The organism is Brevundimonas sp. GW821-FHT10A07 (genome assembly GCF_059415785.1).
This window is the reverse complement of the sequence record NZ_JBWKNX010000024.1, coordinates 1-51,877: the sequence shown is the minus strand read 5'-3', so window position 1 is coordinate 51,877 and position 51,877 is coordinate 1. Positions and strand designations below refer to the sequence as shown.

Below are 51,877 nucleotides of genomic sequence, written 5' to 3'. Positions count from 1 at the left end.
TGACGTCCATCCCGAACCTCAAAAGGGGGTCCCTATTGCACGCCGATAGGGGGTCCCTTTTAGACGCCGATTGACAGTCAAGGCGGTGGCCCGGCGATGGGCGAGGCGCGATTGCGTCGATGCCGCGGTCGACGCTCGAACGCTTTGCACCGTCTTCGAAGCGTTTGCTGACCAGATGTTTGGAGGCGTGTCATGACGTTTGAACCCGAAGGCGAACCGATCGAGACGGGCGGGCCGGAGGACCGGCTTTTGCCGTGGGATCGGGTCCGGGACGTCACCGGCCTCAGCCGGTCGACCGCATGGCGCCTGCAGCAGGTCGGGGATTTTCCCGAACCCGTGCGCATCTCCCCCAACCGGGTGGGCTGGTGGGAAAGCGAGCTGACCGCATGGAAGGCGACCCGGACGGTCCGGGGCCTGCCGCATCCCAAGCCGTTGGCCCGACCCCGGGCACCGAAGCTGATCCAGACGGGTCGTGCGCCCCGCCGCCAGGCTGACAAGGACCCGGCACCGAACGTCGCCCATCCCGCCACACCACGGGCGAACACGGCTCCGCGCCGCCGCAAGCAAAAGACTTCCACAGAACAGATCGATTTCGGATTCTAGCCGCTTCATTGGGGTCGACTCCAATCAGGCCCAGCGAACCCACCAGCGGAACGGTGCGCGGTCCCCGGGGCCAGCGCGGCGCTAGTTCACGACCAGAACATAGCCTCGCTGCTGAAAGTGGACCGTCGTCATCAGCGCGGCGAGATCCACACTCACGCCGGAAGTGAGCTCGCTCGGATCGATCCCGTTGCCCGTCATCGCCTGGCCACAGATTCGCAAGTCGACCCCGGCGGCAATCAGCTGCGTGACCAGGGTCGAACTGGGATTGGCGTTACCGTCATGCCGTTTTGCCCAAGCTTCGTCCGACATGACCGCGGTGGTCGCCGCGCCATGAACGACTGCCACGATCCGGCGGTGTTCGGAATCGACACCGCTGGCGGCGAGAATGTTGATGAAGCGGGCAACGCGATCGAGCCCGCGCGAGGGCTGACCCTCGCTGCCCCCGATGGAAACGTCGAAAATGACTTCATAGACCCTTGTCGGGTCCGGCTGTTCGCCAGCGTCCGGCAAGGCGGTATGGGCACCATAACCAGGTACCGGGCGATCCGGCGTCTGCGCACGGACCGGGCCTAGACCGACGATCAGAAGGGAGACGGCGCTGACGGCGGCAACGAACAATCGGGTCATGGGGGCTCCGAACAGGTTGGGACAACGGGTAAGAAGGGGGCCGGCGCAGTTCAGCGGCGGAATGGGGGCGATGTAGCGCCTGATGGGCAGGGACAGGCGCGGCCTAGCCCCCCGCCAGTGAGCCGACGCTGCGGTAGAGCATGTAGATAGCCACGACGAAAATCAGGGCCGCGAAGACCGTGTTGAGCGCGCCTTTGCGGCCTGACAGCGTCTTGGCCAGCCGGGCCCCGAGCAGCCCCCCCACCACGCCGCCGGCGATGAACGCCCCGGCCAGCGCCCAGTCTACCCAGCCCGACAACGCGTAGTTCAGCGACGTCGTCAGGCCGAAGGCGGTGACGCCGACCAACGAGGATCCGACCGCGGAATAGATCGGCATGCCGGTCGAGTACATCAGGCTGGGGACGATCAGGAAGCCGCCGCCGATGCCGAAGAAGCCGGACAGGACGCCGGTCGCCGCGCCCGTTCCCACCAGCTTGGTAGCGTTCCGAGGATTGAGGGTCACGGTCGCGTCGCCGCCGCCCTTGCGGTCACGCAACATCAGACCCCCGACCACGAGCATGAGGATGGCGAACAGGGCCAGAAGCCGCTCGCCGTCGAAGGCCTTGCCGAAGGTCGAACCCAGCGCCGCGCCGACGACGCCGGCTAGGGCGAACAGGCCCGCGACCTTCCAGTTCACAGTGCCGTGGCGGGCATGGTTCAGCAGGTTGGCGAAGGCGTTTGCGGCCACGGCGAAGGCGCTCGTGCCGATAGCCAGATGCGGATCCTTGACCCCGACCAGATAGACGATCAGCGGCACCGCCAGGATCGAGCCACCGCCGCCGACCAGACCGAGGGAAAACCCGACCACCGATCCCGCGCCGGCACCGAGGAGGTACTGCACCAGGCTGAGCGTCGGGATCGGGTCCACCCTATTTACCCTGCAGGCGCGGTTGCAGGCCGCTGAGGTCGTAGCCGGCGGCGCGAGCGCAGCTGATCAGGTCATCTGCCGGACGCTCCCCCGCCAGCGCCAGAGCCCACATCGTGGTGGTGCGGGCACCGCTGCGGCAGAAGCCCAGCACGGGTTGCGGCAGATCCTCCAGCGTCTTGCGGAAGGCGGCGACATCCTCGTCGCTGATCGACCCGCCGACGACGGGCAGGTGGGCGAACGCCAGCCCGGCTGCCTCGGCCGCTGCCCTCATCTCGGCAGCCGAGGGCTGATCCGGGGCCTCATCGTCGGGTCGGTTCGATATGACCGCCTTGAAACCGGCCTCAGCGACGGCGGTCAGGTCGTCGGGACTGAGTTGCGGCGAGGCCGAAAGTCGGTCGTCGAGAGGGCGGCTATCCATGTGTTTGGGTCCCTTTTCTGGTTCAACAGTTGCGGTCGAGCGTCAGGCGAAAGAGCGCCATCCCGGCGATCATGGCGGCGACAAAGGCGAAGGCCTGCCAGGCCCCGGTGGTCAGGGCCGCCAGCGCGGGGCCGGGGCACAGGCCGACCAGACCCCAGCCAAGGCCGAACATCACCGCCCCGCCGACCAACGCCCGGTCGATCCGGCGACTGTCGGGCACATGGAAGGCGTCGGCCGCGACCGGCTCGTCGAGCCGGCGGCGGATCAGATAGGCGATCGACGAGGGGATCAGCGCCCCGCCCATGACGAAGGCCAGCGACGGATCCCAGGCCCCGGTCACGTCGAGGAAGGCCAGAACCCGCGCCGGATTGATCATGTCGGAGACCACCATGCCGGCGCCAAACAGCAGGCCGCAGCCGACGGCGACGATCAGGGCCCTCATCCCAAGCCTCCCATCAGGTGGCGGGTGACGAAGACGGTCAGCGCCGCGACGGTCATGAAGACGCCGGTGGCGACGATGGAGCGCGGCGACAGACGGGCCAGGCCGCAGACGCCGTGACCACTGGTGCAGCCCGAGCCCCAGCGGGTGCCGAAGCCGACGATCAGTCCGCCCGCGACCAGCAGCCAGAGCTCCGAGGTGATCTGCACCTCAGGCCGCCGGATCAGCGCCGAGGCCAGGGCCGCGCCGCCGAGCAGGCCGGCGATGAACCCCAGGCTCAAGTTGCGCGGCGCGCCCTTGGCCAGGCCGGTCGCCGCGGCGGTCAGGCCTGAGATGCCGCTGACCCGCCCGTTCAGCAGCAGGTAGAGCGCGGCCGACAGACCAACCAGCAGGCCCCCCGCGAGCGGCCAGACGAAGGAAATGGGTTCCGGGGTCATGACATCGCGTTCAGCGGCACCCGAAGATAACTCACCCCGTTGGCTTCAGGTTCAGGCAGGCGGCCGCCGCGGATGTTCACCTGCAGCGCATGGAGCATCAATTTCGGCAGCGGCAGGGTAGCGTCGCGCTTGTCCCGCAGCGCCACGAAATCGGCTTCCGACACGCCACCGCCGACGTGGATGTTATCGGTCTTCTGCTCCCGCACGGTGCTGAAACAGGCTGGTTCGCGCCCGTCCGGGCCGTAGTCATGTCCCACGAACACGCCCGTCTCGTCGGGCAGGGCGAGGATTTCCTGGATGCTGCGATAGAGAGCGTGAGAGTCGCCGCCGGGGAAGTCCGCGCGGGAGGTGCCGGCATAGGGCATCATCAGGGTGTCGTGGACGAAGGCGTTGGCCCCGATGACATAGGTGATGGAGGCCATGGTGTGCCCGGGCGAGAACATCACCCGGCCCTCGAGCCCGCCGACCTTGAAGGTGTCGCCCGCCTTGAACAACCGGTCCCACTGGCGACCGTCGGTCGGGAAGTCATCGTCGAGCCCGTAGATGTCCTTCCACAGCGCCTGCACGCCGGTGACCATGTCGCCGATCGCCGTCGGCACCCCCAACTTCTCCTTGAGATAGGGCGCGGCGGAGAAATGGTCGGCGTGGGGATGGGTGTCGAGGATCCACTCGACCTTGAGCCCGGCGTCCCGGACGTGATCCAGCAGGGCGTCTGCATTTCTGGTCGAGGTGGCGGCGGCCTTCTCGTCAAAGTCCCATACCGGATCGATGATCGCCGCGGCTCCCGTGTCCGGATCGCTGACGACATACTGCCAGCTGCCGGTTTTCTCGTCGTGAAGGGCCGCGACCTGGGCCCCGCCGTGGGTAAAGTGCTGCATCAAGACTCCTCCGCCGGGTCGTTGCCGTCAGGCGCGATAACTTTTGAGGACGGCGAAAGGATGCAGCAAAATCTGCACATCCCCGTCAGACGACGACGATGCTTTCGGGTCGCGGACGATCACCCACGAGATTCGTCGAAAGCCAGCGGCGCAGAGCGGTGATGGCGTCGACCGGCAGATCGCGCCGGGCCGTTCCAAATCGTTTGGGCACGCCCTGGGTGGTGACGAAGGCGCAGGGGTAGACGCGCTCGGGATCGACCGGTTCGTCACCGACGAACAGGCGATCGACGCGTTCGCCCTTCGGGTTCTCGATCTTCACGAAGGCCGTCAGGCCCCGACAGCGTTTGATATAGCCACCCATCTGCTCATAGGCGTCGGCGGCGAAGGTGCGCTCCAGATTGTCTTCCAGCATCTGGCGGATCTCGGCCCCGGTCAGGTCGACGCGGGAGACGGGCGGGTTCATCGGAATGATATTGTAGAGATCGTTGAGGGTTACCGGGCCCGGTGCCATCGGCGCGCCGTAGCGCCAGCCGTTTGAAAAGGCGATCTCGACGTCGGCAGCCGCGGCGATGGCGTCGAGCAGAACGTCGTCCATGGGCGCACTGGGCATGGCGTAGCGGTGCAGCGGGACGATCGTGCGACCGACCACTTCAGACAGCAGGGCCCGATGCGGTGCCATGACGGCGTCGACCAGTCCCGTCATCTCCGGATCTTCGGGCCAATGGTCGTCGACCGGGATCAGGGCGTGGCGATGGCTGACCACACGCCCCGCCTCGACCTCAAGATCAAGCCGCCCGACGAAGGCTCCGTGACAGCCCGACTGAAAGATGATCGCGCCATTGACCAGGGCGGGTTCATGCATGCGGTTGTGGGTGTGGCCGCTGACGATGACGTCGATGCCGTCGACGTCTCCGGCAAGCTGCACGTCCTGGGGGAAGCCCAGGTGCGACAAGACCACTACCAAATCGACGCCCTCGTCCCGCAATGCCGTGACGTGATGCCGGCAATCCTCGACGCCGATTTCAAAGCGCAGTCCCTCGCTGAAGCTGGGCGGCATGGTCTTGTCGACGATCGGGCAGGCCAGGCCGATGACGCCGACGTTCAGGCCGCCCCGTTCGAACACGCGCCGACCCTCGAAGGCCGGAGCCCCGTCTGCCTTGCGAAAGACGTTGGCGGCCAGCACCGGATAGTCCAATTGCGCCGCCAGGGTGGCGAACCCCGCTGGTCCATAGGCGAACTCCCAGTGCGCGGTCATGGCGTCGATCTTCAGGGCATTCATCAGGGGAACCAGAGCCTCCCCCTTTGACTGCAGGGCGACGTAGGACCCGTGGAAGGTGTCGCCATTGTCCAGGGTCAGGGCCGCGCCCTTGGCCTCGACGCGGGCCTCCGCGAAGATTGAAGCGATACGCGCCAGCCCGCCCAGCTGCTCGAACCGCCAGCCACCACCAGTCCGCACCAGTTCCGGGTGCGGCTCAAGATAGCCGTGCAGGTCGTTGAGCTGCAGCAGGGTCAGTCGGGCCATGAACGTCCTTCTTCGGTCAACGGAGCGGCTCGCCCCCGCGGATGCGGGCGATCACCGCCTGGAGTTCCGCCAGCGGCATGCCTCCGGGGATCAGGTTGCCGTTGATGATGAACGCCGGCGTGCCTTGAAGCGCCAACGCGGACGCCTCGCGTTTGTTTCTGTCCAGCACGCCATCGATGTCGGCCCGGTGGGTCTGGAGGTCCCGCTCAAGCCGGGCCATGTCGACGCCGGCGGATTCGGCCAGGGCCCGAACATCATCCTCGCTGGCAATGCGATCAGCCGAGCGCATGAAGGCGTTGTGAACGGCCTCATACTTACCCTGGTAGGCCGCTGCGAGTGCGGTCCGCGCCGCCGCCGTCGACGGCGCGCCGAAGATCGGCCAGTCCTTGTAGAGGATGCGGACCTTGGAATCCGCCTCGAGCAGGGCCGCCAGTTCGGGGTTCATCTGCCGGCAGTAGGGACAGTTGTAGTCCATGAAGCCGATGATGGTGACGTCAGCCTTCTCCGCGCCGATGAAAGGCGCTGCCGGATCCCGCAGCAGATCCGCGAAGCCGACGCTGGTGATGAGGGCACCGTCCTGGGCAGCCGAGGGCGCTGATTCAGGCGGGGGATTTCCGGCCCCTGCGGGGTTGCAGGCGGCCAGGGCCACGGCACCAACGACGGTGGCGACGATGTGATGGGTGTTGAGCATTTTCTTCTCCGGGGGTGTTGAAAGCAAAAGAGCCGTCATCGGGCGATGGCCCTCAGTTCGGCGTCGATCTGTTCGGGCGAAATCTCGCCCATGTGGGATTTTCGCAGGGTCCCGTCAGGCCCAACGAACAGGGTCACCGGGATTCCAACGGTCCCGTAGTGCCTGGGCACGGCCATGGTCTCGTCGAGCAGCACCGTGTTCAACGCCAGTTCCTGGGCATTGAGGAACCGGCTGACGGTTTCCGGGCCTTCGCCCTGGTTGACGAACAGGAACCGCACTTCCGGATGGGCCGCCTCGGCGGCCGCCAGGACGGGCATTTCGCGGCGACACGGGGGGCACCACGTTGCCCAGACGTTGATGACGGTCGGCCGGCCGTCACTTTGAGCGAGGTCCAATGGCGCGCCGTCGAGCCGGGACAGGGTCAACGCCGGCATCGGGCGGGCGTCGGTCTTGACCGTCAGTTGGTAGGCGACATTCCAGACAAAGATCGCAGCGATCACCGGCGCGAGGGCGTACATCATCAGGCGGCGCTGCCGGAGAACGTACGGGCTGGCGATCGCCACCACGACCAGAGCCCATGGCCAGTCAAATCCGCCCTGCCAGATCGCCAGAATGCGCGGCAGATCGCCTTCGAAATAAGCCCAGTGACCGATGACATGCGCCAGGCGGGCCACCGCCAGGCCGCCCAGCACCACCACCGTGCTCCAGGGATTGAACCGTCCGCTCACGCGACTCGCGAGAACTCCTGACACGATCATGAAGGTCGCCACGCCGAGAAGGATGGCGAACCGTTCAGCGGACAGGACGAGGGGTCCGAGGACAATCGCGCCCATCTCAGCCCCCTCGTGTGAGGGCGAGGGCGTCGAGCACGCCCCTAGCGCCGGTCTCACCGACGATCCGCGTACCGGCGGGCTCGCGCGCTTGGGAGTCGAGGAAGATCATTGTCGGCGGCCCGACCACGGCGAAGGTCTCCATCAGTGACCGCGCCTCGGCGTCCGTCCTTGTGACATCCACCTTGATCAGCGCCACCTCGCTCAGTCGCGCCTGGACTTCGGGGTCATTGAACACCTCGCGCTCGATGACCTTGCAGCTGACGCACCAGTCCGCCGTGAAATAGACCAGCGACGGTCGCCCTGCCTCGGTCGCCTCGGCGATCGCCTGCCTGAGCGCGGTCTCGTCTGTCACCACGGTTTCGGAATAGCCCGGGGACACGGCCGTCCCGCGCACCCCGCCGAATGGCGCGAGCGGTTGCAGGGGGTCCGTCGCCCCCGCGCCCGCGCCCACCAGGAGCATCACGCCCCAGACGGTCATCGCCAGAGCCGCGACGCGCGCCATCTGCGCGCCGGGCCCCTGCGCCGGTTCGCGCCGGAACAGGCCCAGGGCCACGGCCGCCATCAGCAGCAGCGCCGCACCGATCACCAGGGTCGCGCCCGGCGGCAGGATGCGTGATCCCAGCCACCACGCGGTCGCCAGAAACAGGAAGCCGAAGACGGCCTTGACGCGGTTCATCCACGGACCGGCCTTGGGCAGAAACCGCGCGCCCATGGTGCCAAATATGATGAGAGGTACCCCCTTGCCCAGACCCAGGGCGAACAGAGCACCGGCCCCCAGAGCGAGGTCGCCGGTTCGAGCGATGTAGAGCAGCGCTCCGGCCAGCGGCGCGGTTACGCAGGGGCCGACGATCAGGGCCGATACGAAACCCATGCCCGCCGCCGATGGGGCCGAACGCCGGCCGGTGCTGCGGTCCACCGACAGCCGCGAGGTCCAGGCCGAGGGCAGCTGAAGCTCGAACAGGCCGAACATCGACGCGGCCAGAACGACGAAGACTAGCGACAGCGCGCCGACCGCCCAGACCGACTGCAGGGCCATCTGCAAATTCTGCCCCGACCAGGCCGCGGCCATGCCCAGAAGGGCGAAGGCGAACGCCAGCCCAAGAACATAGGATCCGGACAGGACGAAGCCCCGCCGGGGGTCGCGACCTTCAACGCCGCGGCCGATCACGCCGGCCAGGATGGGATACATGGGGAAGACGCAGGGCGTGAACGCCAGCAGGATTCCGAAGCCGAAGAAGGCGAGGATCACCCAGGCCGCGCCGCCACGCAGCGACAGCGATTCCACCATTCCGCCGCCCGACTGGAGCAGCACCTCGCCAATCCCGGAGCCGGCCGGGGTCGGAACCGCGGCGACGCCGGGGCTATCGACAAACGACGTCTCGGCGGCGGCGATGGCAAGGGTGCTGGCACTCGCCGCGACTTCGTCCGACGGGGCGCGGGTCGTGAGGGCCTGGGAGGGCACCGCGCGGCCTTCCAACTGAGCCGGCAGGACCACCGCCTCGGTAACCGGCGGATAGCAGATCGAATCCTCGACGCAGCCCTGGTAGGTGATGTTGATCGTTCGGGGAGAACCGGCCCCGCCAAGCGTCGCCTGGGTCAGGGTCGCCTGGCCGGCTCCGCGCCAGATTTCGACGACGCCGAAACCAGGATCATCCTTTTGCTTGCCCGGAGCCAGGTCGAGGGCAAGCGCCGTCTTGCCGTCCGCCGCTGTGGCCACGGTATGCCCCCGGTACAGATAGTGTCCGGGCGCGATGCGCCAGGCGAAGGACACATCTCCGGCCTGGGTTCGGGTAACCGAGAGGTCAAAGGCGTCCTGCGGAGACAGGGGTGCCTGGGCCGTGGCGGGCACAGCACCCCCCAGCGCCGCGACCATCAGGGCGAGGGCCAGCAGCAAACCGGGAGCGAAGGCGAAGCGCTTTTTCATTCGGCGTCGATCGCCATCGCAGCTTAAGTCAGACTTAAGCCTGGAGGCCGACACGATCGCCATGCGCATTCTTGCCGTCGAAGACGACCCCATTCTCGCCAACGGCCTGCAGGTCGGTCTGACCGCCTATGGCTGGACGGTCGATGTCGCCGGGACGGTTCAGGATGCCCTGGCTGCCCTGGAGTGTCACAGCTTCGACGCCCTGGTACTTGATCTCGGCCTGCCGGACGGCGACGGTCTTGAAGTTCTGCGGTTTGTCCGAACACGCGAAATGGCGGTAGCCGTGCTGCTCCTGACCGCCCGCGACTCGACTCCCGATCGCGTCGACGCCTTGGATGCGGGTGCCGATGACTATCTGGGCAAGCCGTTCGATCTGGACGAGCTGGCGGCGCGGCTGCGAGCGGTCCGACGCCGGGTCCTCGGGCGGGCGACCGTGACCCTGAAACACGGAGACCTCGTGCTCGATCCCAAGGCGCGTCTCGCCTGGCTGGGCGACCGTGACCTGCTCCTCTCGCGGCGTGAGTTCACGATCCTCGAGGCCCTGATCGAGCGTCCGGGCCAGGTGTTGTCGCGCGCCCAGCTCGAAGAGCGGCTCTATGGCTGGCAGGAAGATATCGGCAGCAATGCCGTTGAGGTGCATATCCACCATCTGCGCGCCAAGCTGGGCGCGGGACTGATCCGGACCCTGCGCGGCCTGGGATACACACTGCAATGAGTTCGATACGCCTCAGACTGTTCGTCATCCTCGCCCTGGTCTCCACGGTCGTGTGGAGCGTTGCGGCGGGCTGGGTCTATGTCCGTACGCAGCACGAGGTTGAGCGCGTCCTCGACGCCCGTCTGATCGAGGCCTCACGCATGGTCTCCTCCCTGCTGTCCAGCGGTGAGGTAGCTCGCATCCCGTCGACCGGCCCACTGAATTCCACAACGCGCCGGGAGTCCTATGATCGGCAATTATCCTGTCAGATTTGGTCCCTGGACGGCGCGCTGATCGGTCGCTCGGACGGGGCCCCGGGCCGCCGCCTGACGACCCACGCGTCGGGATTCTCCGAGACGACGATCGAGGGGGAGCGCTGGCGCGTCTACGCCGTCGAGAACCGCGAGGCGGGCGTTCGTGTCCTGGTCGGCGACAATCTCGGCATGCGCGATCATCTGGTGCAGAGCGTCATCACCGGTCTGATTGCCCCTGCCGGCCTCGGCCTTCTTGCCATGGCTGGCCTGATCTGGATGTCGGTGGGGCGCGGCCTCGCCCCGATCCGGGCAGTCACCCGCGTCATCGCCGCCCGCGAGGCCAATGATCTGTCGCCCGTCATGACGCCCGAAGCCGCGACCGAACTCAAGCCCTTCACCGACGCCTTGAACGGTCTGATCGGGCGTCTGGGCGCGGCGCGAAAGCGCGAGTCACAGTTCATTTCCGCGGCGGCGCATGAACTGCGCACCCCCTTGGCCGGTCTGCGTGTCCAGGCCCAGATCGCCGCTTCCGCTACTGACAAGACCGTGCGCGACGCTGCCCTGGCGCAGATGACCGCCTCGGTCGATCGTACAGCGCGACTGGTCCGCCAGTTGCTGGAGATGTCACGCAGCGAGGCGCTGTTATCGACCGTTGAGGACCGCCGCTGGATCGCGCTCAACGACGTCTGGCCGGAGCTTCTCCACCGGGCCGGCGACCATGCCGGTATCGAGATTCATGAGCCTGGGCCGGTGAGTCTGCATGCCGGGCCTTATCCGCTGTCGGTCATCCTCGGCAATCTATTGTCCAACGCTGCTGCCTACGCCGCTGCCCGCGTGGATGTGCGGGTGGAGACGGGGGAACCGTTCGCGCGGCTGATTGTCGAGGACGACGGTCCCGGCGTCGCCCCGGACGATCTGGCCAACCTCGGTCATCGCTTTTTCCGCGCCGCCAACGCCCGTCCGGGCGGCCATGGGCTGGGGCTCTCGATCGCCGAGGCCTGCGCCCGGGCCCAGGGTTGGCGAATGGATTATGCGCGCTCAGGTCTGGGCGGCCTGCGCGTCAATCTGAGTCTGCCTGCGGCCGATGTGCGCGCCGAGGTTTGAGATGATCGGGTTCGACAGCTCAGGCCGCGTCTGATTTCAGCCGAACTATGAAGGTCGGTTTCCCTGACAAGGCGGCGTGAGCGGGAGCCTGAAGCCCCGGCCAATCCTCCCCGGTGGCGCAAAAGTTTGCCTCGTCGATCAGATTGATTTCGGGTTCTGGCGCGGCGGAGCAGGTTTTGCGGGGCAGGGCGCTCGCCGCGGGCGTGGGTGCAGTGGATCGCGGTGAAGTCCGCTAAGTGGGCCGTGCGGACGATGCGGCGTTTTAAGAGAGCTGTGCGGACAATTTCGGATGGTCTGGCACCTTAAGAGAATGTTTGTTAAGCGACTTGTGCGGACATTATTGAAAATTAGGGGATTGTTTCGGACAATTCCTGTAGACTCCGCGGTCTTGGGAGACCGTCATGGCTGATATCCTCTTCACGCCCTCGGGCAGCGAAGCGACCGACAGGAAGATCCGGCGCGATCATGAAGCCGGCAAGCTCGTTCGCATCGCGAGCGGCATCTATGTCGAGCCCGGTGCCGAGCCGATCGAGGCCGTGGTGCGCCGAAAATGGTCGATCATCCTCGGCAAGGTGGTTCCCGACGGGGTCGCCACCGACCGAACGGGTATGGAGAGCCAGCCGTGGAGAGACCGATCCAGCGGCGCGCCGCAGGGCGACGCCCTGGTGTTCGTCAGCGCGCCGCGCACCCGCGATGTGATCCGCCTCCCGGGTCTCGAGATGCATATCCGTCAGGGTGTCGGACCCGTCGACGGTGACATTCCCTATCTGGGCTCCTGGCTGGCCGGGCCGGTCCGAAAACTGCTCGACAACCTCGCCCCGTCGCGCGCCCGGAACGGTCCCGCCCGCACTGTGGGCAAGGCGGGTGTCGAGGCCGCGCTGGAAAGTCTGTGCTCGACCCACGGAGAAGAGGGTCTGAACCATATCCGGGACCAGGCCCGGGTTCTGGCGCCCGTCCTTGAGCGTGAGAAGGAATTCGAGGTTCTCAATGGCCTGATCGGGGCGTTGCTCCGGACCCGCCAAGGTAAACTCAGCACGGTGCAGGGCCGGGCCCGCGCCGCCGGCGCGCCTCTGGACCCCGCCTGCGTCGGTCGGCTGGTGACCCTGGCCGACCATCTCCAGGCCCGGGCTCCGCTGTCGATCGCCGATCGTGACACGACCCCGGGGCGCAAGACGAGTGGCGCGTTCATCGAGGCCTATTTTTCCAACTTCATCGAAGGCACGGAATTCGCTGTCAACGAGGCCGTCGAAATCGTCTTCGAAGGCAAGATGCCCGATGCCCGGCCCGAAGACGGGCACGACGTCCTGGGTGCCTACCTCCAGCTGGTCGATCTGGGGCCGCACGCGGCCGGGGGGCGGGGAGCCGACGCCTTCCTCGCTGAAATCCGGGAAAGGCACCGCATCCTCATGGAGGCGCGACCGTCGGTTCGGCCGGGCCAGTTCAAGACCCGGACCAACAAGGCCGGAGATACGACCTTCGTCGCCCCGGACCGCGTCGAGGGAACCCTGCGGGAGGGTGTATCGATCCTCGAGACGCTCAGGGATCCGTTCTCGCGCGCCGTCTTCGTCCATTTCCTGCTGTCGGACGTCCACCCCTTCAACGACGGCAACGGCCGCCTGAGCCGGATTATGATGACGAAGGAGCTGACAGTCGGCGGCCTGTCGCGGATCGTGATCCCGACGGTGTTCAGGGAGGACTATCTCGACGCCCTGCGCGCCCTGTCGCGGCGGAACGACCCCTCCATCCTGGTGAGGTCGCTCGAATTCTGCCAACGGGTGAGCGCGGCCTGCTCGCAGGAGACGACGGACGCCGCGATCACGACGTGGGCGCAGGCCTATGCCTTCTGTGAGAGCCCGCGCCACGCCCGGCTGACGATGCCGAACCCGGCACTGGTCATCGAGACGGTAGATGGCACGCCGGCTCCCACTGACTACTGGCAGGCGCTGAGGCACGACCAACGTGCCCCGATGCCGATCTGATCGGGAGTGCCTTGAGCGGGGCTCTGACGCGCCGCGGTCCCGCACTCAGATCGCGTCTGGAGAAGGTGAGGTGGCGGTCGGGCCGTTCGTTCAGACAGAACCCTTCCGGGACATCGGCAGGGGCGGGACACCCCGACCCTGCGAATGCCCGGGACCGACCGTCTGCCGGACGCCCGCGAAGCGGTCTAGATCGAACCCATGACGCTGCAGGTCGCCAGCCCGGTCAGGACGACCACGACGACCAGCAGCGCTCCGATCAACACCGTTTCCTTGAGGTCGGGTCCATGCGCCCATTCCTCGCGGGGCTTTTCATCATTGCGTGACCACGCCGTTCGCAACCGGGACCACCCTCGCTGCAAGGGACCCGGATCGAGCATCAGCGAAGGCTCAGGGTGGCTGAAATCGCGCAATGATCGCTCAGAGCCTGGCCACCGAACGTCCGTTCCTCAAAGCTTCTCAGGTTGGCGGTTGCCCGCCGATCAAGGACGATGAAGTCGATGAAGTCCCGGTAGCGAGGATTGCATCCTGCGGACTCGTCGCCCGACGCAAGGGCGAGGTCCGAGTTCGGCGGAGATAAATCGTCCCACTCGGCCCAGACGGCGTCATTGGCCATGCCCATGCGCCGGTTGAAATCCCCCAGCACTGCGAAACGCACCCCCTCCACGGCTCTGTCATCGATCCAGCGTTCCATGGCCGGAACCTGCTCGAACAGGACCGGACAGGCGTCGTTCCGGTCTCCGGACGAACACCCCGACTTCAGATGCACCGAAAGCACCCGGATAGGCGCACCGCCCCGGGGCCGAACCATAAGGTCGACGCCTGAGCGAAGGTCGGGATTGCCCACCTGAATGTTGGTGACGTCGGGATGTCGTTCGAATGCCAGACCGTTGCGAACCGCGAACCCGGTGCGCTGGGCATTGATCGTCAGCCCGTCGCGTCCTCGACACGCTCCGCCGCGATCCGTGCCGATCCGGTCCTCGATCACCACAGTATAGATCGCAGGGTTGAACACCCGTTCAGCGGCGGCTTTTGTCTCGACCTCCTGAATGGCAATGACGTCGGCACCGAGGTCGTCCACATAGGCCCGCATCGCCGCATAATCGGCGTCGGTGCGAGGGCGGCATCCGGAGTTATTCCGCTCCGCGAGATGCTCCATATTCCAACTGGCCAGCTTGATGACCGGACCGGAATGGGGGCTGTTGCTCGAGCCGGTCGCCGTGCAGGCGGCGGCGAACAGCGCCAGGGCGACGAAGATGGTTGCGGGCTTCATGCGGCGAATAGAGCAGAAGGCGTCGGCGATGCCTATCGCCCGCCACAGACATGAACTCGACACCGGTTCGGGTAACGCTGAAGCCCCCCCCCGGGGGTCCGGCGCGCAAGTGCGTGGCGTTCCCTTAAGAGATGACGCCGTCCGCGTCGGAGGCGCCGGCGAGGTGGTTGAAGCGAGCGCGCGCCCTGGCTTCGTCATAGAGAATTTCGCTCTGACGAGGCGGTGCGACGACATAGTACATCGTCACGGGAGCCAGCTCCTGGCGCTCGCGGCGCCACAGGGCGAACCCCTCGCGGCCTTCGAGGCGCGTCCAGGCTCCAGCATCGTTGGGGTGGTCCGGAATGGACGCCATCGGGTTTCCTTAAAATGAGTGATCGCGACGGATCCGGAGAGGTCGGGCCTGACCCGATGAAACGCCCTGCAAAAAGCCGGTGCGGCGGTGAGGTCGAATCAGGCCCCAAACAGGCCCGCATCAACGCATTTCAGGGGATGTTGTCACGTCTCGCGAAAGGATCTTACGCATCGACTGCCCCACTACTGCCCCACAAACGCGAATATTCACGAAAAACCCTCCGTGGACGGAGGGAGCGGGTCTGGTAAGTTGCTGTTTTTAAATGGTAAAAATGGTGGATGCGACAGGGATTGAACCTGTGACCCCCTCGGTGTGAACAGGATACCTTATCCGGCCGTTTCAAGGGACTGAAAACTGACCGAAGGGAAGCCTGAAGACTGCGGTTCGGATCCGAAATCGATACGCCTGCAGCGACCCGATACTGGGCTTCGCACCCAGGTTCAGGGCGAACACTCTTCTATTTGAAGGCCCGGAAACGATGGTGCCGCTTGCGTGACTCGAACACGCGACCCCCTCATTACGAATGAGGTGCTCTACCGGCTGAGCTAAAGCGGCCCGGTTGCGAAGGCGAAGCAGCCCGCGCGAGAGGGGCTCTTTATACGGGCGTATCGCGCTTGCCAAGCGCCGCTTTCAAGGTCGCGAGCAATGTGGCTTCGTCCGGGGCGTCCGCCACCGCCGGCGTCAGGCCGACGGCGCTCAGGGGCGCGGCGGCGGCGGGCGAGATACAGGCGATCACGACGCCGGCCAGGCGCGCAGCCGGCAGGGAGACGGGAACCAGGGCGGCCAGGGCCAGGGCCGCGCGCGGGGAGTGGATCAGCACGGCGTCGAACGCCTCTGGCGGCGCGGCGGCGGCGGTCGGGGCGGTGCGATAGACGCTCAGGGGGTGCAGGCTGACGGCCCGGGCGTCGGCGACGCCCAGGGCGGCGGCGAGGTCGCCGGCGGGCGTCTCGGCCTGGGGCGCCAGCAGGGCGGCGTCGCTCAGTTCAGCGGCGATCCGGCGGGCGAGGGCGGTCAGGTCGCCCGAGGCGGAGCGGACGGCGACGAAGCCGGCCTCGCGCGCCGCCTGGGCGGTGGCGTCGCCGACGGCGAAGACCGGCCGGTCGCGCCGGGACGTCAGGGCGGCGAAGGCGGCGACGCCGTTCCGGCTGGTGAAGGCCAGGGCCGCGAACCGATCCAGATCCGGGACGGGCGGGCTCAGGGTCTCCACCGCCAGCAGGGGCTGGATCAGGGGCGTGAACCCCATGCCGCGCAGACGGGCGGCGGTGCGCGACGCGCCGGGCTGGGCGCGGGTGATCCAGACGCGGGGGCTCTGATCCGCGGCGCCCGGGGCCGTCATCCGTCCAGGCTCGCCGGATCGACCTCCTGATCGCCGGCGAAGGCGTGGACCTCGCCGCCCAGCCGTTCGCCCAGGGCGCGGGCGTCGGCCTCGGTGGGCTGGAACAGTTCGCCGACGCGGCGCCAGCGGGCCGATCCATCGGGGCTCAGCATTTCGGTGGTCAGGCGCAGGGTGTCGCCCTCGATCAGGGCGTAGGCGCCGACGGCCGTGCGGCACGATCCCTCCAGCGCGGTCATGGCCCCCCGCTCGGCGGCGACGGCGACGGCGGTCTCCGGATGGTTCAGGGCGGCGACCCAGGGGGCGTCGATGTCCTCGGCGCGGGTCTGGATGGCCAGGGCGCCCTGGCCCGGCGCCGGCAAAAAGGCGTCCAGCGACAGTTTTTCGCGGATATGTTCGGTCACGCCCAGCCGGGTCATGCCCGAGACGGCCAGCAGTATGGCGTCGAAATCCCCCTCGGCGGCGCGGCGCAGCCGGGTGTCGATATTGCCGCGCAGCATCTCGACCTTCAGATCGGGCCGCAGGGCCAGGGCCTGGGCCTGGCGCCGCAGGCTGGCGGTGCCCAGCCGCGCGCCGAAGGGCAGTTGGTCGAAACTGTCGAAGTCGCGGCTGATGAAGGCGTCGCGGGCGTCCTCGCGTTCCGGGATGGCGGCGATGCACAGGCCCTCGGGCTGTTCGGCGGGGACGTCCTTCATCGAGTGGATGGCGATGTCGATCCGCCTGGCCAGCAGGGCCTCCTCGATCTCCTTGGTGAACAGCGCCTTGCCGCCCATCTCCATCAGGCGGCGGTCCTGGATCCGGTCGCCGGTGGTGACGATCTCGACCAGGGGCACGGCGGCCTCGATCTCGGCCTCGGCCACGCCGAGCGCCCGGCCGATGGCCCGCTGCATCATGCCCGATTGGGCCAGGGCCAGCTTGGACCGCCGGGTGCCGATGCGGAGAGGAAGGTTCATGATCGTTGCTTACCGGACGCCGGATCGCTACCTCGACCCGATGGAGAGTTCCGCCGACTATAGCAGCGGCGCCGCAGCGGCAACCGGACGCGATGTCCGACCTCTGACGGTGCTGGGTCTCGAGACCAGCTGCGACGAGACCGCCGCCTCGGTGGTGCGCCTGCACCCGTCCGAACGGGGCGGCCGGGCCGAGGTCCTGTCCTCGGTCGTCCACAGCCAGATCGACGACCATGCGGCCTATGGCGGCGTCGTCCCCGAAATCGCCGCCCGCAGCCATGTCGAGATGATCGCCGGGGTCACGCGCCGCGCCATGGCCGAAGCCGGTCTGGGCTATGACGGCCTGGACGGAATCGCCGCAACCGCCGGGCCGGGCCTGGTCGGCGGCGTCATGGTGGGCCTCAGCTTCGGCAAGGCGGCGGCCCTGGCGCGGGGTCTGCCCCTGGTGGCGGTCAATCACCTGGAGGGGCATGCGGTCTCGGCCCGGCTGGGCGAGGAGGTCGCCTATCCCTTCCTGCTGCTGCTGGTCTCCGGCGGTCACTGCCAACTGCTCGAGGTGCGCGGCGTCGGCGACATGAGCCGGATCGGCGCCACTATCGACGACGCGGCCGGCGAGGCCTTCGACAAGATCGCCAAGGCCCTGGGCCTGGGTTATCCCGGCGGGCCGGCGCTGGAGCGGCTGGCGCAGCAAGGCGACGGCTCGAAGATCGATCTTCCGCGCGCCCTGTTGGGCCGCAAGGACTGCGACTTCTCCTTCTCGGGTCTGAAGACGGCCGCCTTCCGCATCGCCCAGACCTGCGAGACCGAGCAGGACAAGGCCGATCTGGCCGATGCGGTCCAGACCGCCATCGCCCGGCAACTGTCGGATCGCTCCGAGCGGGCCCTGGCCGCCTATGCCGAGACCCACGATCATCGCCTCTTTGTCGTCGCGGGCGGCGTGGCCGCCAACAAGACCATTCGTGCGACCCTGCAGGCGACGGCGGCGAAACACGGCTTCGACTTCCTGGCGCCGCCCATGGCCTATTGCACCGACAACGCCGCCATGATCGCCCTGGCGGGAGCCGAGCGGCTGGCCCTGGGGCTGACCAGCGACATCGACGTGGTCGCCCGGCCGCGATGGCCGCTGGACGAAGCCCGCGCCCTGGCCGATCCTTCGCACAAGCCGGGCCGCAAGGGCGCGAAAGCATGACCAACGAGACCGCCTCGGGAGGGCGCATGGAATTCCGCACCGCAGGGGTTATCGGCGCCGGCGCCTGGGGCACCGCCCTGGCCCAGGTCTGCGTCCGCGCCGGATTGGAGACGACGCTTCAGGCGCGCGAGCCCCAGCTGGTCGAGACCCTGGCGACGACGCGGGCCAATGACCTGTATCTGCCGGGCGTCACCCTGGCCGAGGACCTGAAATTCACCGCCGACCTAGCCGATCTGCGCGACTGCGACCTGATCCTGGCCGTGCCCCCGGCCCAGCATATGCGGGCGACCCTGACGGCCTTTGCGCCCCATCACCGCGCCGGCGTGCCGGTCGTGCTCTGCTCCAAGGGCGTGGAGCGGGGCACGATGAAACTGATGACCGAGGTGCTGGCCGAGACCCTGCCGGACGCGCCGGCGGCGGTCCTGTCCGGCCCCAGTTTCGCCGGCGAAGTGGCGCGCGGCCTTCCGACCGCCGTCACCCTGGCCTGCGCCGATCCTGTGCTGGGCCAGGCCCTGCTGAACACCCTGTCGGCGCCGGGCTTCAGGCCCTATCTGGCCACCGACCTGGTCGGGGCCGAGGCGGGGGGGGCGCTGAAGAATGTGCTGGCCATCGCCTGCGGCGTGTCCGAGGGACGGCAGCTGGGCCGCAGCGCCCACGCCGCCCTGATCACGCGCGGTTTTGCGGAAATGACCCGCCTCGCCGTCGCCATGGGCGGCCAGGCCGAGACGGTGGCGGGGCTGTGCGGTTTGGGCGATCTGGTCCTGACCTGCTCCAGCCCCCAGTCGCGCAATATGAGCCTGGGTCTGGCCCTGGGCCAGGGCCAGACGGTCGAACAGGCCCTGGCCGGCAAACGTTCGGTGGCCGAAGGCTACGAGAGCGCGCCGGCCGTGCGCGCCCTGGCCGCGCGCCTGGGCGTCGAGACCCCCATCGCCGAGGGCATCGCCGCCCTGCTGGCCGGCGAGATCACCGTGGATGGCCTGATCGACGGCCTGCTGTCGCGCCCGCTGAAGGCCGAGCGTGTCTGACCAGGCGCCGACCGAGCGCAAACGGGTCTGGAAGACGCCGCCGAACGTGGCCCTGTGCGCCGAGGCCGACATCGCCGAGCCCGGCGCGCGCGGCTTCGTGCTTCAGATCGGCGAGGCCTTCTTCCATGGTTTCGTGGTGCGCAAGGACGGGGCGGTGGCCGGTTGGGTCGATCGCTGTCCGCACGCCGGTTTTCCCATCGCCATGGAGATCGACCGTTATCTGACCCCGGACGGCGCCCTGATCCTGTGCGGCTGGCACGGGGCGGTGTTCGAACCCCTGACCGGCGAATGCAAGGGCGGCCCCTGCGCTGGCGGGCGACTGACGCCCTGGCCGGTGACGACCAGCGGCGGCGTCATCCGCACGGCCTAACCGCCCCCACACGCCGGGGCGCGGGGGCGGAAGCGGCTTCAGTCCAGCGGCTTCAGTCCAGCGGCTGGGGCCGGGTCACGACCGGAGCGTTCGGGTCGGTCTGGGCCGGATGCGCGGCGGTCGGCGCGGGCGAGGGGGTGACGACGACGACCGGCGCCGGCGTTGCGGAGGGGGGCGTCGAGACGGCCGCCGGGGCCTGAGCCGTCGGGACCCGGGGCGCCGGGGTTTGCGTCGTTGATTGCGCCGGCGTCTGGGGACGCGTCGTCGTCGCGGGGCGAGCGGACGAGGTCGGGGGCGTGGTCGGAACCGGGGCCGCTGCAGGCCGCGCGGCCGCACCCGCGGGTGTTTCCTCGACCGGTGCGGCTTCAACGGGCGCTGCGGTCTCGACCGGCGTCTCCACGGGCGCGGCGGCCGGCGTCAGGGCTTCAGGCGCAACGGCTTCGGGCGCCGCCGCCGGGGCGGGCGCAACCGGCGCGGCCACAGGGGCGGGACGCAGGGCGAACCACAGGCCGCCGCCGACCGCCAGAACCGCCAGCACCCCGACGCCGATGTACAGCGGCAGGCGCGACGGCCGCCGGGTCGCCGCGCGCGCGAAACTGGGCGTGACCGAAGGGGCGGCCTCAACAGCAGGAGACGGCTCAAGCGGGGCCAGGGCGGGGGCCGCGACCATAGGCGCCGCAGCGACCTGTTCGGCGACATCAGGCTGATCGACAGGCGTCGAAGGGGCGTTGGTCAGACCCGCGCCGGGCAGGGGCCGCACGGTCGTGTCGGCGCTGGGCGCGGGCGCGGGAGCGGGAGCAGGCTTGGGCTGTGGCGCAGGCGTCACCGGACCGGAGCGCGGACGCGCCTGGGGGATCAGCGACCCGCTCAGGATATTGCCGCCGGCGCGCGGCGCAGGGACACGGCGCGGCGGCTCCTGAACCTGTCCCGAAACCTGGCCCCCGCTCGGGCCTGTCTGGCCCAGCGGCGTCGTGCGCGGCGGGCGATTGGGAATCCGGTCCAGCGGATTGGGCGCGACCGGCACCGGGCCGACGTGGAAGGTGGTCGTGGGCATGCGCCCCCAGGTCACCTGTTTGCGCACGAACGGCTCCGGCGGTCCTCCCGATGGACCGTTCGAGGCGGGCGGCGTAGCGGGGGTGATCTTGGCGTCGTCGGACATGATACTCTAATCGCTGGCGATCTGGCCGGTTTCGTGACGGCTCAGCTCTTGAGGCGGTAGCCGGTCTTGAACATCCACATGACCACGGCCAGGCAGACGACGAAGAAGCCCAGGGTGGCGGCCACGCTGATGCCGATGGGAACGTCGCCCTGGCCATAGAAGGTCCAGCGGAAGCCCGAGATCAGATAGACCACCGGATTGAAATGGGCCACCGCGCGCCAGACGTCAGGCAGCATGTTGATCGAATAGAAGGAGCCGCCCAGGAAGGTCAGGGGCGTCACGATCAGCATGGGGATGAAGTTCAGCTGTTCGAAACTGCCGGCCCAGATGCCGATGATGAAGCCGAACAGGCTGAAGGTCACCGAGATCAGCACCAGCATGGCCAGCATGCCTACAGGGTGCAGCACCTGCAGCGGCACGAACAGGGTCGAGGTGGCCAGGATGATCAGGCCCAAGACCGCCGACTTGGTCGCCGCCGCCCCGACATAGGCGATCACCACCTCTAGCGACGACACGGGCGCCGACAGGATCTCGTAGATGGTGCCGGTGAATTTCGGGAAATAGATGCCGAAGGAGGCGTTGAAGATCGACTGGGTGAACAGGCTCAGCATGATCAGGCCCGGCACGATGAAGGCGCCATAGGCCACGCCGTCGATCGCCTCCATCCGGCTGCCGATCGCGCTGCCGAAGACGATGAAATAGAGGGCGGTGGTGATCACCGGCGTGACCACGCTCTGCCAGATGGTGCGCAGGGCCCGCGCCATCTCGAAGCGATAGATGGCCCAGACGCCATGTCCGTTGAAGTTCATCAGACGGTCTCCCCATCGCGGTGGACCAGGCTGACGAAGATGTCTTCCAGCGAGCTCTGGCGGGTGTTCAGATCCTTGAAGCCGATATTCAGCCGTTCCAGCCGGCGGATCAGCGACGGCACGCCGGTGTCGTCGGCCTGGGCGTCGAAACTGTATTCCAGCTCGCTTCCGTCGGCCTTCAGCGCCAGATCCCAGTCGGACAGGTCGGCCGGCAGGGCGGGCAGGGGTTCGATCAGGTTCAAGGTCAGGGTCTTCTTGCCCAGCTTCTTCATCAGGGCGGTCTTTTCCTCGACCAGGATCAGTTCGCCGTTCAGGATCACCCCCACCCGGTCGGCCATCTCCTCGGCCTCCTCGATATAGTGGGTGGTCAATATGATGGTGACGCCCCGCTCGCGCAGCTTTCGGACCATGGCCCACATGTCGCGGCGCAGTTCGACGTCCACCCCGGCGGTCGGCTCGTCCAGGAACAGGATGTCCGGCTCGTGGCTCAGGGCCTTGGCGATCATCACCCGGCGCTTCATCCCACCCGAGAGGGTCATGATCTTGGCGTCGCGCTTGTCCCACAGGGACAGGTCTCTCAGGATCTGCTCGATCAGGGCCGGGTTCGCCGCCTTGCCGAACAGGCCCCGGCTGAAGGTGACGGTGGCCAGGACGGTCTCGAAGGCGTCGGTGGTCAGTTCCTGCGGCACCAGGCCGATCTTGGTGCGGGCGGCGCGGAAGTCCTTCCTGATGTCGTGACCGTCGGCGACCACGGTCCCCGTCGTGGCGTTGACGATGCCGCAGACGATGGAGATCAGGGTGGTCTTGCCCGCTCCGTTCGGACCCAGCAGGGCGAAGATCTCGCCCTTCTCAATGGTCAGGTCTACGCGTTTCAGCGCCTGAAGCCCCGACTTGTAGGTCTTGGTCAGGCCTTCGATCTCGATAACCGGCATGGGCGCTCCTGATCCGAGGCGGAAACGCCTGGCGTCGTCGTGGCGGGAATATGGCGTGCCATCGGCTGGGCTCAAGGGGCGCCGGTCTCTGCAGGGACGAGAAGCCGTTGTTAACCCAAAGACGGCACGGTGGCGTCTTCGTCGCCTGCAGACGGGAGTGCCTCTTGTCCTCGCTGTCCGTCGCCCACCGCGCCGCCCTGCAGGCGGTCGTCCAGGCCGCGCCTGACGCCGTGCTGACGCAGCTGCGTGCGGCCGTCCCGTCCCTGGGCGGGGACAAGGCGGCGGAACTGACCGCCATGATCGTGCAGGAGGCGCGCGACCGCGCCCGGCGCGACCAGGCCTTCGCCCCCCTTCTGCCCCTGTTCCAACCCCGCGCCGACCGAACTCCGGCCCTGATCTTTCCGCCGGCCGTCCTGGCGCGGGTCTGGCGCGAGGCGCGGACGGGCGAGGAGGCCTTCCTGGGATTGCTGGACGGGGCGGGCGTCGGCGAGGGCGAATGGACCCTGGCGGCGGATCGGCTGTGCGCGCGGGCGGCTGCGGTGCTGCGGGACCGGCCTCGCGACGTCTGGCCGGACGACCAATGGCCCGACCCGACGGCCGGCCAGGCTGAAACCCCGGCCGCCAGCCCGGCGGAACTGGCCGGTTGTTTCGACCTGGCGCCCCTGGCGCGAACCGCCGTGGCCCGCCTGTCGGTCTGGCTGGAGCGGCCCGACGACAATCAGTTGGCGGGGCTGCGGCTGCTGATCCAGGACTGTCTGGCGATATCGCCCGAGGGCGGGCGGCGGATGATCGACATTCTGTTCGCCCATGTCGCCGACGCTGAGCGGATGCTGCGGATCGTCACGCGCACCAGCCGCCTGGCCGACACCGAGGCCATTCTCAGCCATTCCGAAATGGGCGTCTTCGTCGAACGGCTGCTGACGTCGGTCCAGAGCCGTGTCCAGCGCATCGCCGCCTGTCTGTCGCCCCGCGACGGGCCGGACATGGCCCAGGCGGTGGAGGATGCGACCTGGTGCGCCGGGGTGCTGGCGGAAATGGACATGACCCTGATGGTCCGGCCCGATTCGCCCTGGGGCAAGACGGCGCGGATGGCGCGGGTCCAGGTGGCCGGCCAGCTGTCGGGCCTGATGAAATCGACCTCGGCCGCCGTCCACGCCGCCCTGCCGATGAAGCGTCAGGTCCTGACCGGGCGGATGACGCGCCTGTGCCCCTGGCTGGAGGCGCCGGCCAAGGGCGAACCCATCGAGGCGGCGGCCGCCCTGCTGGCGGCGGTTTCGGGCCTGCGCGGCGCGGCCAACACCTTCGGCTGCGAGGCGGACCGGATGGCGCTGAAGACCGAGCTGACCGACTATCTGTCCACCTGGGCCAATGAGGCGCTGGACAGCATCGCCGACGGCGATGTGGCCGATCCCGATCAGGCCCTGCGTCTGGTCGGAACGGCGGCCCGTTTCCTGACCCTGGTCGAGGCGCTGGAGGCGGCGCGGGCGGTGCGACGACGCGCGGCCGCCGCCGAGGCCGCAAGGGCGACGACAGGTGTGACGACTGGGGCCACGACTGGGGCCTCGCCCGGCGTCGTCTGATGCGATAGACGGCGGGGATGATCGTCTTCTGGATAATGACCGGCCTGGCGGCGGCGATGGCCGGCCTGCTGGTGCTGACCGGGGCGCGACGCGGGGCTGATGCGGCCGGCGCCGACGCCGATGTCGGCGGTCGCGAACTGGACGAACTGGACCGGTTGAAGGCGCGCGGCCTGCTGGACGAAACGGCCCACGCCGCCGCACGGGCCGAGGCGGGGCGGCGGCTGCTGGCGGGTCAGGCCGTGGCTGCGGCCACGCCCGTGGCCGGCCGGCATGACCGCTTCTGGGTGTTGGGCGGGATCGCGGCGACGACGGCGGGGGCGCTGGCCCTCTATGTCCTGACCGGGTCGCCGGGTCTGCCGGACCAGGCCTATGAGCGGCGGGTCGATCAATGGTCCACCCAGCTGGAAACCCTGGAGCCGGCGCAGCTGGCGGCGGTGACGGCGCGGGTGGCGCGGGACAATCCCCAGGACCGTCAGGCCTTGGCCATGCTGGGCGCGGCCCGGTTCGCCGCCGACGATCCGCTGGGCGCCGCCTCGGCCTTTCGCCGGCTGATCGAACTGGAGCCCGGCGACGCCCGGGCCTGGGCGCGGCTGGGCGAAAGCCTGGTGCGGGCCGATGACGGCCGGATCGGCGGCGACGCCGAGGCCGCCTTCCGCCAGGCGGTGAACCTGGACCCGGACCAGTTGGGCGCCCGCTTCTTCCTGGGCCAGGCGGCGCTGGAGCGGGGCGATACGACGACGACGCGCGCCCAGTGGACGCCCCTGATCGCCGCCCTGGACCCGGCCGACCCCCGCCGGATCGACCTGGAACGGCGCCTGCCTGCGGATAAGGCGCAATGACACATTGGCGGCCGGCCCCGGCCGCTATAGACCCAAGAAAAATTCCGTCGGGGAGCGGAACCGCCAAGTCATGAGCTGGCTGCCGAAATCGCCGAAGGCGCGCCGTCGTCTGTGGGTCGTCGCCGCCGTGGCCCCGATCCTGGCCCTGGCGGTCGGCCTGTCGCTGTGGGCCATGCAGGACAGCGTGACCTTCTTCTATTCCCCGTCCGAGGCCACCGCCGACAAGGCGCCGGAAGGCCGCGACATCCGTCTGGGCGGTCTGGTCGAGACCGGCAGCGTGCGGAAATCCGGCGACGGGCTCGTGGTCTTCACCGTCACCGACAATATCGCCGTGACCCAGGTCCAGTATCACGGCGACCTGCCCGACCTGTTCCGCGAGGGGCAGGGGATCGTGGCCCAGGGTTCGTTCGGCGCCGACCGCGTCTTCCACGCCAGCCAGGTCCTGGCCAAGCACGACGAGAACTATATGCCGCGCGAGGTCGCCGACCGGATCAAGGCCAAGGGCGAGTGGCGGCCGGAGACCTCGACCAAGACCACGCGCTCAAGCAGGCCGCAGGCCGATAGCGCAACGAACAGTCTATGATCGCCGAACTCGGGGCCTTCGCCCTATCCCTGGCCCTGGCCCTGTCGATCCTGCAGACGGCGCTGTCGGCGGCAGGGCGCTGGCGGCGCAGTCCGGTGCTGGCGGGCGCGGCGCAAGGAGCGGCCCTGGCGGCGGCGGGCGCCGTCGCACTGAGTTTCGCGGCCCTGATCTACGCCTTCGTCGTCTCCGACTTCTCGGTCTCCAACGTCGCGGCCAACAGCCACACCGACAAGCCGATGCTGTACAAGGTCGCCGGCGCCTGGGGCAGTCACGAGGGGTCGCTGCTGCTGTGGTGCCTGGTTCTGACGGTCTTCGGCGGAGCCCTGGCCCGCGCGCGCGGCCTGCCGTTCGGGCTGAAGGCCTCGGCCGTGGCGGTTCAGGGGGCGCTGGGATCGCTGTTCCTGGCCTTCGCCGTCTTCACTTCCAGCCCCTTCACCCGCCTGGACCCCGCGCCGTTCCAGGGGGCGTCGCTGAACCCGCTGCTTCAGGACCCGGCCCTGGCCGTGCATCCGCCGCTGCTCTACGCCGGCTATGTCGGCTTCTCCGTCTGCTTCTCCCTGGCGGTCGCCGCCCTGATCGAGGGCCGGGCCCAGACCGCCTTCTGGCCCGCCTGGGGCCGGTGGGTGCGGCCCTGGGCCCTGGCCAGCTGGGCCCTGCTGACCGTCGGCATCACCCTGGGGTCCTTCTGGGCCTATTATGAGCTGGGCTGGGGCGGCTGGTGGTTCTGGGATCCGGTCGAGAACGCCAGCTTCATGCCGTGGCTGGCGGGCGCGGCCCTGCTGCACAGCGCGGTGGTGACCGAGCGGCGCGGGGCGCTGGCGGGCTGGACGGTGTTTCTGGCCCTGCTGGCCTTCAGCTTCTCCATGCTGGGCGCCTTCCTGGTGCGGTCCGGGGTGCTGACCAGCGTCCACGCCTTCGCCGTCGATCCCCAGCGCGGGCTGATGCTGCTGGCCATCCTGGGCCTTACGGCCGGCGCCGCCTTCGCCCTGTTCGCCTGGCGCGCGCCCCAGCTGAAAGGCGGCGGCCTGTTCGCCCCCGTCAGCCGCGAGGGCGCCCTGGTGCTGAACAACCTGTTCCTGACAGCCGCCGCCGCGACCGTTCTGCTGGGCACCCTCTATCCCCTGATCCTGGAGGCGGCGTCCGGCGCCACCATCTCGGTCGGCCCGCCCTATTTCGCCGCCACCTTCGTTCCCCTGATGACCGTGGCTTTCATCATCCTGCCCGCCGGGCCTCTGCTGGCGTGGAAGCGGGGCGACCTGACCGGGGCGATGCAGAGGCTGGCCGTCGCGGCGGGCCTGGCCCTGGTTTCGGCCCTGGCCGCCTACGCCCTGTGGGAGCCCAGAAAGGCTTTCGCCGCCGTCGGGATCGGCCTGGGGGCCTGGCTGATCCTGGGTTCGCTGGCCGAGGTCGCGGAGCGGGCGCGCCTGTTCCGCGCCTCGGGCGCCGAGACGATGCGTCGTCTGAAAGGTCTGCCGCTGGGCGCCTGGGGCATGAGCCTGGCCCACCTGGGCCTGGGCGTCTTCATCCTGGGGGCGGTGGTCGAGACCGGCTTCAAGGCCGAGGCCGCGCGCGCCCTGTCCCTGGGCTCGAGCGTCTCCGCCGGCCCCTGGACCGTGACCCTGGACCAGGTGCGGGTGGTCGAGGGGCCGAACTATCTGGCCGAACAGGGCCGGCTGACCGTGCGGCCGTCGAACGACCGGGGCCGGGCGGAGACGGTGACGGCCGAACGCCGCTTCTTCCCCGCCGGCGGCCAGACCACGACCGAGGTCGGGCTGGATTTCCGCGGGCTGGACGACGTCTATGTGGTGATGGGCGAACGGGCGGGCAGCCCGGCCGAACCCGCCTGGGTCGTGCGCCTGTACTGGAACCCCTGGGCGCGGCTGATCTTCCTGGGGCCGATGATCATGGCGTTCGGGGGGCTGCTGTCCCTGCTGGACCGCCGGCTGCGGCTGGGCGTCGGGCCGCGTCGGAGGAAGGCCCCATGAGGCGGCTTATCCTGCTGATCGCGCCCGTTCTGGCGCTGATGCTGACGGCGGCCGAGCCCGCCGCCGCGCCCGACCGGCCCCTGGCCGACCCGGCTCAGGAGGCCCGCGCCCAGGCCCTGTTCGAGGACGTGCGCTGCGTCGTCTGCCAGCACGAGGCCATCGCCGACAGTCCGGCGGGCGTCGCCGGCGACATGCGCCGTCTGATCCGCGAAGAGATCGCCGCCGGCGCCACGGATCAGGCGGTGCGCGACGACCTGGTGCGTCGGTTCGGCGACTATGTGCTGTTCACCCCGCCGGTGCGGGCTGGAACCTGGCTGCTGTGGTTCGGGCCGTTCGCTCTGGCGGCCCTGGCGCTGCTGGTCATCCTGGTCCGCGCAGGTCGCGGCGCCGTCGAGGCGCAGCCCCTTTCCCCGGATGAGGAACGTCGACTGCAAGACATTCTCGCAAATGAGAAGCTTCGCCGTGATCTGGACGCAACCTCGCCTCACGACGGGCGCTAGTCGAGATCATCCATCGAACACCGGAATTGGCGTCGCGCCGGTTCGGCCTATATCAAGAGCCAAGACGGGGCGTCGCCCCGAGAGGATCGCAAGGACCAAGATGCTGAAGCGCAAAGAGTTCATTCTCGGGGCCGCGGCCGGCCTGACCCTGGCGGCGGCGGCGACCGCAGGCGGGGTCATCAACTGGCCCGGCGCGCACGCCGACCCCCAGGCGGTGAACCGGCTCACCCCCGTGCCGGCCAACGGAAACAGCTTCTCGCCCCCGCCGGGCGCGCCCAACAGCTTCGCCAACATCTTCGAACAGGTGGCCCCCGCCGTTGTTCAGATCGACGTGACGGTGAAGGTCGAACAGCCCCAGGGCGGCGCCTTCCAGATCCCCGGCCTGCCGTTCCAGTTCGTTCCGCCCCAAGGGCGCGGCGGCCAGGGCGAGGAGGACGAGCCTCAGACGACCCAGGGCGCCGGTTCCGGCTTCTTCATCTCCCAGGACGGCTTCATCGTCACCAACAACCACGTCGTCGCCGACGCCACCGAGATCAAGGTCAAGATGTCGGACGGCCGCGAACTGCCGGCCCGCCTGATCGGCCGCGACCCCGGCACGGACCTGGCCGTGATCAAGGTCGAGGGGAACGACTTCAAATACGTCAGCTTCGAAGAGACCGCCCAGCCGCGCGTCGGCGACTGGGTCATTGCGGTCGGCAACCCGTTCGGCCTGGGCGGTACGGCGACCGCCGGCATCGTCTCGGCCAAGGCCCGCGACATCGATCCGTCCGGCTATAACGACTACATCCAGATCGACGCCGCCATCAACCGGGGCAACTCGGGCGGCCCGACCTTCGACATCTACGGGCGCGTCATCGGCGTGAACTCGGCCATCTATTCGCCCACGGGCGGATCGGTCGGCATCGGCTTCGCTATTCCGGCTGAGACCGCCAAGTCGATCACCGAGCGGCTGATGCGCGGCCAGGCGATCGAGCGCGGCTACGTCGGCCTGGGCCTGCGCAGCCTGTCCCCCGACTCCTGGGAAGCCCTCGGCCAGCCCAAGGACTTCAAGGGCGCCTATGTCGAGACCGTCACCGAGGACGGCCCCGCCGCCCGCGCGGGCGTCAAGGTCAACGACATCCTGGTTGCCGTGAACGGCGAGGCCATCGACAGCAGCGCCGAGGCCACCCGTCGGGTCGGCGCGGCCAAGCCTGGCGACACCATCCGCCTGGAGGTCATCCGCGACGGCCGTCGCCAGACGCTGAACGTCCGCTCCGGCGTCCGCCCGTCAGACGAAGAACTGAACGCCGGCGAGGAGGGCGGCTCCTCCGCGCCCGGTCAGGCCCAACCCGGCCAGAGCGAAACCATCGAGGGCCTGGCGGTCACCCCGCTCAGCGCCGCCGCGCGGTCGCGCTTCAACATCCCCGAAAGCGTGAACGGGGTTGTCATCACCAATGTCGCCCAGGGGTCTTCGGCGGCGCGTCTGGGCTTCCAGCCCGGCTTCGTCATCACCCGCGCCAACGGCCGCGCCATCGCCTCGGCGGCGGATCTGCGGACGGCGGTTCAGGAAGCCAAGTCGGCCGGACGTCCCAGCATCCTGCTGTTCGTCCGCACGCCCCAGGGCACCAGCCCGGTGCCGCTCCGCTTCGCCACGGAAGAATGATCGGCATTCTGACCAAGCCTTAACTCGTCAATCGCCGCCGATGCGCTACCATCGGCGGCGATTTTGATTCCGGGAGGGGTTCCATGCGGATTTTGGTGGTCGAAGACGACGCGGAGGCGGCGACCGCCATGGTGCGGGGCCTGTCCGAAGCCGGGCATGACGTCACCCATGCCGTGGACGGGGCCTTCGGCCTGCTGGAATCGCAAAAGGGCGGCTACGACGTCTATGTGGTGGACCGGATGATGCCGCGCCTGGACGGCGTCGGCATGGTCGAGACGGTCCGCAAGGGCGGGGACCAGACCCCGGTCCTGTTCCTGTCGGCCCTGGGCGAGGTCGAGGACCGGGTCACGGGCCTGAAGGCCGGCGCCGACGACTACCTGGTCAAGCCCTACGCCTTCGCCGAACTGATCGCGCGGGTCGAGGCCCTGTCGCGCCGTCGCGAGACCGGCGGGGTCCAGACGGTGCTGAAGGTCGGCGACCTGGAGATGAACCTGATCGCCCGCACCGTCCATCGCGGCGCGACCGAGATCGATCTCCAGCCGCGCGAGTTCCAGTTGCTGGAGTTCCTGATGCGCCACGCCGGCCAGTCGGTGACCCGCACCATGCTGCTGGAGAAGGTGTGGGAATATCATTTCGACCCCCAGACCAACGTCATCGACGTCCATATCAGCCGCCTGCGCTCCAAGATCGACAAGGGTTTCGACCGGGCGATGCTGCAGACGGTGCGCGGCGCGGGGTATCGGTTGGAGGCTTAGCCATAATTCTCCCTCCCCTTTATGGGGAGGGACGATCGCGCAGCGATCAGGGTGGGGAAGTACTGATGTCCTCCGAGACAGACCGCGCCCGCGCGATGCGCAAGACGATGACCCCGCCCGAAGCCCGGATGTGGACGAATTTGAAGCTGCTGCGACCAGCGGGTTTTCATTTCCGCCGTCAGGCGCCCTTCAAAGGCTATTATCTGGACTTTGTCTGTTTCCAGCATCGGTTGGTGATCGAGGTGGACGGTCAGGCCCATCTCAGTGATGAACAGATACGCCATGACCGGATCAGGGATGCAGTGTTGGCGAAAGAAGGCTTCGTCACCCTGCGATTCGACAATGCGGCGATCCGCGACAGTATCGGCGATGTGATGACCTATATTCGGGCCAGACTTGAGGACTCCCCCACCCGGGCGTCGCTTCGCGCCGCCGTCCCTCCCCATGAAGGGGAGGGAGAATAGATGCGTCTTCCCTCCCTCCTTCGCCGCACGCCCTTCCGGCTGACCCTGCTGTTCCTGGCCCTGTTCGTGGCGGCGGCGGGGGCGATCCTGGCCTATGTCTATTTCGCCTCGGCGTCCGAGGCCCAGACGCGGGCGCGGACCGACGTCGAGACGGAACTGGCCGCCCTGACCGCCGTCCACCGCACGCGCGGGATTGACGCCCTGAACCAGGCCCTGGTCGAACGCACGATCCGGGGCGGTCCCTATCTGTATCTGCTGACCGGCCCGGACGGTAAGATCGTCACCGGCAATCTGTCGGTCATGCCCTTCGACCTGAAGGAGGCGCGCCGGACCGGGACCGGCGAATGGAGCACCTTCCGCCTGACCAGCACCGATCCCGACGGCCGGGTCCAGACCCGCCGCTCCATCGGGGTGATCATGCCGCTGGCGGGGGGCGACACCCTGTTCGTCGGCGAAGATATCGGCGGGATCGAGGAATATCTGTCGCGCCTGACCCAGGCACTGTGGGGGGCGATGGCCCTGGTCATGCTGCTGGGCCTGGCGGGCGGTCTCTACATCAGCCGCCGGGTCGAAAGCGCCATGGCCGGGCTGAACCGCGTGGTCCAGGCGGTGCAGGACGGCGACCTGAAGGTCCGCGCCCCCATCCGCAACTCGGGCGACGAACTGGACGAACTGGGCCAGGGGCTGAACGTCATGCTGGACCGGCTGGAGGGGTCGATGGCCTCGATCCGCCACGCCGGCGACGCCATCGCCCACGACCTGCGCTCGCCCCTGACGCGGATGCGGGCCAAGCTGGAGGTGGCCCTGATCGACGCCGAGGCGGGCAAGATCGACGGGGTGGACGCCCTGGGCATCGCCCTGGACGAGGCCGATCATCTGCTGAAGACCTTCAACACCGTCCTGGCCATCGCCCGGCTTCAGGCCGGCGGGGCGCCGGATCCCAAGCCGATGGATGCGGGCGAACTGGCCGCCGACATGGCCGAGCTGTACGAACCGGCGGCCGAGGACAAGTCGATCGACTTCTCGTCCGAGGTGGAAACCGGCCTGATGATCGAGGGCAACCAGCCCTTCCTGGCCCAGGCCCTGGCCAATCTGATCGACAACGCCATCAAATACACCCCGGCCGGCGGGGCGGTGAAGCTGCGGGCGCGGCGGCGGTCGTCGGGCGAGATCGAATATTCGGTCACCGACACCGGCCCCGGCGTGCCGGAAGAGGACCGCGAGCGCGTCGTTCAGCGGTTCGTGCGTCTGGACAACAGCCGCACGGAACCGGGCTCGGGCCTGGGCCTGTCCCTGGTCACGGCGGTGGCCGAGGCCCACGGCGGCCGGGTGGTGCTGGACGAAGGCCCCGGCGCCTATGGCGGCTTCGGGCCGGGCCTGCGGGTGGCCCTGGTGCTGCCCCCGGCTTCATCCTCGACCTGACTTCATCATTTCCGCTCATCCCGGCGAAAGCCGGGACCCAGTTCTTTGGGCGATCAGACTTGTGGCGCGTGTCGGGATCGTGGTCCAACGGCGGCGCCGAGCGAAAGCACCTGGGTCCCGGCTTTCGCCGGGATGAGCGGAAAAGTTGAATGCCCGATCCCAAGCCCCAGCCCCTGTTCCAGATACTGACCCCCGCAGGGCCTGTCGCGAACCCCGCCGCCGCCGAACGCCTGCTGGAGACCCTGATCGAGGCCGCCGACGCCGACGGCTGGCGCGAGACCCTGGACGCCGCCTGGCCCGCCCTGGCGCCCGTGGCCGGCGCCTCGCCCTATCTGGCGGGCCTGATGCGTCGTCGGCCGGCTCATCTGCGTCGGATTCTGGAACGGGACCCGACGTCGGGCCTGATCCGCATCCTCGCCGACACCGACGCCCTGGACGCCGAACCCGACGATGTCCGCGCGCCGCTCCGGGTGTTGAAGGCCGATCTGCACCTGCTGACGGCCCTGGCCGATCTGGGCGGGGTCTGGGATCTGGACCAGGTGACGGGCGCCCTGTCCAGCTTCGCCGACGCCGCCTGCCGCGCCGCCCTGCGCGCGGTCGCCGCCGAACAGCGCGCGCGGGGTCGCCTGGTCTCGCCGCCCGACGATTCGCGCGGCCCCATCCCCGGCCTGTTCGGCCTGGCCATGGGCAAGCATGGCGCGAACGAGCTGAACTATTCGTCCGACATCGACATCTCGCTCTTCTTCGAGCCGCGCCTGCTGGGCCTAGCCCTGCGCGAGGGCGAGGAGATGCAGGACTTCGCCAATCGCGTCGGCAAGGGGATCGCGACCCTGCTGACCGAACGGACGGCCGACGGCTATGTCTTCCGCGTCGATCTGCGGCTGCGGCCCGACCCGTCCTCGACCCCCCCGGTGGTGTCGGGCCCGATGGCCCTGGCCTATTATGAAAGCGTCGGTCAGAACTGGGAGCGGGCGGCCTTCATCAAGGCGCGGCCGGTGCTGGGCGACCCGCGCGCCGCCGCCCGGTTCGTGAAAGCCCTGCGCCCTTTCATCTGGCGTCGCAGCCTGGACTACGCCGCCGTCCTCGACATCCAGTCGATCAAGAAACAGATCCACGTCCACAAGACCGGCGAGGGGCTGCAGGCGGCCGGGGCCAATCTGAAACTGGGCCGGGGCGGCATCCGCGAGATCGAATTCTACGCCCAGACCCAGCAACTGATCCTGGCCGGTCGCGACCCCGACCTGCGCGCCACGCGCACCCTGGACGCCCTGGCGGCCCTGGCCCAGGCCGACCACATCCCCGCCGCCGTCGCCCAGGAGATGTCGGCCGCCTATGTCGAACTGCGCGGCCTGGAGCACCGGGTCCAGATGCTGGACGACGAACAGACCCACCGCCTGCCCGAGGATCCCCAGCGCCGCGCCGCCGTCGCCGCCCTGGCCGGCTGGACCGATCTGGCGGCCTTCGACGCCCATGTCGAGGCCCTGCTGGTCCGGGTCAACACCCGCTACGGCGAGCTGTTCGAAGGCGGAGAGGAACTGGACTCCGCCTATGGCAGCCTGGTCTTCACCGGGGTCGAGAACGATCCCGAGACCCTGGACACCCTGCGCCGCATGGGCTTTTCCGAGGCGCCGTCGGTGGCGGACACCATCCGCTCCTGGCACCACGGCCGCATCCCCGCGACCCGCACCGAGCGGGGGCGCGAACTGTTCACCCGCCTGGCGCCCCGCCTGCTGGAGGCCCTGGCCCGGTCGGGCGCGCCCGACGACGCCTTTCGCCGGTTCGCCGTCTTCTTCTCGGGCCTGGCCGCCGGGGTTCAGGTCCAGGCCCTGTTCCTGAACCAGCCCAAGCTGTTCGAGATGGTGCTGGGGGTCATGGCCTTCGCGCCGCGTCTGGCCCGGACCCTGGGGCGTCAGCCGGCGGCCCTGGACGGGGTGCTGGACGCTCGCTTCCTGGCCGACCTGTCGGACGAGACCGGCCTGACCGAACAGATCCTGCGTGAAGCCGGCGAGACCGAGGATTTCGAAGGCGCCATGAACGCCGTGCGCCGCCTGCACCGCGAACAGATGTTCCGCATCGGCATCCACGCCATGACCGGCCGCGCCGGCCCCGAGGCCGCCGGCCGCGCCTACGCCGCCCTGGCCGACGCCGCCATGCGCACCCTGTCGCCGGCCGCCCTGGCCGAGACCGAACGGCTGGGCGGCGCCTTCCCCGGCGCGGTCGCCGTGGTGGCCCTGGGCAAGGCCGGCTCGCGCGAGATGACGGCCGGGTCCGACCTGGACCTGATGACCCTGTACGACGCCCCGCCCGAGACGGTGTCCGAGATCAAGGGCTGGACCGCCGACGTCTTCTACGCCCGCTTCACCCAGCGGCTGATCGCGGCCCTGTCGGCCCACACGGCCGAGGGCGGCCTGTACGAGGTGGACATGCGGCTGCGGCCCACCGGGTCCAAGGGGCCGGTCTCGGTGCGGCTGTCCACCTTCGACGACTATTACGCCGGTGAGGCCGAGACCTGGGAGTTCATGGTCCTGACCCGCGCCCGCGTGGTCTGGGCCAGCGACCCGGTCTTCGGCGACCGGGTCTCCGCGGCGATCGAGGCGGCCCTGCGTCGGCCCCGTCCCGGCGTCGATGTCGCCGCCGATGTCCGTAGAATGCGCGCCCTGATGGATCGCGAGCGTCGCCCCCACGGCTTCTGGGATCTGAAACTGTCGCCGGGCGGCCAGGTGGACGCCGAGTTCGCGGCCCAGTACCGCCAGCTCCAGGCCGCCGTCGCGGGCGAGCCCCTGACCCTGTCCACGCTGGAGGCCCTGCACGACGACCCGGTCCTGGCCGAGGCCTGGCGGGTGCAGCAGCGGCTGGCTCATCTGCTGGCCGCCGCCTTCGAGGGCCGGGTCGATCCCGAGGCCGAGCCGTCGGTCTTCCGGCTGCGGCTGGCCGAGGCGGCGGGGGCTCAGGACTTCGAGTCGCTGAAGACCGAACTGACGGAACTGCGGGCGCGGGCGCGCAAGGCCTTCGAACGGGCGGTCCCGCTCACGCGCGAGGAGATCGGTCGCGACGGAGAGTCCGAGGAGCCGCGTTCAATCTCCTGACAGGGTCGTCAACGACCGCTCAAGGCGGTTCGAGGAGATTATCGAGATGAGAAACATCGTTCTGAACGGTTTCAGCGCCATGGCCTTGGCCGCCGTCCTCGGCGCCGGCGCCGGGGTCGCCACGGCCCAGGTTCCGCCGCCCCCGGCGGATGGTCCCCCGCCGCCCTATGCGCGCGGCCTGGCCGACCGGAACGCCGACCTGACCCGCGCCGCCTTCGTCGAGGCTCGCGTCGCCCGCCTTACCGCGCTGGACGCCGACCGCGACGGCACGGTCAGCCTGGCCGAGCGTCAGGCCGCCATGCAGGCCAAGCGCGCCGAGCGGGCCGACCGCCGCTTCGCCACGCTGGACGCCAACGGCGACGGCTCCATCAGCCGCGCCGAGTTCGACGCCGGTCACGCCGCCCGTCCGGACTGGGCCGCGCGCGGCCGGTCCGGGCCTCGCTGCGGTCCCCGTCACGCCATGCGTGGTCCCGGCTGTCTGGAAGGTTGTGAACGCGGCCCCGTGGTGATCTCCGAGGCCGCCGCCAGACTGGGCGAACAGTTCGACAAGATGGACGCTGACAAGAACGGCGTCGTCACCGCCGACGAGCGCCGGGCCGCCATGACCGCCAATCGCGCCGCGCGCCGCGCCGTCCGTCCGGTGCAACAACCCGCTTCCCCGGCTCCGGCTTCGGAGTAAGAACGGTGTCGGGGTCGGCCGTCCTGGGCGAATCGGTCCCTTTCGTCAGCAGCGGAAGAGGCGGGTTTGGTCGCGATCGTCGACCCCGACGAGGATCTTGTGCGCCGCGTGGGTCAGGGCGACCCGGCGGCCGCGCAGACGCTTGTGTCGCGCAAGCTGCCGCGCATCCTGGCCCTGGCCCAACGCATGCTGGGCGACGCCGCCGAGGCCGAGGACGTGGCCCAGGAGACGATGCTCAAGGCCTGGCGACAGGCGCCGAAATGGACCCCCGGCAAGGCCCGGTTCGACACCTGGCTGCACCGGGTGGCGCTGAATCTCTGCTATGATCGGCTGCGGCGACGGCGCGAAATGCCCATGGAGACGCCGCCGGATCGCCCCGATGACGGCCCGGCGCCGGATCGCGCCCTGTTGGCGGCCGAGACGGGGGCTCAGGTCGACGGGGCGCTGAAACGCCTGCCGGACCGTCAGCGCGAGGCAGTGGTCCTGTGTCATTATCAGGAGCTGTCCAATATCGAGGCGGCCGCCCTGATGAGCATCAGCGTCGAGGCGCTGGAGAGTTTGTTGTCGCGCGGACGCCGCGCATTGCGTCTAGCCCTGGCGGACCTCGCGCCGGGGATGAAGCCAGGGATGACTAAGGGAGTCGGACGATGAAGGCGGATCGGTTGCACGCTCTGGCGGAGGCTTACGGCGCCGACCTGCGTCGGTGGCCCGCGTCTGAACGCGTCTTCGCCGAAAGCCTGATCGCCGCCGATCCGTCGCTGAAGACGGCGCTGGCCCAGGCGGCGGCGCTGGACGCCCTGCTGGACGCCTCGCCCGCCCCGACGCCCTCGGCCGACCTGACGGCGCGCCTGCTGGCCGCCGCGCCGAAAGCGAAGACCCGCCGCTATCATCTGGACCGGATCGCCCTGTTCCTGGGCGCGGGCTGGGCGGCGGCCGCCTGCGCAGGCGTGGTCGCGGGCGTGGGTCTGACCACCCATGTCACCGCCGACGAGCGGGCCGACGCGGTGCTTTACCAATCCACCCTGGTCGAGGTGGACGATACGGAGGTTCTGGGATGAGCGGACGCAGCCTGAAGATCGCCCTGGCGGTGTCGGTGGCCCTGAACCTGTTCGCCCTGGCCGGCGGGGTCGCCTTCGCGGTCAGCTGGGCCAGGGTGGACGAACGGGTCGCCGACCTTCGCCGCCCCGCGCGCCACGGTCCCTTCCGCGAGGTGATCGCCCAGCTGCAGCCTGAGGTCCGGCGCGACGTTCGCGCCAGGATGCGGGCGGCTGCGCTCGCGGCCCGGCCCGATTTCGAGGCCGCCCGCGCGGCGCGGGCCCAGGCGGTCCAGGCGGCGTCCCAGCCCCGGATGGACGCGGCCCGGGTCCAGGCCCTGCTGGATCAGTCGCGCACGGCCGAGATGCGCGGTCGCGCCCGTCTGGAAGGCGAGGCCATCGCCATGCTGGAAACCCTGGACGTCGAGGACCGCAAGGTCCTGTCCGGCCTGCTGATGCGGCGTGGGCCACGGTCCGGTCCCCCGACGCCCGACACCGGCCGCAACGCCGCGCCCCGGCCGCCGGAACCGGACGGCCCCGACGGTCCGGGCTGAGGCGGGTTCAGCCCTTGTTCGACGCCCGATAGGCGGCGACGGCGTCCACGGTGGCGCGCACCTTGGCCTCGATGGCGGCCCAGTCGCCCGACTTGACCGCTTCGTCGGTCACGAGCTTGGAGCCCATGCCCGCCGCCACGATGCCGGCGCCGAACCATTTGGCGATCGAGGTCTCATCGGGATCGACGCCGCCGGTCGGCATGATCTTGACCCAGGGCATCGGCCCCTTGACCGCCTTGACGAAGTCCGGGCCGCCGACCGACGACCCCGGAAACAGTTTGACGATGTCGCAGCCCAGTTCGTGCGCCTCGCCGATGTCCGTCACCGAGCCGCAGCCGGGGAAATAGGCCACCATGCGTCGGTTGCAGACCTTGGCCACGTCGGGGACCAGGCAGGGGCTGACGACAAAGCGCGCGCCCCGGTTCAGGTAGAGCGAGGCCGTGCCGCTGTCGACCACCGAACCGATGCCCAGCACCACCTCGGGGTCGGTCCTGATCAGTTCGCGATTGATCTCGCCGAACAGGTCGCAGGCGAAGTCGCCGCGATTGGTGAACTCGACCACCGGCGCCCCGCCGCGCGCGCAGGCGCGGATGACGTTCAGGCTGACCTCGGGATCGGGATGATAGAAGACGGGGCAGACGCCCTGGGTCTCGAGCGCCTGAAGCACGCTGACGCGATCATGGGCCATGTCTTAATCTCCGCCTGTCCCGAGCCGCGCCGGAACGCCTGTGTTGCACCGACCGGTCGCCCGGCCTCGCCCCCTGCTTATCCCAGCCGCCGCCGAAAGCGAAAGCCGCGCGGCCGGGTTCATGGCGCTGCGGCGGAACATATTGTTTCATCCGACGTCTTCGACGCCGCGTCCAAAACGGTTTAGGACGCGGGCCAGCAACAGGAGCCCCCCGCCATGATGACCGCCATCTTCGTCTTCATCAAAACCGAGCTGGGCTACGCCAACGACGTGGCGGCCGACATCGTGGACAATGTCGAGAACGTGTCGGAGGTCTATTCCACCTCGGGCCAGCACGACCTGCTGGCCAAGTTCAATCTGCCGCGCGACGCCGACATCGGGACCTTCGTCACCAAACAGGTCCAGACCCGGCCGCATGTCCGCGACACCTTCACCGTCATCACCTTCTCGCCCTTCCTGCCCAAGGGCGGCTAGGCGCCGGTCTTGCGCTTGACCTTGTCCTTGCGTTCTTCGGCGTCGTCGTCGTCGCCGACCTTCTCCTCGACCGTGGCCGACAGGCGCTGGAACACGCCCAGCCCGACCAGGACCAGCACCGCCGCGATCAGCAGGGCGGTGGGATAGATCAGCAGGGCCACGTCCTCGCGCGCCGTCTTGAACACCACCACCAGGGCCTCCAGGAACAGGGCGATGACGATGGTGGACAGGAATTTGGTCAGGCTGCGCCGGGCCTCGGCCGCGCTGCGCCGCTCGTTGCCGCGCCGCACCTCGTCCTCGAAGATGTATTTGGCCACGTCGAAGACGGCGATGGCGACGATGACATAGCCCAGCATGTCCAGCGCCGCGTCCGCCCCGGACTTGTCAGGGGAGCGAATGGTGTGGATGGCGTCCATCAGGCCGAACCCGATCAGGGCCGAGGCCGACAACAGCAGCAGCAGGCTGGCGAAGGCGAAGACCGCGCGGGTCAGATAGGTCATGACGGTCGTCTCCTGGCGGCCCTGAACGCGCGAACGGCGAAGCTGTTGCACCGCTCGGTGGATGACGGCTTGGGGTGACGATGGCCGGCGGCGGCGCTAAACCAGCGAAATAGGGAGACCACACACATGACGCGATCCAACGCGCCCGCCTATCTGACCGGCTTCGGCAATCATTTCGCCACCGAGGCCGCGCCCGGCGCCCTGCCGCAGGGCCAGAATTCGCCGCAGAAGACGCCGATGGGCCTGTACGCCGAACAGCTGTCGGGCACGGCCTTCACAGCCCCGCGCGCCGAGAACCGGCGCAGCTGGCTGTACCGCCTGCGCCCCTCGGCCCAGCACGGCCCCTATGCGCCCTTCGACCAGGGCCGGGTGCGGTCGGGCCCGTTCGACGAGACCCCGCCCAATCCCAACCGGATGCGCTGGGACCCGCTGCCGATCCCGGAAGCGCCGACCGACTGGGTCGAAGGCCTCGTCACCTATGGCGGGGCGGGCGATCCCGACGCCGGGGGCGGGGCGGGCGTCCACCTGTATGTCGCCAATCGCTCGATGATCGACCGCGTCTTCTACGACGCCGACGGCGAACTGCTGATCGTGCCGCAACAGGGCGCCCATCGCTTCGTCACTGAAATGGGGGTGATCGAGGCCCAGCCCGGCCACGTGGTCCTGATCCCGCGCGGCGTCCGCTTCCGCGTCGAAGTCGATGGGCCCGTGCGCGGCTATGTCTGCGAAAACTACGGCAGCCCGTTCCGCCTGCCGGACCTGGGGCCGATCGGCGCCAACGGCCTGGCCAATCCGCGCGACTTCGAAACCCCGGTCGCGGCCTATGAGGACGTCGATCGCCCGACCCAGTGCGTCCAGAAGTACGGCGGCCGTCTGTGGGCCACGACCTTTGCGCACAGCCCGCTGGACGTGGTGGCCTGGCACGGCAATCTGGCGCCCTGCCGCTATGACACGGCGCGGTTCAACACCATCAACACCGTCAGCTACGACCACCCCGATCCGTCGATCTTCACCGTCCTGACCAGCCCGTCCGAGACGCCGGGCACGGCCAATATCGACTTCGTCATCTTCCCGCCGCGCTGGATGGTGGCCGAACATACCTTCCGCCCGCCCTGGTTCCATCGCAACGTCATGAGCGAGTTCATGGGCCTGGTGACCGGCGCCTATGACGCCAAGGCCGGCGGCTTCGCCCCCGGCGGCGCCAGCCTGCACAACCGGATGAGCGGCCACGGCCCGGACCAGGCGAGCTATGAGGGCGCGATCAATGCGGAACTGAAACCGCACAAGATCACTGACACCCTGGCCTTCATGTTCGAGACCCGGGCGCCGATCCGGGTCACGAAATGGGCGTCGGAATCACCGCAGATGCAGCTCGACTACGACGACGTCTGGTCAGGCTTCGCAAAAGGACAGGTCAAATGATCCGTATCGCTCTCATCGCCGCCGCCGCCCTGATGGCCGCCGCCTGCACCCCTCAGACGACAGGCGCCGGCTCCGACGCCCCGATGCAGAGCGCCGACGCCTCGGCCTGCGCCACGCGCGGCGGCACGATGAAACAGGTCGGCCGGATGCAGTCCTGGCAGTGCGTGATCAGCTACGCCGACGCGGGCAAGTCCTGCACCGACGGCGACCAATGCCAGGGCGACTGCCGCGTCGAGGGCAACAGCGGCCTCGCGCCGGGCGCGGCCACGACCGGCGTCTGCCAGGCTGACAGCGACCGTTTCGGCTGCAATACGCCGGTCGAGGACGGCAAGGCCGGCCCGACGCTCTGCATCGACTGAGGCGTAAGGTTCAGGGCGAAGACCGCCCTATCCCCTAAGACCGTCATCCTAGGGACAAGCCCTAGGATGACGGCGTGAGAGGGGGGGCTGCCCCCCGCCCTCAGTCTCCGTGTTTGCCGTTGCTGGAGAACTCCGGCGGGGCGGCCTTGTGGATGAACTGCTCCGCCACCAGCCAGGCCTTGAACGGCCGCAGGCAGCCCAGGCACATGATCACCAGGATCGGCAGGGTCACAATCGCGTGCACCCAGATGGGCGGCTTCACGCTGAAGTCGAAGACCATCAGCAGGATCATCCCGACCAGGCCCACCGCCGTCATGACGAAGAAGGCGGGGCCGTCGGCCGGATCGGCGAACCCATAGTTCAGCCCGCATTTCGGGCAGGATTCGCGCAGGGTCAGATAGCCCTTGAACAGCGCCCCCTCGCCGCAGCGGGGACAGCGACAGGCCAGGCCGGTCTTCAAGGTGCTCAGGCGCGGGTAATCGGTCATGGCCCCATCATGGGCCGGATCGCGCCGCCTGTCGCCGGACGAACCGTCCTATCCGTAGAATCCCGGTCAATGTCGGTTAACCGTGATTAAAGAGCTTGTGGGGCAAGGCTCGACGGATATGTCCGGGACCCCGCACAGCAAGCGTATCCTGAAGTCGACCGTGGCCGCCGCCGCGGCCGGCGCGGTCGTGTTCGCGCCACTGGCGCCGCTGGCTCAGGAAGCCGGCCGGTCGCGCGATCCGCTGTCGATCAGCATCGGCCAATCCAGCGAATTCACCCGTGTCGAATTCGGCGGCGTCATCGGCGCGCGCAGCCAGGTCCGGCGCGAGGGCGACAAGGTGATCGTCCGCCTGGGCGTCTCGGCCGCGCCTGACGTCTCGCGCCTGCGCGTCGATCCGCCGGAGGGGGTCAAGGCCGTCGAGACGCGGCTGGCGCGGGGCGGAACGACCGATCTGGTCATCACCCTGGCCGAGGGCGCCGACGCCCGGTCCGGCGCGGCTGACGGCGCGGTCTGGCTGAACCTCTATGCGCCGGGCAAGGCGCCCGAGCCGACGTCGGAAGAACGGGCGGCGGCCATCAATTCTGTCGTGCCCGTCCGCGCCGTCTCTACGCCGGACAAGACGGTCCTGACCTTCCAGTGGGGCGCGCCGGTGGGCGCCGCCGTCTTCCGGCGGGGCGAGGCCGTCTGGGTCGTGTTCGACACCGCCGCCAAGATGGACCTGACCGGCGCCAAGGCCCTGGGTCCGGCCAAGGACGCCCGCTGGGCCGCCGGGCCTGACTACACCGCCGTCCGCATCGCCGCTCCCGACGGCCTGCCTGTGGCGGCCGAAGGGCAGGGCGGAACCTGGACCGTGACCATCGGCGGTCCGCCCGCCGGCGCCTCGGGCGTCGAGATCGACCGCTCCGACGACGGCTCGGCCACCCTGGTGGCGCGGATGGCGGGCGCGACCAAGACCGTCTGGCTGACGGATCCCCTGGTCGGCGACCGTTTCGCCGCCGTCACCGCCCTGGCGCCCGGCAAGGGATTCTCGGGCACGCGCAGCACCGTCGATCTCAGCCTGATCCCCACCGCCCAGGGCCTGGCGGTCGAGACCACGACCGACGATCTGAAGATCGAGGCGGCGGGCGATCTGGTCACCCTCAGCCGCCCGCAGGGCCTGACCCTGTCGCCGCCGTCGGCGACGCTGGAGGCCGCCGCCCATGAGGATGACGCGCCGAAGCCGGCGGCCTATCCGGCCCTGATCCTGGAGGAATGGGCGACCGCAGGCGAGGACGGCTTCTCGCAACGCTATCGCCGCCTTCAGGACGCGGCGGCTCAGGAAACCATCGCCGGAACCGACAATCCCCGCGCGCCCATCGCGGCGCGCATGGCCCTGGCCCGGTTCCTGGTCGGCTCGGGCCTGAACTATGAGGCGATCGGCGTCATCAACGCCCTGGTCGCCAAGGCCCCCAACATGCAGGGCGAGCCCGAGGTGCGCGGCCTGCGCGGCGCCGCCCGCGTCGGCGTCGGCCGTCTGGAAGAGGCCCAGGCCGACTTCGCCGGCTCGGCCCTGTCGAACGATCCCGCCGCCAAGGTCTGGCAGGGCTATATCGCCGCCGAACAGGGCGACTGGGAGGGGGCGCGCCGCGCCTTCGCCGCCGGGGCCTCGGTCATCGACGACTTCCCCAAGGAATGGCGCGCCCGCTTCGGCGCCGCCCACGCCCTGGCCGCCATCCAGACCAACGACCTGCCGGCCGCGCGCCAGCTGCTGGCCTATGTCTTCAGCCAGAACGCCTCGGCCGCCGATCAGCTGACCGCGCGCGTGGTCCAGGCGCGGCTGTTCGAACTGTCCGGCGACAAGGACCGGGCGCTGGCGGTGTACAAGGCCGTGGCCCGCGCGCCGCTGGACGGCATCGCCACCCCCGCCAAACTGGGCGCCATCGGTCTGGAGCTGGACAAGGGCGTCCTGACGCCGGATCAGGCGGCCCAGCAGCTTGAGCAGTTGAAGTGGCGCTGGCGCGGCGACGCCACCGAACTGGCCGTCATCCGCAAACTGGCCAACCTCTATCTTCAGCAGGGCCGCTATCGCGAGGCCCTGGACGCCCTGCGCGGCGCCGGCAAGCGGATGTCCGGGGTGCCCGGCGCCGCCGAGATCTACGCCGACCAGTCCAACGCCTTCCGCGCCCTGTTCCTGGAAGGCGCGGCCGACGGCCTGCAGCCGGTTCAGGCCCTGGCCCTGTTCTATGATTTCCGCGAACTGACCCCCATCGGCGCCGACGGCGACGAGATGGTGCGCCGTCTGTCGCGCCGCCTGATCGACGTCGATCTGCTGGACCAGGCCGCCGAACTGCTGAAACACCAGGTGGACGAGCGGCTGGACGGAGTGGCCAAGGCCCAGGTCGCCACCGATCTGGCCACCGTCTATCTGATGGACCGTCAGCCGGAGAAGGCGTTGCAGGCCATCTGGGGCTCGCGCACCACCCTGCTGCCCAACGCCATCAACAGCGAGCGTCGGGCGCTGGAGGCCCGCGCCCTGATGGATCTGGGCCGCTACGATCACGCCCTGGAGGTTCTGGACCGCGACCAGTCCGCCCCGGCGCGCGAGGTGCGCGGCGACATCCTGTGGAAACAGCAGAAGTGGGCCGAGGCCGCGCCCCTGTACGAAGCGCGTCTGGGCGACCGCTACAAGCAGGCGGAGGCGCCCCTGACCCCGTCCGAGGAAAGCTGGCTGATTCGCGCCGGCGTGGGCTATTCGCTGAGTGGAAACCCCGCCGCCCTGGATCGTCTGCGCGGCCAGTATTCGCCCTTCATCCCCCGGGCGCGGTCAGCGAATGCGATCCGCGTGGCCCTGGACGACAATCTGGCGGGTCTGGCGGGAGTGAACGATTTCGCCGCCCTGTCGGCCAACGCCGACACCTTCGTCGGCTGGGTCAACGCCGCCAAACAGGACTTCCGAAAGGAAACGGGCGGGAATCGCCCTGCGACCCCCGCCCGTTGAATCGGTTGATCGGTCCCCGAGGGGACCGGAAAAACCTTAGCCGTTGACGGCGTCCTTCAGCGGCTTCGAGACGCGGAAGCGGACGGCCTTCGAGGCGGCGATCTTGATGGTCGCGCCCGTGGCGGGGTTGCGGCCTTCACGCTCGGCGCGGGCGGCGGTGTCGAAGACGCCCAGGTTCGAGATGCGCACGTCGCCGCCGGCCTTCAGGCTGGCGTGGATGTTTTCGACGATGGCGGTCAGCACCTTGCCGGCGTCGGCCTGCGAGACACCGGCGTCCTTGGCGACGGCGGCGATCAGTTCGGCTTGAGTGGTCATAAGAAGCGTTTCCAGTGTTAGTCGCCCGATTCAGGGCGAGGACTGGGGGATCAACACGGATTTCGTCCGGCATTGCAAGCGGGTAAAAGGCGCAAAGCCTTATGGGGCGGGGATTATCCGGTTCCGGACGCCCGCTGGAAGCTCTCGACCAAGCTGCCGGCGACCAGTCTCCAGCCGTCCACCAGCACGAAAAAGATCAACTTGAACGGCAGGGACACCACCACCGGAGGCAGCATCATCATACCCATGGACATCAGCACGCTGGCGACCACCAGATCGATCACAAGGAACGGAACGAAAAGGAGAAATCCGATTTCGAACGCCTTCTTCAGCTCGCTGATCATGAAGGCCGGCGTGACCACGCGCAGGGGCAGCTCCTGCAGGTTGGCCGGGGCCTCCACGCGGCTCAGACGGGTGAACAGGGCCAGGTCTCCGCGGTCCACCTGAGCCAGCATGAAGGTTTTCACAGGTTCCGACGCCGCATCGAAGGCCTGGGGCAGTTCCATCTGCTGATCCAGCAGCGGACGGATGCCCGAATCATAGGCGTCCTGCCAGGTCGGGGCCATGACGATGGCGCTCAGGAACAGGGCCAGGGACACCAGAACGGCGTTCGGCGGCGACTGCTGCATCCCCAGCGCCGTCCGCAACAGCGACAGGACCACGACGATTCGCACGAAGCTGGTGGTCATGATGACGATGGAGGGCGCCAGCGACAGCACGGTCATCAGCCCGACCAGCTGCACCACCCGCTGCGTCAGCCCCGCGCCGCTGCCCAGGTCGATATTGATCGCCGACCCGCCCGCCGCCGCGTCCTGGGCGAAGGCCGCCAGAGGCCAGGCCAGGCACACCAGGGTGGTGAACAGTGACAACAGGGCCGCGCGCTTCAGCTCGGCGCCCGTGGGGATCGTGAAGACTTTCTCCCTCCCCCTGCGGGGGAGGGGCGTCGCGTAGCGACGGGGTGGGGGCGGCAAGGCGACGTCGCACTGAACTGAGACAGGACCGGTGCGTGTTTGGGCCAGCCCTTCCCACCCGGCTTCGGCTACGCCTTCGCCCCCCTCCCCCGCAGGGGGAGGGGGAAGCTCGCTCTCGCCCCTTGACCCCTTCACTTGAAGATCTCCGGCTGGCGCGGCTCGATCAGTTCGCGCCCTTCGCCCAGAAGGATCAGCCGCTCTTCCGCATCGATCCGCACCAGGACCAGCCGGCGCGCGGGGTCCAGCACCAGGGTCTCGACCACCTGCATCCGCCGTTCGCCGCGCTGGGCGTTCAGCTTGGCCATCAGCTGCGGCGCATAGCGACGCGCCGCATAGGCGGCCAGGCCGATCAGGCCCAGGGTGAAGGCCAGGCCGAAGACGGCGCGGGCGAGATCGAGGAAATTCATACGCTTAAGGCCCCGCGCAGTCGGCGCTGTTCCTCAAGTCTTAACCACCACGGTTAACGATGGGTTTAGATAACGGCCTGTTAACCATGGAGGCGGCATTTTCTGCCCATCGCGCGCATCCGCGTCGCACGGGAGATCGCCATGGGCGTCGCCGACATACCGCTGCTGGGGCAGATCAAGGGCCGGCTGGGCTGGCTGGACGAGCGCCAGAAGCTCATCGCCGAGAACGTGGCCAACGCCGACACGCCCGGCTTCGTCGGCCGCGATCTGAAACAGCCGACCGACTTCGCAGCCGCCCTGCGTTCGGGCGGGGGGCTTCAGGTCGTCCGCACCAACCGCGCCCATATCGCCCCGGCCGTCAGCGCGCCTCGGTTCGACCCGACCAAGTCGCCGGACTCCGAGACCACGCTGGACGGCAACTCGGTGGTGGTCGAGGAGCAGATGCTGAAGATGGCCGAGAGCCGCATGGCCTATGACGCCGCCATCGGCTTCTACCAGAAATCCATGTCCATGCTCCGCATGGCCGCGCGCAAGCCTGGCGCGGGCTGAGACGAAGGACTGATCCATGCCTGATCCCATCCCCCCCTCGAACAGCGCCATGGCCGTGGCGGCCTCGGCTCTCAAGGCCCAGCAGTCGCGCATGCGCGTCATCGCCGAGAACATCGCCAACGCCCAGTCCACCGCCCGCACCCCCGGCGGCGAGCCCTATCGCCGCCAGATCCCGGTCTTCCAGGCGCGCGAGGTCGACGGCGCGACCGGCGTGACCCTAGCCGAAGTCCGGCCCGACCAGGGCGAGTTCAAGATGGACTACGACCCCTCGCACCCGGCGGCCAACGCCCAGGGCTATGTGATGCGGCCCAATGTCGACACCCTGGTGGAAGCCATGGACATGCGCGAAGCCCAGCGCGCCTACGAAGCCAATCTGAACGTCATCGAGACGGCGCGGTCCATGGACAGCCGCACCCTCGACATCATCAAACGCTGAGGACTAGGCCATGAACCCGATGATGGCCGCCCGCGCCTACGCCGCCGTTCAGGGCAGCGCCATGCCCACGGCGGCGCAGCCGCCCGCCTCCGGCGACAACGGCTTCGCCGACCTGGTCAAGAACGCGATGACCGACATGACCCAGCAGTCGCGCGCGGCCGAGACCCAGATGACCCAGTCGATCCAGGGCAACGGCAATCTGATCGACGTGGTCACGGCCCTCAGCTCGGCCGAGGCGTCGCTGGAAACCGTGATGTCCGTCCGCGACCAGGTGATTTCCGCCTACAAGGAAATCATGGCCATGCCGATCTGATCGGCCGGAGCGCGGCCCAGGTCCTTCAGGTTCCGTGCGGAAAATTGCGGGTCGGCGGCGCGCCGAAGTCCGCGCCCCGGGCGGCCGCCTTGCCGGACATGCGGCGGCGGGCCGCGCGCAGGTCGCGGATCGCCAGGGGCGCCAGGGTCCAGGGCTCGATGCAATAGCGGTGGAACAGGCGGCGGGGGTTCTGCGCCAGCCGATAGGCCCATTCGATCCCCGCGCGCCCCATCCATCGCGGCGCCGGATTCTGAGTTCCCGCCTCGTAGTCGAAGGCGGCGCCGACCGACAGGATGACGCAGTCGGGCAGGGCGTCGAACACGGCCAGGGTCCACAGCTCCTGGCGGGGCATGCCCATGCCGACGAACAGGATATGCGGCTGAAAGGCCTGAATCTCCGCAACGATTTCGGCGTTGTCGGCGGAACCTGCCCGGGCGTCGAAGAAGCCGTGACGGGTGCGGATCTCGGTCTTGGGATAGCGCGCGCCCAACCGGCGCGCCGCTTCCTCGCCCACGCCCGGCGCGCCGCCGACCGCCATGACCCGCCAGGCCTTGCGGTTCGCGACGCTCCAGAAATGGTCGCGCCAGTCCAGATAGGTGCAGCGATGAAAGCCCCGGCTGTGCAGCCCCAGGGCGCGGGAGAACCAGATCATCGGCGTCGAATCGACCTCGATCAGCTCGGCCATCTCGTAGAAGGCCCGCATCTCCGGATGTTTCTGGAGCAGGTAGAGGCTGTGCAGATTGTGGTTGGCCACCACGCTCTTGCGGCCCTCGGCCACGGCGTCCTGGACGTGATGCAGCACTTCCTCGGGCTTCACCAGATCGACCAGCTGGCCGAACATGTGGACGCGCTCGCGCCGACGCCGACGCTTGCGATAGGTCGCGCGAGGGGTCGTGCGCCGCTCGTGCGCCTTGGGAACTCGGGACGGATCCGCCATCGCTCCCAGATAGGGGACGGGCTCTCAAAGCGAGGTAAGCGAACAGGCTTAACGGGCCGCAACCCTGTCCGATTGACGCCTGCGTCGGGGCCTCCCGCCTCGCTTGCGAAATAAAACCGACCTCCGACGAAAAATCCCTGTTGACCCCGCCCGGACCCTCCCTTAGAGGTCCGCGCCTTCCCGATGGAAACGCCGCAAGGCGCTGCCGACGGGGCCCAGATGGCGGAATTGGTAGACGCGCTGGCTTCAGGTGCCAGTGGCTTAACGGCCGTGGAGGTTCGAGTCCTCTTCTGGGCACCATATTATAGACGGCGTCGTGTTTTCGGACACGGCGCCGTTTGCTTTTTCGGCCTATCGCATCGCGCGCGGCGCTCTGCTGCTTGAGGCCATCTTCGTTTTGGGGCCTATCGCCTCGCGCGCGGCGCTCGCCTGCTTGAGGCCCGTCCGTCGCGCTGTAAGCCGTTTCGTCCCGTCCCCCAGCCGTGTAAGAACCTGCCCATGACCGTTTACCTGCACGAGGGCGACCTGCCCGACGATCTGGACCTGGGACCGGACGTCGCCATCGATTCCGAGACCATGGGCCTGCGCTTCCGCCGCGACCCCCTTTGCGTGGTCCAGTTGTCGGCCGGCGACGGCGACGCCCATGTCGTGCGTCTGAACCGCCCCGGCTATGACTGTCCGAACCTGAAGCGGCTGCTGACCGATCCGGCGGTGACCAAGATCTTCCACTTCGGTCGCTTCGACATCGGCATGTTCCTGCTGCACCTCGGGGTCGAGACGCGGCCGGTCTATTGCACCAAGATCGCCTCCAAACTGGCCCGCACCTACACCGACCGCCACGGCCTGAAGGACGTGGTGCGCGAGACCGTTGGGGTCGACCTGTCCAAGGCCCAGCAGTCGTCCGACTGGGGCGCGGCCGAATTGACTCAGGCCCAGCTGGACTACGCCGCCTCGGACGTCCTGTATCTGCACGCCGCTCGCGCCAAGCTCGACATGATGCTGGCGCGCGAGGGACGGGCCGAACTGGCGGCCCAATGTTTCGACTTCCTGCCGACCCGTTCGGCGCTCGATCTCGCCGGCTGGGACGAGATCGACATCTTCGCCCATAGCTGAGGCGCGCTTGACCGACCCTGGCGAACAGACACGGATCCAGGCGGACGCCGCGGACGAGGCCCGGGTGGTCCTGGCCGGTGCGCGCTGGCGGGCGCGTTCGCGGCGCGTCAAACTGTACCGCCGCGTCCTGCCGATCATCATCCTGGTGCTGGCGGGCGGCGTCCTGACCTGGACCGTGTTCCGCACCGTCATGTCGGGGGTGGAGCGCAAGGCCAGCCAGGGTCAGGAAGTCCGCCTGGACAAGCCCCTGTTCCACGGCCAGGACGCGCAAGGCCGCGCCTTCACCGTCGGCGCCCAGGGCGCGATCCGCGATCCCGCCACCGGCCATTTCCGCCTGGTCGGCCCGGCGCTGAAGCTGAACCTGGGCGGCCGCAAGGTCACCGAAATGACCGCCGACGGCGGGACCTACAACGAACAGGCCAGGACCGTGACCATCGGGCCGAACGTGCGGATTTCGGACGGCGGCTCCGGCTTCGTCCTGACCACGCCCGAGGCGGTGGTCGACACCTCGACCGGAATCATCACGGGTTCACGGGGCGTTCAGGGCGCGGGCCCTATTGGAACCATCAACGCTTCGTCCTATGCGATCTATGATCAGGGCGAGCGCGTGGTGTTCAAGGGCTCTGGCGACACCAAGATAAGCGGGACCATCAATCCCTCGGGATCAGGCGAATGACGGCGATGACAGCGAAAACCCATTACGCCCGGACGGTTGCGGCGCTGGCGGCCCTGACCCTGCTGGCCCTGCCGGCCGTGGGCGACGCCCAGAGCGGGGGCACGACCTCTCGCCAGCCCATCGCCTTCGGCGCCGACACGGGCGAACAGTCCGCCGAACGCATCAGCCTGCGCGGCCGGGCCGAAGTGACCCAGGGTCAGAACCGTCTGCGGGCCGAGGCCATCACCCTGTTCCGCAACGCCGCCGGCGATCCGGAGCGGGTCGAGGCCACGGGCACGGTCTATTTCGTCACCCCGACCCAGTCGATGCGCGGCGACCGCGCCGTCTATACGCTGTCGAACGGCGAACTGGTCGTGACCGGCAACGTCATCCTGAACCAGGGCAAGAACGTCCTGACGGGCGGGCGGCTGGTCTATAACGTCAACACCGACGCGGCCAACATGTCGGGCGCCCCGCGCGGCGGGACCGCCGGCAGCCGCATCCAGGGCGTCTTCTATCCCAACGGAACCAACTGAGGCCGCCCGGCCCAGGACGTAAGAACGGGATCTGAGGATTTGGCGCGCAAGGAACTCTCCGCCCTGAACCTGTCCGACCGGCCGGCGGCGACGCCGGAACCGGCGGTCTCGGCTGCTGAAAAAGGCCTGCGGGTGCGCAACATCGCCCGCGCCTTCGGCCAGCGCCAGGTCGTGCGCGACGTCTCCCTGACCGTCCAGCGCGGCGAGGTCGCGGGCCTGCTCGGCCCCAACGGCGCCGGCAAGACCACCTGTTTTTACATGATCACCGGCCTGATCCCGCCCGATTCCGGCACGATCTGGCTGGACGGCGAGGACATCACCAGCCAGCCCATGTACCAGCGCAGCCGCATGGGCCTGGGCTATCTGGCCCAGGAAGCCTCGATCTTCCGGGGCATGACGGTCGAGCAGAACATCATGGCGGTGGTCGAGCTCAACTATCCGCGCGATCAGCTTCAGGCCGAGACCGACCGCCTGCTGAACGAGCTTCACATCGACCATCTGCGTCACGCCCCGGCCACCGGCCTGTCGGGCGGCGAGCGTCGCCGGGTCGAGATCGCCCGCGCCCTGGCCGGCCGTCCGTCCTTCATCCTGCTGGACGAACCCTTCGCCGGCATCGACCCCCTGGCCATCGCCGACATCCGCTCGGTCATCCGCTATCTGGCGGACCAGGGCATCGGCGTGCTGATCACCGATCACAATGTCCGCGAGACCCTGGACATCACCGACCGGGTCTCGATCATCTCGGGCGGGTCGGTCCTGTTCGAAGGCACGGCCGAAGAGGCGGTCAACGACGCCGAGGTCCGCCGGGTCTATCTGGGCGAAAACTACGCCTGACGCGCTCACCTCCCCGTCGGCGAAGGCCGACGGGGAGCAACCATGTCAGTTGATCACGGGCGTCCAGGGCTGATCACGCTTG

Annotated in this window: 57 protein-coding genes and 2 tRNA genes; 33 read left to right on the top strand and 26 right to left on the bottom strand. The window is 68.9% G+C overall.

The features are described 5' to 3' along the window. Nucleotides 1-192: 192 nt before the first annotated feature. Nucleotides 193-603, top strand: coding sequence for a helix-turn-helix transcriptional regulator (locus AC07NC_RS16595; protein ID WP_494570195.1), 411 nt, complete (start codon nucleotides 193-195; stop codon nucleotides 601-603). 81 nt (nucleotides 604-684) lie between these two features. On the opposite strand, the gene AC07NC_RS16590 is transcribed toward AC07NC_RS16595, so the two are convergent. From AC07NC_RS16590 to dsbD, 10 genes are all read right to left on the bottom strand, one after another. Beyond that, nucleotides 685-1,230 (bottom strand): DsrE family protein, encoded by a 546-nt coding sequence (locus tag AC07NC_RS16590; RefSeq protein ID WP_494570194.1) that lies wholly within the window; start codon nucleotides 1,228-1,230, stop codon nucleotides 685-687. A gap of 103 nt (nucleotides 1,231-1,333) precedes the next feature. Then, the gene (locus AC07NC_RS16585) at nucleotides 1,334-2,137 is read right to left on the bottom strand and encodes a sulfite exporter TauE/SafE family protein (RefSeq protein ID WP_494570193.1); all 804 of its coding nucleotides are present in this window, start codon (nucleotides 2,135-2,137) and stop codon (nucleotides 1,334-1,336) included. A 1-nt stretch (nucleotide 2,138) separates the two neighbouring features. Continuing rightward, on the bottom strand, nucleotides 2,139-2,555 hold the full coding sequence (locus tag AC07NC_RS16580) for a protein tyrosine phosphatase family protein (RefSeq protein WP_494570192.1): 417 nt from the start codon (nucleotides 2,553-2,555) through the stop codon (nucleotides 2,139-2,141). A 22-nt stretch (nucleotides 2,556-2,577) separates the two neighbouring features. Continuing rightward, complete coding sequence (locus tag AC07NC_RS16575; protein WP_494570191.1) at nucleotides 2,578-2,997, bottom strand: DUF6691 family protein; 420 nt, start codon at nucleotides 2,995-2,997, stop codon at nucleotides 2,578-2,580. Continuing rightward, on the bottom strand, nucleotides 2,994-3,431 hold the full coding sequence (locus AC07NC_RS16570; protein WP_494570190.1) for a YeeE/YedE family protein: 438 nt from the start codon (nucleotides 3,429-3,431) through the stop codon (nucleotides 2,994-2,996). Before AC07NC_RS16570 ends, AC07NC_RS16575 begins: the two co-directional genes overlap by 4 nt. After that, nucleotides 3,428-4,309 carry an MBL fold metallo-hydrolase gene (locus AC07NC_RS16565; RefSeq protein ID WP_494570189.1) on the bottom strand — a complete coding sequence of 294 codons (882 nt, stop codon included), beginning with the start codon at nucleotides 4,307-4,309 and terminating at the stop codon, nucleotides 3,428-3,430. The genes AC07NC_RS16570 and AC07NC_RS16565 overlap by 4 nt, the downstream gene beginning before the upstream one ends. A gap of 85 nt (nucleotides 4,310-4,394) precedes the next feature. Next, on the bottom strand, nucleotides 4,395-5,831 hold the full coding sequence (locus tag AC07NC_RS16560; protein WP_494570188.1) for a bifunctional metallophosphatase/5'-nucleotidase: 1,437 nt from the start codon (nucleotides 5,829-5,831) through the stop codon (nucleotides 4,395-4,397). 16 nt (nucleotides 5,832-5,847) lie between these two features. After that, on the bottom strand, nucleotides 5,848-6,522 hold the full coding sequence (locus AC07NC_RS16555; protein ID WP_494570187.1) for a DsbA family protein: 675 nt from the start codon (nucleotides 6,520-6,522) through the stop codon (nucleotides 5,848-5,850). 35 nt (nucleotides 6,523-6,557) lie between these two features. Beyond that, on the bottom strand, nucleotides 6,558-7,355 hold the full coding sequence (locus AC07NC_RS16550) for a redoxin family protein (RefSeq protein ID WP_494570186.1): 798 nt from the start codon (nucleotides 7,353-7,355) through the stop codon (nucleotides 6,558-6,560). Between the two features lies 1 nt (nucleotide 7,356). Continuing rightward, nucleotides 7,357-9,279, bottom strand: a complete 1,923-nt coding sequence (gene dsbD / locus AC07NC_RS16545) for a protein-disulfide reductase DsbD (RefSeq protein WP_494570185.1) — start codon at nucleotides 9,277-9,279, stop codon at nucleotides 7,357-7,359. Nucleotides 9,280-9,340: 61 nt separating this feature from the next. Here dsbD and AC07NC_RS16540 point away from each other — a divergent pair, with 61 nt between their 5' ends. The 3 genes from AC07NC_RS16540 to AC07NC_RS16530 all read left to right on the top strand — a co-directional run bounded on the left by AC07NC_RS16540 (nucleotide 9,341) and on the right by AC07NC_RS16530 (nucleotide 13,310). Further along, the gene (locus tag AC07NC_RS16540) at nucleotides 9,341-9,994 is read left to right on the top strand and encodes a response regulator (RefSeq protein ID WP_494570184.1); all 654 of its coding nucleotides are present in this window, start codon (nucleotides 9,341-9,343) and stop codon (nucleotides 9,992-9,994) included. Continuing rightward, nucleotides 9,991-11,331, top strand: a complete 1,341-nt coding sequence (locus AC07NC_RS16535; protein ID WP_494570183.1) for an ATP-binding protein — start codon at nucleotides 9,991-9,993, stop codon at nucleotides 11,329-11,331. The genes AC07NC_RS16540 and AC07NC_RS16535 overlap by 4 nt, the downstream gene beginning before the upstream one ends. 401 nt (nucleotides 11,332-11,732) lie before the next feature. Beyond that, nucleotides 11,733-13,310 (top strand): Fic family protein, encoded by a 1,578-nt coding sequence (locus tag AC07NC_RS16530; RefSeq protein WP_494570182.1) that lies wholly within the window; start codon nucleotides 11,733-11,735, stop codon nucleotides 13,308-13,310. A gap of 185 nt (nucleotides 13,311-13,495) precedes the next feature. Here AC07NC_RS16530 and AC07NC_RS16525 read toward each other — a convergent pair whose 3' ends face one another. The 6 genes from AC07NC_RS16525 to hemC form a co-directional block, all read right to left on the bottom strand. Then, nucleotides 13,496-13,720 carry a hypothetical protein gene (locus AC07NC_RS16525; protein ID WP_494570181.1) on the bottom strand — a complete coding sequence of 75 codons (225 nt, stop codon included), beginning with the start codon at nucleotides 13,718-13,720 and terminating at the stop codon, nucleotides 13,496-13,498. After that, entirely contained in the window at nucleotides 13,687-14,466 is a 780-nt protein-coding gene (locus AC07NC_RS16520) for an endonuclease/exonuclease/phosphatase family protein (RefSeq protein ID WP_494570180.1), read from the bottom strand. Before AC07NC_RS16520 ends, AC07NC_RS16525 begins: the two co-directional genes overlap by 34 nt. 238 nt (nucleotides 14,467-14,704) lie before the next feature. Continuing rightward, nucleotides 14,705-14,932 carry a hypothetical protein gene (locus AC07NC_RS16515; protein WP_494570179.1) on the bottom strand — a complete coding sequence of 76 codons (228 nt, stop codon included), beginning with the start codon at nucleotides 14,930-14,932 and terminating at the stop codon, nucleotides 14,705-14,707. A gap of 479 nt (nucleotides 14,933-15,411) precedes the next feature. Then, a tRNA-Thr gene (locus tag AC07NC_RS16510) sits at nucleotides 15,412-15,487 on the bottom strand. Nucleotides 15,488-15,527: 40 nt separating this feature from the next. After that, nucleotides 15,528-16,268: a uroporphyrinogen-III synthase gene (locus AC07NC_RS16505; protein ID WP_494570178.1), complete on the bottom strand. Its 741-nt coding sequence runs from the start codon at nucleotides 16,266-16,268 to the stop codon at nucleotides 15,528-15,530. Beyond that, nucleotides 16,265-17,218 carry a hydroxymethylbilane synthase gene (hemC, locus tag AC07NC_RS16500; protein WP_494570177.1) on the bottom strand — a complete coding sequence of 318 codons (954 nt, stop codon included), beginning with the start codon at nucleotides 17,216-17,218 and terminating at the stop codon, nucleotides 16,265-16,267. The genes AC07NC_RS16505 and hemC overlap by 4 nt, the downstream gene beginning before the upstream one ends. Here hemC and tsaD point away from each other — a divergent pair. The 3 genes from tsaD to AC07NC_RS16485 are packed head-to-tail and all read left to right on the top strand — an operon-like array spanning nucleotide 17,217 to nucleotide 19,799. After that, complete coding sequence (gene tsaD / locus AC07NC_RS16495; RefSeq protein WP_494570176.1) at nucleotides 17,217-18,404, top strand: tRNA (adenosine(37)-N6)-threonylcarbamoyltransferase complex transferase subunit TsaD; 1,188 nt, start codon at nucleotides 17,217-17,219, stop codon at nucleotides 18,402-18,404. The genes hemC and tsaD overlap by 2 nt on opposite strands. A 26-nt stretch (nucleotides 18,405-18,430) precedes the next feature. Then, nucleotides 18,431-19,429: an NAD(P)H-dependent glycerol-3-phosphate dehydrogenase gene (locus tag AC07NC_RS16490; RefSeq protein WP_494570196.1), complete on the top strand. Its 999-nt coding sequence runs from the start codon at nucleotides 18,431-18,433 to the stop codon at nucleotides 19,427-19,429. Next, the gene (locus AC07NC_RS16485; RefSeq protein WP_292147224.1) at nucleotides 19,422-19,799 is read left to right on the top strand and encodes a Rieske (2Fe-2S) protein; all 378 of its coding nucleotides are present in this window, start codon (nucleotides 19,422-19,424) and stop codon (nucleotides 19,797-19,799) included. Before AC07NC_RS16490 ends, AC07NC_RS16485 begins: the two co-directional genes overlap by 8 nt. 52 nt (nucleotides 19,800-19,851) lie before the next feature. Here the strand turns inward: AC07NC_RS16485 and AC07NC_RS16480 are convergent, their stop codons facing one another. The 3 genes from AC07NC_RS16480 to AC07NC_RS16470 are packed head-to-tail and all read right to left on the bottom strand — an operon-like array spanning nucleotide 19,852 to nucleotide 22,699. Beyond that, nucleotides 19,852-20,958 carry a hypothetical protein gene (locus AC07NC_RS16480; protein ID WP_494570175.1) on the bottom strand — a complete coding sequence of 369 codons (1,107 nt, stop codon included), beginning with the start codon at nucleotides 20,956-20,958 and terminating at the stop codon, nucleotides 19,852-19,854. Between the two features lie 41 nt (nucleotides 20,959-20,999). After that, entirely contained in the window at nucleotides 21,000-21,767 is a 768-nt protein-coding gene (locus tag AC07NC_RS16475) for an ABC transporter permease (protein WP_372705327.1), read from the bottom strand. Continuing rightward, on the bottom strand, nucleotides 21,767-22,699 hold the full coding sequence (locus AC07NC_RS16470; RefSeq protein ID WP_494570174.1) for an ABC transporter ATP-binding protein: 933 nt from the start codon (nucleotides 22,697-22,699) through the stop codon (nucleotides 21,767-21,769). The genes AC07NC_RS16475 and AC07NC_RS16470 overlap by 1 nt, the downstream gene beginning before the upstream one ends. A 164-nt stretch (nucleotides 22,700-22,863) precedes the next feature. On the opposite strand from AC07NC_RS16470, the gene AC07NC_RS16465 reads away from it, so the two are divergent. The 14 genes from AC07NC_RS16465 (at nucleotide 22,864) to AC07NC_RS16400 (ending at nucleotide 37,822) form a co-directional block, all read left to right on the top strand. After that, on the top strand, nucleotides 22,864-24,279 hold the full coding sequence (locus AC07NC_RS16465) for a hypothetical protein (RefSeq protein ID WP_494570173.1): 1,416 nt from the start codon (nucleotides 22,864-22,866) through the stop codon (nucleotides 24,277-24,279). A 17-nt stretch (nucleotides 24,280-24,296) separates the two neighbouring features. After that, nucleotides 24,297-25,118 (top strand): c-type cytochrome biogenesis protein CcmI, encoded by an 822-nt coding sequence (ccmI, locus tag AC07NC_RS16460; RefSeq protein WP_494570172.1) that lies wholly within the window; start codon nucleotides 24,297-24,299, stop codon nucleotides 25,116-25,118. 70 nt (nucleotides 25,119-25,188) lie between these two features. Beyond that, nucleotides 25,189-25,701, top strand: coding sequence for a cytochrome c maturation protein CcmE (gene ccmE, locus AC07NC_RS16455; RefSeq protein WP_494570171.1), 513 nt, complete (start codon nucleotides 25,189-25,191; stop codon nucleotides 25,699-25,701). Further along, nucleotides 25,698-27,686 (top strand): heme lyase CcmF/NrfE family subunit, encoded by a 1,989-nt coding sequence (locus tag AC07NC_RS16450; RefSeq protein ID WP_494570170.1) that lies wholly within the window; start codon nucleotides 25,698-25,700, stop codon nucleotides 27,684-27,686. Before ccmE ends, AC07NC_RS16450 begins: the two co-directional genes overlap by 4 nt. Next, nucleotides 27,683-28,186 (top strand): cytochrome c-type biogenesis protein, encoded by a 504-nt coding sequence (locus AC07NC_RS16445; RefSeq protein ID WP_494570169.1) that lies wholly within the window; start codon nucleotides 27,683-27,685, stop codon nucleotides 28,184-28,186. The genes AC07NC_RS16450 and AC07NC_RS16445 overlap by 4 nt, the downstream gene beginning before the upstream one ends. Before the next feature lie 100 nt (nucleotides 28,187-28,286). Continuing rightward, nucleotides 28,287-29,828, top strand: coding sequence for a Do family serine endopeptidase (locus AC07NC_RS16440; protein WP_154726706.1), 1,542 nt, complete (start codon nucleotides 28,287-28,289; stop codon nucleotides 29,826-29,828). An 83-nt stretch (nucleotides 29,829-29,911) separates the two neighbouring features. After that, nucleotides 29,912-30,583, top strand: a complete 672-nt coding sequence (locus tag AC07NC_RS16435; protein WP_008258750.1) for a response regulator transcription factor — start codon at nucleotides 29,912-29,914, stop codon at nucleotides 30,581-30,583. A gap of 65 nt (nucleotides 30,584-30,648) precedes the next feature. Next, nucleotides 30,649-31,047, top strand: coding sequence for an endonuclease domain-containing protein (locus AC07NC_RS16430; RefSeq protein ID WP_494570168.1), 399 nt, complete (start codon nucleotides 30,649-30,651; stop codon nucleotides 31,045-31,047). Further along, a complete protein-coding gene (locus AC07NC_RS16425) occupies nucleotides 31,048-32,469 on the top strand; it encodes a sensor histidine kinase (protein ID WP_008261058.1) in 1,422 nt (473 codons plus the stop codon). It begins immediately after the preceding gene. A 149-nt stretch (nucleotides 32,470-32,618) separates the two neighbouring features. Next, a complete protein-coding gene (locus AC07NC_RS16420; RefSeq protein WP_494570167.1) occupies nucleotides 32,619-35,555 on the top strand; it encodes a bifunctional [glutamine synthetase] adenylyltransferase/[glutamine synthetase]-adenylyl-L-tyrosine phosphorylase in 2,937 nt (978 codons plus the stop codon). Between the two features lie 46 nt (nucleotides 35,556-35,601). Continuing rightward, the gene (locus AC07NC_RS16415) at nucleotides 35,602-36,234 is read left to right on the top strand and encodes an EF-hand domain-containing protein (RefSeq protein ID WP_494570166.1); all 633 of its coding nucleotides are present in this window, start codon (nucleotides 35,602-35,604) and stop codon (nucleotides 36,232-36,234) included. A 66-nt stretch (nucleotides 36,235-36,300) separates the two neighbouring features. Continuing rightward, nucleotides 36,301-36,885 (top strand): RNA polymerase sigma factor, encoded by a 585-nt coding sequence (locus AC07NC_RS16410; RefSeq protein ID WP_492072738.1) that lies wholly within the window; start codon nucleotides 36,301-36,303, stop codon nucleotides 36,883-36,885. After that, the gene (locus AC07NC_RS16405) at nucleotides 36,882-37,292 is read left to right on the top strand and encodes a hypothetical protein (protein WP_154727038.1); all 411 of its coding nucleotides are present in this window, start codon (nucleotides 36,882-36,884) and stop codon (nucleotides 37,290-37,292) included. The genes AC07NC_RS16410 and AC07NC_RS16405 overlap by 4 nt, the downstream gene beginning before the upstream one ends. Further along, entirely contained in the window at nucleotides 37,289-37,822 is a 534-nt protein-coding gene (locus tag AC07NC_RS16400) for a periplasmic heavy metal sensor (RefSeq protein WP_494570165.1), read from the top strand. Before AC07NC_RS16405 ends, AC07NC_RS16400 begins: the two co-directional genes overlap by 4 nt. A 7-nt stretch (nucleotides 37,823-37,829) precedes the next feature. Here AC07NC_RS16400 and AC07NC_RS16395 read toward each other — a convergent pair whose 3' ends face one another. After that, on the bottom strand, nucleotides 37,830-38,510 hold the full coding sequence (locus AC07NC_RS16395; RefSeq protein WP_494570164.1) for a bifunctional 4-hydroxy-2-oxoglutarate aldolase/2-dehydro-3-deoxy-phosphogluconate aldolase: 681 nt from the start codon (nucleotides 38,508-38,510) through the stop codon (nucleotides 37,830-37,832). Between the two features lie 216 nt (nucleotides 38,511-38,726). Here AC07NC_RS16395 and AC07NC_RS16390 point away from each other — a divergent pair, with 216 nt between their 5' ends. Beyond that, complete coding sequence (locus AC07NC_RS16390) at nucleotides 38,727-38,984, top strand: Lrp/AsnC ligand binding domain-containing protein (RefSeq protein WP_008262170.1); 258 nt, start codon at nucleotides 38,727-38,729, stop codon at nucleotides 38,982-38,984. Here AC07NC_RS16390 and AC07NC_RS16385 read toward each other — a convergent pair. Continuing rightward, nucleotides 38,981-39,484, bottom strand: a complete 504-nt coding sequence (locus AC07NC_RS16385; protein WP_494570163.1) for a GNAT family acetyltransferase — start codon at nucleotides 39,482-39,484, stop codon at nucleotides 38,981-38,983. The two genes, AC07NC_RS16390 and AC07NC_RS16385, sit on opposite strands and share 4 nt — an antisense overlap. A gap of 126 nt (nucleotides 39,485-39,610) precedes the next feature. Here AC07NC_RS16385 and hmgA point away from each other — a divergent pair, with 126 nt between their 5' ends. Both hmgA and AC07NC_RS16375 read left to right on the top strand, forming a co-directional pair. Continuing rightward, entirely contained in the window at nucleotides 39,611-40,906 is a 1,296-nt protein-coding gene (hmgA, locus tag AC07NC_RS16380; RefSeq protein WP_494570162.1) for a homogentisate 1,2-dioxygenase, read from the top strand. Then, entirely contained in the window at nucleotides 40,903-41,265 is a 363-nt protein-coding gene (locus AC07NC_RS16375) for a hypothetical protein (protein ID WP_372705312.1), read from the top strand. Before hmgA ends, AC07NC_RS16375 begins: the two co-directional genes overlap by 4 nt. 100 nt (nucleotides 41,266-41,365) lie before the next feature. On the opposite strand, the gene AC07NC_RS16370 is transcribed toward AC07NC_RS16375, so the two are convergent. Further along, a complete protein-coding gene (locus tag AC07NC_RS16370; RefSeq protein WP_494570161.1) occupies nucleotides 41,366-41,752 on the bottom strand; it encodes a DUF983 domain-containing protein in 387 nt (128 codons plus the stop codon). Nucleotides 41,753-41,870: 118 nt separating this feature from the next. Between AC07NC_RS16370 and AC07NC_RS16365 the strand changes: the two genes are divergently transcribed. Then, the gene (locus AC07NC_RS16365) at nucleotides 41,871-44,729 is read left to right on the top strand and encodes a tetratricopeptide repeat protein (RefSeq protein ID WP_040349248.1); all 2,859 of its coding nucleotides are present in this window, start codon (nucleotides 41,871-41,873) and stop codon (nucleotides 44,727-44,729) included. 36 nt (nucleotides 44,730-44,765) lie between these two features. Here AC07NC_RS16365 and AC07NC_RS16360 read toward each other — a convergent pair whose 3' ends face one another. From AC07NC_RS16360 to AC07NC_RS16350, 3 genes are all read right to left on the bottom strand, one after another. Further along, on the bottom strand, nucleotides 44,766-45,044 hold the full coding sequence (locus tag AC07NC_RS16360; protein WP_008263548.1) for an HU family DNA-binding protein: 279 nt from the start codon (nucleotides 45,042-45,044) through the stop codon (nucleotides 44,766-44,768). Between the two features lie 113 nt (nucleotides 45,045-45,157). Beyond that, nucleotides 45,158-45,949, bottom strand: a complete 792-nt coding sequence (gene fliP, locus AC07NC_RS16355) for a flagellar type III secretion system pore protein FliP (RefSeq protein WP_035310672.1) — start codon at nucleotides 45,947-45,949, stop codon at nucleotides 45,158-45,160. A gap of 197 nt (nucleotides 45,950-46,146) precedes the next feature. Beyond that, nucleotides 46,147-46,422, bottom strand: coding sequence for a flagellar biosynthetic protein FliO (locus tag AC07NC_RS16350; RefSeq protein WP_008260176.1), 276 nt, complete (start codon nucleotides 46,420-46,422; stop codon nucleotides 46,147-46,149). Nucleotides 46,423-46,563: 141 nt separating this feature from the next. Here AC07NC_RS16350 and flgB point away from each other — a divergent pair, with 141 nt between their 5' ends. From flgB to fliE, 3 genes are read left to right on the top strand one after another with little or no spacing between them, the layout of a single operon-like run. Then, the gene (gene flgB, locus AC07NC_RS16345; RefSeq protein WP_035311182.1) at nucleotides 46,564-46,971 is read left to right on the top strand and encodes a flagellar basal body rod protein FlgB; all 408 of its coding nucleotides are present in this window, start codon (nucleotides 46,564-46,566) and stop codon (nucleotides 46,969-46,971) included. A gap of 49 nt (nucleotides 46,972-47,020) precedes the next feature. Then, nucleotides 47,021-47,407 carry a flagellar basal body rod protein FlgC gene (gene flgC, locus AC07NC_RS16340; RefSeq protein ID WP_008261179.1) on the top strand — a complete coding sequence of 129 codons (387 nt, stop codon included), beginning with the start codon at nucleotides 47,021-47,023 and terminating at the stop codon, nucleotides 47,405-47,407. Between the two features lie 10 nt (nucleotides 47,408-47,417). Then, a complete protein-coding gene (gene fliE / locus AC07NC_RS16335; protein ID WP_008262620.1) occupies nucleotides 47,418-47,720 on the top strand; it encodes a flagellar hook-basal body complex protein FliE in 303 nt (100 codons plus the stop codon). Between the two features lie 25 nt (nucleotides 47,721-47,745). Here the strand turns inward: fliE and AC07NC_RS16330 are convergent, their stop codons facing one another. Then, nucleotides 47,746-48,657 (bottom strand): WecB/TagA/CpsF family glycosyltransferase, encoded by a 912-nt coding sequence (locus tag AC07NC_RS16330; protein ID WP_494570160.1) that lies wholly within the window; start codon nucleotides 48,655-48,657, stop codon nucleotides 47,746-47,748. A 213-nt stretch (nucleotides 48,658-48,870) separates the two neighbouring features. Between AC07NC_RS16330 and AC07NC_RS16325 the strand changes: the two genes are divergently transcribed. The 5 genes from AC07NC_RS16325 to lptB all read left to right on the top strand — a co-directional run bounded on the left by AC07NC_RS16325 (nucleotide 48,871) and on the right by lptB (nucleotide 51,795). Further along, nucleotides 48,871-48,957, top strand: a tRNA-Leu gene (locus AC07NC_RS16325). A gap of 198 nt (nucleotides 48,958-49,155) precedes the next feature. After that, a complete protein-coding gene (locus tag AC07NC_RS16320) occupies nucleotides 49,156-49,770 on the top strand; it encodes a ribonuclease D (RefSeq protein ID WP_494570159.1) in 615 nt (204 codons plus the stop codon). 7 nt (nucleotides 49,771-49,777) lie between these two features. Beyond that, the gene (gene lptC / locus AC07NC_RS16315) at nucleotides 49,778-50,446 is read left to right on the top strand and encodes an LPS export ABC transporter periplasmic protein LptC (RefSeq protein WP_008259992.1); all 669 of its coding nucleotides are present in this window, start codon (nucleotides 49,778-49,780) and stop codon (nucleotides 50,444-50,446) included. Next, on the top strand, nucleotides 50,443-50,961 hold the full coding sequence (locus AC07NC_RS16310) for an LptA/OstA family protein (protein WP_494570158.1): 519 nt from the start codon (nucleotides 50,443-50,445) through the stop codon (nucleotides 50,959-50,961). Before lptC ends, AC07NC_RS16310 begins: the two co-directional genes overlap by 4 nt. Before the next feature lie 39 nt (nucleotides 50,962-51,000). Beyond that, nucleotides 51,001-51,795 (top strand): LPS export ABC transporter ATP-binding protein, encoded by a 795-nt coding sequence (lptB, locus tag AC07NC_RS16305; protein WP_372705307.1) that lies wholly within the window; start codon nucleotides 51,001-51,003, stop codon nucleotides 51,793-51,795. Nucleotides 51,796-51,877: the final 82 nt, after the last annotated feature.

Excerpts from the sequence above, each read along its gene's own strand:
- AC07NC_RS16595 (WP_494570195.1), top strand. The coding sequence starts at position 193 with ATGACGTTTGAACCCGAAGGCGAACCGATCGAGACGGGCGGGCCGGAG.
- AC07NC_RS16590 (WP_494570194.1), bottom strand. The coding sequence starts at position 1,230 with ATGACCCGATTGTTCGTTGCCGCCGTCAGCGCCGTCTCCCTTCTGATC.
- AC07NC_RS16580 (WP_494570192.1), bottom strand. The coding sequence starts at position 2,555 with ATGGATAGCCGCCCTCTCGACGACCGACTTTCGGCCTCGCCGCAACTC.
- AC07NC_RS16575 (WP_494570191.1), bottom strand. The coding sequence starts at position 2,997 with ATGAGGGCCCTGATCGTCGCCGTCGGCTGCGGCCTGCTGTTTGGCGCC.
- AC07NC_RS16570 (WP_494570190.1), bottom strand. The coding sequence starts at position 3,431 with ATGACCCCGGAACCCATTTCCTTCGTCTGGCCGCTCGCGGGGGGCCTG.
- AC07NC_RS16565 (WP_494570189.1), bottom strand. The coding sequence starts at position 4,309 with ATGCAGCACTTTACCCACGGCGGGGCCCAGGTCGCGGCCCTTCACGAC.
- AC07NC_RS16560 (WP_494570188.1), bottom strand. The coding sequence starts at position 5,831 with ATGGCCCGACTGACCCTGCTGCAGCTCAACGACCTGCACGGCTATCTT.
- AC07NC_RS16555 (WP_494570187.1), bottom strand. The coding sequence starts at position 6,522 with ATGCTCAACACCCATCACATCGTCGCCACCGTCGTTGGTGCCGTGGCC.
- AC07NC_RS16550 (WP_494570186.1), bottom strand. The coding sequence starts at position 7,355 with ATGGGCGCGATTGTCCTCGGACCCCTCGTCCTGTCCGCTGAACGGTTC.
- dsbD (WP_494570185.1), bottom strand. The coding sequence starts at position 9,279 with ATGAAAAAGCGCTTCGCCTTCGCTCCCGGTTTGCTGCTGGCCCTCGCC.
- AC07NC_RS16540 (WP_494570184.1), top strand. The coding sequence starts at position 9,341 with ATGCGCATTCTTGCCGTCGAAGACGACCCCATTCTCGCCAACGGCCTG.
- AC07NC_RS16535 (WP_494570183.1), top strand. The coding sequence starts at position 9,991 with ATGAGTTCGATACGCCTCAGACTGTTCGTCATCCTCGCCCTGGTCTCC.
- AC07NC_RS16530 (WP_494570182.1), top strand. The coding sequence starts at position 11,733 with ATGGCTGATATCCTCTTCACGCCCTCGGGCAGCGAAGCGACCGACAGG.
- AC07NC_RS16520 (WP_494570180.1), bottom strand. The coding sequence starts at position 14,466 with ATGGAGCATCTCGCGGAGCGGAATAACTCCGGATGCCGCCCTCGCACC.
- AC07NC_RS16515 (WP_494570179.1), bottom strand. The coding sequence starts at position 14,932 with ATGGCGTCCATTCCGGACCACCCCAACGATGCTGGAGCCTGGACGCGC.
- AC07NC_RS16505 (WP_494570178.1), bottom strand. The coding sequence starts at position 16,268 with ATGACGGCCCCGGGCGCCGCGGATCAGAGCCCCCGCGTCTGGATCACC.
- tsaD (WP_494570176.1), top strand. The coding sequence starts at position 17,217 with ATGATCGTTGCTTACCGGACGCCGGATCGCTACCTCGACCCGATGGAG.
- hemC (WP_494570177.1), bottom strand. The coding sequence starts at position 17,218 with ATGAACCTTCCTCTCCGCATCGGCACCCGGCGGTCCAAGCTGGCCCTG.
- AC07NC_RS16490 (WP_494570196.1), top strand. The coding sequence starts at position 18,431 with ATGGAATTCCGCACCGCAGGGGTTATCGGCGCCGGCGCCTGGGGCACC.
- AC07NC_RS16480 (WP_494570175.1), bottom strand. The coding sequence starts at position 20,958 with ATGTCCGACGACGCCAAGATCACCCCCGCTACGCCGCCCGCCTCGAAC.
- AC07NC_RS16475 (WP_372705327.1), bottom strand. The coding sequence starts at position 21,767 with ATGAACTTCAACGGACATGGCGTCTGGGCCATCTATCGCTTCGAGATG.
- AC07NC_RS16470 (WP_494570174.1), bottom strand. The coding sequence starts at position 22,699 with ATGCCGGTTATCGAGATCGAAGGCCTGACCAAGACCTACAAGTCGGGG.
- ccmI (WP_494570172.1), top strand. The coding sequence starts at position 24,297 with ATGATCGTCTTCTGGATAATGACCGGCCTGGCGGCGGCGATGGCCGGC.
- ccmE (WP_494570171.1), top strand. The coding sequence starts at position 25,189 with ATGAGCTGGCTGCCGAAATCGCCGAAGGCGCGCCGTCGTCTGTGGGTC.
- AC07NC_RS16450 (WP_494570170.1), top strand. The coding sequence starts at position 25,698 with ATGATCGCCGAACTCGGGGCCTTCGCCCTATCCCTGGCCCTGGCCCTG.
- AC07NC_RS16445 (WP_494570169.1), top strand. The coding sequence starts at position 27,683 with ATGAGGCGGCTTATCCTGCTGATCGCGCCCGTTCTGGCGCTGATGCTG.
- AC07NC_RS16440 (WP_154726706.1), top strand. The coding sequence starts at position 28,287 with ATGCTGAAGCGCAAAGAGTTCATTCTCGGGGCCGCGGCCGGCCTGACC.
- AC07NC_RS16435 (WP_008258750.1), top strand. The coding sequence starts at position 29,912 with ATGCGGATTTTGGTGGTCGAAGACGACGCGGAGGCGGCGACCGCCATG.
- AC07NC_RS16430 (WP_494570168.1), top strand. The coding sequence starts at position 30,649 with ATGTCCTCCGAGACAGACCGCGCCCGCGCGATGCGCAAGACGATGACC.
- AC07NC_RS16425 (WP_008261058.1), top strand. The coding sequence starts at position 31,048 with ATGCGTCTTCCCTCCCTCCTTCGCCGCACGCCCTTCCGGCTGACCCTG.
- AC07NC_RS16420 (WP_494570167.1), top strand. The coding sequence starts at position 32,619 with ATGCCCGATCCCAAGCCCCAGCCCCTGTTCCAGATACTGACCCCCGCA.
- AC07NC_RS16415 (WP_494570166.1), top strand. The coding sequence starts at position 35,602 with ATGAGAAACATCGTTCTGAACGGTTTCAGCGCCATGGCCTTGGCCGCC.
- AC07NC_RS16405 (WP_154727038.1), top strand. The coding sequence starts at position 36,882 with ATGAAGGCGGATCGGTTGCACGCTCTGGCGGAGGCTTACGGCGCCGAC.
- AC07NC_RS16400 (WP_494570165.1), top strand. The coding sequence starts at position 37,289 with ATGAGCGGACGCAGCCTGAAGATCGCCCTGGCGGTGTCGGTGGCCCTG.
- AC07NC_RS16395 (WP_494570164.1), bottom strand. The coding sequence starts at position 38,510 with ATGGCCCATGATCGCGTCAGCGTGCTTCAGGCGCTCGAGACCCAGGGC.
- AC07NC_RS16390 (WP_008262170.1), top strand. The coding sequence starts at position 38,727 with ATGATGACCGCCATCTTCGTCTTCATCAAAACCGAGCTGGGCTACGCC.
- AC07NC_RS16385 (WP_494570163.1), bottom strand. The coding sequence starts at position 39,484 with ATGACCTATCTGACCCGCGCGGTCTTCGCCTTCGCCAGCCTGCTGCTG.
- hmgA (WP_494570162.1), top strand. The coding sequence starts at position 39,611 with ATGACGCGATCCAACGCGCCCGCCTATCTGACCGGCTTCGGCAATCAT.
- AC07NC_RS16375 (WP_372705312.1), top strand. The coding sequence starts at position 40,903 with ATGATCCGTATCGCTCTCATCGCCGCCGCCGCCCTGATGGCCGCCGCC.
- AC07NC_RS16370 (WP_494570161.1), bottom strand. The coding sequence starts at position 41,752 with ATGACCGATTACCCGCGCCTGAGCACCTTGAAGACCGGCCTGGCCTGT.
- AC07NC_RS16365 (WP_040349248.1), top strand. The coding sequence starts at position 41,871 with ATGTCCGGGACCCCGCACAGCAAGCGTATCCTGAAGTCGACCGTGGCC.
- AC07NC_RS16360 (WP_008263548.1), bottom strand. The coding sequence starts at position 45,044 with ATGACCACTCAAGCCGAACTGATCGCCGCCGTCGCCAAGGACGCCGGT.
- AC07NC_RS16350 (WP_008260176.1), bottom strand. The coding sequence starts at position 46,422 with ATGAATTTCCTCGATCTCGCCCGCGCCGTCTTCGGCCTGGCCTTCACC.
- flgB (WP_035311182.1), top strand. The coding sequence starts at position 46,564 with ATGGGCGTCGCCGACATACCGCTGCTGGGGCAGATCAAGGGCCGGCTG.
- flgC (WP_008261179.1), top strand. The coding sequence starts at position 47,021 with ATGGCCGTGGCGGCCTCGGCTCTCAAGGCCCAGCAGTCGCGCATGCGC.
- fliE (WP_008262620.1), top strand. The coding sequence starts at position 47,418 with ATGAACCCGATGATGGCCGCCCGCGCCTACGCCGCCGTTCAGGGCAGC.
- AC07NC_RS16330 (WP_494570160.1), bottom strand. The coding sequence starts at position 48,657 with ATGGCGGATCCGTCCCGAGTTCCCAAGGCGCACGAGCGGCGCACGACC.
- AC07NC_RS16320 (WP_494570159.1), top strand. The coding sequence starts at position 49,156 with ATGACCGTTTACCTGCACGAGGGCGACCTGCCCGACGATCTGGACCTG.
- AC07NC_RS16310 (WP_494570158.1), top strand. The coding sequence starts at position 50,443 with ATGACGGCGATGACAGCGAAAACCCATTACGCCCGGACGGTTGCGGCG.